52 protein-coding genes (1 of these 52 running past the window's edge) are annotated in these 56,735 nt (G+C 62.3%); 22 read left to right on the top strand and 30 right to left on the bottom strand.

The features are described from left to right. Both lipA and ATI14_RS03130 read left to right on the top strand, forming a co-directional pair. On the top strand, positions 1–517 hold the 3' portion of the coding sequence (gene lipA, locus ATI14_RS03135; RefSeq protein ID WP_165448252.1) for a lipoyl synthase. 485 nt of this gene lie to the left of the window's left edge; 517 of the gene's 1,002 nt are visible here — the last part of the coding sequence; its start codon lies off the left edge, out of view; it ends in the stop codon at positions 515–517. A gap of 155 nt (positions 518–672) precedes the next feature. Then, positions 673–1,590, top strand: coding sequence for a S66 peptidase family protein (locus ATI14_RS03130; RefSeq protein ID WP_016973910.1), 918 nt, complete (start codon positions 673–675; stop codon positions 1,588–1,590). A gap of 116 nt (positions 1,591–1,706) precedes the next feature. On the opposite strand, the gene ATI14_RS03125 is transcribed toward ATI14_RS03130, so the two are convergent. The 5 genes from ATI14_RS03125 to leuS form a co-directional block, all read right to left on the bottom strand. After that, positions 1,707–3,032, bottom strand: coding sequence for a lytic murein transglycosylase (locus ATI14_RS03125; protein WP_016973909.1), 1,326 nt, complete (start codon positions 3,030–3,032; stop codon positions 1,707–1,709). 61 nt (positions 3,033–3,093) lie between these two features. Next, a complete protein-coding gene (gene arfA, locus ATI14_RS03120) occupies positions 3,094–3,258 on the bottom strand; it encodes an alternative ribosome rescue factor ArfA (protein WP_003237016.1) in 165 nt (54 codons plus the stop codon). A 233-nt stretch (positions 3,259–3,491) separates the two neighbouring features. Continuing rightward, positions 3,492–4,529: a DNA polymerase III subunit delta gene (gene holA / locus ATI14_RS03115; protein WP_016973908.1), complete on the bottom strand. Its 1,038-nt coding sequence runs from the start codon at positions 4,527–4,529 to the stop codon at positions 3,492–3,494. 38 nt (positions 4,530–4,567) lie between these two features. Next, positions 4,568–5,173, bottom strand: coding sequence for an LPS-assembly lipoprotein LptE (locus ATI14_RS03110; protein WP_016973907.1), 606 nt, complete (start codon positions 5,171–5,173; stop codon positions 4,568–4,570). 89 nt (positions 5,174–5,262) lie between these two features. Then, the gene (gene leuS, locus ATI14_RS03105) at positions 5,263–7,869 is read right to left on the bottom strand and encodes a leucine--tRNA ligase (RefSeq protein WP_016973906.1); all 2,607 of its coding nucleotides are present in this window, start codon (positions 7,867–7,869) and stop codon (positions 5,263–5,265) included. A gap of 262 nt (positions 7,870–8,131) precedes the next feature. Between leuS and ATI14_RS31590 the strand changes: the two genes are divergently transcribed. Next, positions 8,132–8,449, top strand: coding sequence for a hypothetical protein (locus tag ATI14_RS31590; protein WP_016973905.1), 318 nt, complete (start codon positions 8,132–8,134; stop codon positions 8,447–8,449). A 97-nt stretch (positions 8,450–8,546) separates the two neighbouring features. After that, on the top strand, positions 8,547–9,308 hold the full coding sequence (locus tag ATI14_RS03095) for a YdcF family protein (protein ID WP_016973904.1): 762 nt from the start codon (positions 8,547–8,549) through the stop codon (positions 9,306–9,308). A 107-nt stretch (positions 9,309–9,415) separates the two neighbouring features. On the opposite strand, the gene lnt is transcribed toward ATI14_RS03095, so the two are convergent. From lnt to miaB, 5 genes are all read right to left on the bottom strand, one after another. Continuing rightward, positions 9,416–10,939, bottom strand: a complete 1,524-nt coding sequence (gene lnt / locus ATI14_RS03090) for an apolipoprotein N-acyltransferase (protein ID WP_016973903.1) — start codon at positions 10,937–10,939, stop codon at positions 9,416–9,418. An 8-nt stretch (positions 10,940–10,947) separates the two neighbouring features. Beyond that, positions 10,948–11,787, bottom strand: a complete 840-nt coding sequence (locus tag ATI14_RS03085) for an HlyC/CorC family transporter (RefSeq protein ID WP_016973902.1) — start codon at positions 11,785–11,787, stop codon at positions 10,948–10,950. A 42-nt stretch (positions 11,788–11,829) separates the two neighbouring features. After that, positions 11,830–12,288 carry an rRNA maturation RNase YbeY gene (ybeY, locus tag ATI14_RS03080; protein ID WP_031320360.1) on the bottom strand — a complete coding sequence of 153 codons (459 nt, stop codon included), beginning with the start codon at positions 12,286–12,288 and terminating at the stop codon, positions 11,830–11,832. Continuing rightward, positions 12,281–13,285: a PhoH family protein gene (locus ATI14_RS03075; RefSeq protein ID WP_016973901.1), complete on the bottom strand. Its 1,005-nt coding sequence runs from the start codon at positions 13,283–13,285 to the stop codon at positions 12,281–12,283. Before ATI14_RS03075 ends, ybeY begins: the two co-directional genes overlap by 8 nt. Positions 13,286–13,506: 221 nt before the next feature. Next, a complete protein-coding gene (miaB, locus tag ATI14_RS03070; protein WP_016973900.1) occupies positions 13,507–14,835 on the bottom strand; it encodes a tRNA (N6-isopentenyl adenosine(37)-C2)-methylthiotransferase MiaB in 1,329 nt (442 codons plus the stop codon). Between the two features lie 131 nt (positions 14,836–14,966). Here miaB and ATI14_RS03065 point away from each other — a divergent pair, with 131 nt between their 5' ends. Continuing rightward, complete coding sequence (locus ATI14_RS03065; protein ID WP_003194436.1) at positions 14,967–15,293, top strand: DUF1820 family protein; 327 nt, start codon at positions 14,967–14,969, stop codon at positions 15,291–15,293. A gap of 128 nt (positions 15,294–15,421) precedes the next feature. Here the strand turns inward: ATI14_RS03065 and ATI14_RS03060 are convergent, their stop codons facing one another. The 4 genes from ATI14_RS03060 to ATI14_RS03045 form a co-directional block, all read right to left on the bottom strand. Next, positions 15,422–15,976 carry a tetratricopeptide repeat protein gene (locus ATI14_RS03060; RefSeq protein WP_016973899.1) on the bottom strand — a complete coding sequence of 185 codons (555 nt, stop codon included), beginning with the start codon at positions 15,974–15,976 and terminating at the stop codon, positions 15,422–15,424. A gap of 225 nt (positions 15,977–16,201) precedes the next feature. Then, complete coding sequence (gene hemL / locus ATI14_RS03055; protein WP_080520287.1) at positions 16,202–17,485, bottom strand: glutamate-1-semialdehyde 2,1-aminomutase; 1,284 nt, start codon at positions 17,483–17,485, stop codon at positions 16,202–16,204. A 17-nt stretch (positions 17,486–17,502) separates the two neighbouring features. Further along, the gene (thiE, locus tag ATI14_RS03050) at positions 17,503–18,126 is read right to left on the bottom strand and encodes a thiamine phosphate synthase (RefSeq protein WP_016973897.1); all 624 of its coding nucleotides are present in this window, start codon (positions 18,124–18,126) and stop codon (positions 17,503–17,505) included. Between the two features lie 23 nt (positions 18,127–18,149). Next, complete coding sequence (locus tag ATI14_RS03045) at positions 18,150–18,947, bottom strand: hydroxymethylpyrimidine/phosphomethylpyrimidine kinase (RefSeq protein ID WP_016973896.1); 798 nt, start codon at positions 18,945–18,947, stop codon at positions 18,150–18,152. 287 nt (positions 18,948–19,234) lie between these two features. Here ATI14_RS03045 and ATI14_RS03040 point away from each other — a divergent pair, with 287 nt between their 5' ends. From ATI14_RS03040 to ATI14_RS03025, 4 genes are all read left to right on the top strand, one after another. After that, positions 19,235–21,625 (top strand): hybrid sensor histidine kinase/response regulator, encoded by a 2,391-nt coding sequence (locus tag ATI14_RS03040; RefSeq protein WP_016973895.1) that lies wholly within the window; start codon positions 19,235–19,237, stop codon positions 21,623–21,625. A gap of 68 nt (positions 21,626–21,693) precedes the next feature. After that, positions 21,694–23,343: an acyl-CoA dehydrogenase family protein gene (locus tag ATI14_RS03035; RefSeq protein WP_016973894.1), complete on the top strand. Its 1,650-nt coding sequence runs from the start codon at positions 21,694–21,696 to the stop codon at positions 23,341–23,343. A gap of 171 nt (positions 23,344–23,514) precedes the next feature. Then, positions 23,515–25,014, top strand: coding sequence for an AMP nucleosidase (gene amn / locus ATI14_RS03030; protein WP_177006809.1), 1,500 nt, complete (start codon positions 23,515–23,517; stop codon positions 25,012–25,014). Between the two features lie 70 nt (positions 25,015–25,084). Continuing rightward, positions 25,085–25,720: a pseudouridine synthase gene (locus ATI14_RS03025; protein ID WP_026082984.1), complete on the top strand. Its 636-nt coding sequence runs from the start codon at positions 25,085–25,087 to the stop codon at positions 25,718–25,720. Here ATI14_RS03025 and ATI14_RS03020 read toward each other — a convergent pair. Further along, a complete protein-coding gene (locus ATI14_RS03020; RefSeq protein ID WP_025999909.1) occupies positions 25,715–25,924 on the bottom strand; it encodes a DUF2788 domain-containing protein in 210 nt (69 codons plus the stop codon). The genes ATI14_RS03025 and ATI14_RS03020 overlap by 6 nt on opposite strands. A gap of 176 nt (positions 25,925–26,100) precedes the next feature. Then, on the bottom strand, positions 26,101–26,580 hold the full coding sequence (locus ATI14_RS03015; RefSeq protein WP_003194418.1) for an Lrp/AsnC family transcriptional regulator: 480 nt from the start codon (positions 26,578–26,580) through the stop codon (positions 26,101–26,103). Positions 26,581–27,010: 430 nt separating this feature from the next. On the opposite strand from ATI14_RS03015, the gene ATI14_RS03010 reads away from it, so the two are divergent. Beyond that, complete coding sequence (locus ATI14_RS03010) at positions 27,011–28,030, top strand: DUF6515 family protein (protein ID WP_016973891.1); 1,020 nt, start codon at positions 27,011–27,013, stop codon at positions 28,028–28,030. Here the strand turns inward: ATI14_RS03010 and ATI14_RS03005 are convergent. Further along, the gene (locus ATI14_RS03005) at positions 28,027–28,920 is read right to left on the bottom strand and encodes a cation diffusion facilitator family transporter (protein WP_016973890.1); all 894 of its coding nucleotides are present in this window, start codon (positions 28,918–28,920) and stop codon (positions 28,027–28,029) included. The genes ATI14_RS03010 and ATI14_RS03005 overlap by 4 nt on opposite strands. Positions 28,921–28,929: 9 nt before the next feature. Beyond that, complete coding sequence (locus ATI14_RS03000) at positions 28,930–29,349, bottom strand: hypothetical protein (protein WP_016973889.1); 420 nt, start codon at positions 29,347–29,349, stop codon at positions 28,930–28,932. Between the two features lie 250 nt (positions 29,350–29,599). Here ATI14_RS03000 and hrpB point away from each other — a divergent pair, with 250 nt between their 5' ends. After that, on the top strand, positions 29,600–32,107 hold the full coding sequence (hrpB, locus tag ATI14_RS02995) for an ATP-dependent helicase HrpB (protein WP_016973888.1): 2,508 nt from the start codon (positions 29,600–29,602) through the stop codon (positions 32,105–32,107). Between the two features lie 135 nt (positions 32,108–32,242). Here hrpB and ATI14_RS02990 read toward each other — a convergent pair whose 3' ends face one another. Continuing rightward, positions 32,243–33,331, bottom strand: coding sequence for an endonuclease/exonuclease/phosphatase family protein (locus tag ATI14_RS02990; RefSeq protein WP_016973887.1), 1,089 nt, complete (start codon positions 33,329–33,331; stop codon positions 32,243–32,245). Between the two features lie 40 nt (positions 33,332–33,371). After that, positions 33,372–34,031, bottom strand: coding sequence for a YciC family protein (locus ATI14_RS02985; RefSeq protein ID WP_026082942.1), 660 nt, complete (start codon positions 34,029–34,031; stop codon positions 33,372–33,374). 180 nt (positions 34,032–34,211) lie between these two features. Between ATI14_RS02985 and ATI14_RS02980 the strand changes: the two genes are divergently transcribed. The 3 genes from ATI14_RS02980 (at position 34,212) to ATI14_RS02970 (ending at position 36,210) form a co-directional block, all read left to right on the top strand. Next, a complete protein-coding gene (locus tag ATI14_RS02980) occupies positions 34,212–34,976 on the top strand; it encodes a DUF2076 domain-containing protein (RefSeq protein ID WP_016973885.1) in 765 nt (254 codons plus the stop codon). Positions 34,977–35,096: 120 nt separating this feature from the next. Continuing rightward, positions 35,097–35,573 carry a LabA-like NYN domain-containing protein gene (locus ATI14_RS02975; RefSeq protein ID WP_016973884.1) on the top strand — a complete coding sequence of 159 codons (477 nt, stop codon included), beginning with the start codon at positions 35,097–35,099 and terminating at the stop codon, positions 35,571–35,573. Positions 35,574–35,598: 25 nt separating this feature from the next. Beyond that, positions 35,599–36,210, top strand: coding sequence for a 3'-5' exonuclease (locus ATI14_RS02970; protein WP_016973883.1), 612 nt, complete (start codon positions 35,599–35,601; stop codon positions 36,208–36,210). A gap of 226 nt (positions 36,211–36,436) precedes the next feature. Here ATI14_RS02970 and ATI14_RS02965 read toward each other — a convergent pair whose 3' ends face one another. After that, positions 36,437–36,898 carry an Lrp/AsnC family transcriptional regulator gene (locus ATI14_RS02965; RefSeq protein ID WP_016973882.1) on the bottom strand — a complete coding sequence of 154 codons (462 nt, stop codon included), beginning with the start codon at positions 36,896–36,898 and terminating at the stop codon, positions 36,437–36,439. A 160-nt stretch (positions 36,899–37,058) separates the two neighbouring features. Here ATI14_RS02965 and yedA point away from each other — a divergent pair, with 160 nt between their 5' ends. Together yedA and rhlE1 are read left to right on the top strand one after the other, a co-directional pair. Then, positions 37,059–37,955, top strand: a complete 897-nt coding sequence (gene yedA / locus ATI14_RS02960; RefSeq protein WP_016973881.1) for a drug/metabolite exporter YedA — start codon at positions 37,059–37,061, stop codon at positions 37,953–37,955. Positions 37,956–38,004: 49 nt separating this feature from the next. Then, positions 38,005–39,339: an RNA helicase RhlE1 gene (gene rhlE1, locus ATI14_RS02955; protein WP_016973880.1), complete on the top strand. Its 1,335-nt coding sequence runs from the start codon at positions 38,005–38,007 to the stop codon at positions 39,337–39,339. 104 nt (positions 39,340–39,443) lie between these two features. Here the strand turns inward: rhlE1 and ATI14_RS02950 are convergent, their stop codons facing one another. The 3 genes from ATI14_RS02950 to ATI14_RS02940 form a co-directional block, all read right to left on the bottom strand. Further along, the gene (locus ATI14_RS02950; protein WP_016973879.1) at positions 39,444–40,667 is read right to left on the bottom strand and encodes a TIGR03862 family flavoprotein; all 1,224 of its coding nucleotides are present in this window, start codon (positions 40,665–40,667) and stop codon (positions 39,444–39,446) included. A 118-nt stretch (positions 40,668–40,785) separates the two neighbouring features. Continuing rightward, a complete protein-coding gene (locus ATI14_RS02945; protein ID WP_016973878.1) occupies positions 40,786–44,115 on the bottom strand; it encodes a type III effector HrpK domain-containing protein in 3,330 nt (1,109 codons plus the stop codon). Between the two features lie 228 nt (positions 44,116–44,343). Next, positions 44,344–45,264, bottom strand: coding sequence for a histone deacetylase family protein (locus ATI14_RS02940; RefSeq protein ID WP_016973877.1), 921 nt, complete (start codon positions 45,262–45,264; stop codon positions 44,344–44,346). Positions 45,265–45,339: 75 nt separating this feature from the next. Between ATI14_RS02940 and ATI14_RS02935 the strand changes: the two genes are divergently transcribed. Genes ATI14_RS02935 through ATI14_RS02925 form a run of 3 tightly spaced genes read left to right on the top strand, consistent with a single transcriptional unit; the run spans position 45,340 to position 47,400 of the window. Further along, positions 45,340–45,909 (top strand): GNAT family N-acetyltransferase, encoded by a 570-nt coding sequence (locus tag ATI14_RS02935; RefSeq protein WP_016973876.1) that lies wholly within the window; start codon positions 45,340–45,342, stop codon positions 45,907–45,909. A 37-nt stretch (positions 45,910–45,946) separates the two neighbouring features. After that, entirely contained in the window at positions 45,947–46,816 is an 870-nt protein-coding gene (gene tesB, locus ATI14_RS02930; protein ID WP_016973875.1) for an acyl-CoA thioesterase II, read from the top strand. Continuing rightward, on the top strand, positions 46,813–47,400 hold the full coding sequence (locus ATI14_RS02925) for an HAD family hydrolase (protein WP_016973874.1): 588 nt from the start codon (positions 46,813–46,815) through the stop codon (positions 47,398–47,400). Before tesB ends, ATI14_RS02925 begins: the two co-directional genes overlap by 4 nt. A 144-nt stretch (positions 47,401–47,544) precedes the next feature. Here ATI14_RS02925 and ATI14_RS02920 read toward each other — a convergent pair whose 3' ends face one another. The 3 genes from ATI14_RS02920 to ATI14_RS02910 form a co-directional block, all read right to left on the bottom strand. After that, on the bottom strand, positions 47,545–48,531 hold the full coding sequence (locus tag ATI14_RS02920) for a hypothetical protein (RefSeq protein WP_016973873.1): 987 nt from the start codon (positions 48,529–48,531) through the stop codon (positions 47,545–47,547). Next, positions 48,532–49,419 (bottom strand): KPN_02809 family neutral zinc metallopeptidase, encoded by an 888-nt coding sequence (gene ypfJ, locus ATI14_RS02915; protein WP_016973872.1) that lies wholly within the window; start codon positions 49,417–49,419, stop codon positions 48,532–48,534. Between the two features lie 156 nt (positions 49,420–49,575). After that, on the bottom strand, positions 49,576–49,992 hold the full coding sequence (locus ATI14_RS02910) for a membrane lipoprotein lipid attachment site-containing protein (RefSeq protein WP_017253799.1): 417 nt from the start codon (positions 49,990–49,992) through the stop codon (positions 49,576–49,578). Positions 49,993–50,177: 185 nt separating this feature from the next. Between ATI14_RS02910 and ATI14_RS02905 the strand changes: the two genes are divergently transcribed. Next, complete coding sequence (locus ATI14_RS02905; protein WP_016973870.1) at positions 50,178–51,056, top strand: DMT family transporter; 879 nt, start codon at positions 50,178–50,180, stop codon at positions 51,054–51,056. 1 nt (position 51,057) lies between these two features. On the opposite strand, the gene ATI14_RS02900 is transcribed toward ATI14_RS02905, so the two are convergent. Next, positions 51,058–52,392, bottom strand: a complete 1,335-nt coding sequence (locus ATI14_RS02900; RefSeq protein ID WP_016973869.1) for an MFS transporter — start codon at positions 52,390–52,392, stop codon at positions 51,058–51,060. A 211-nt stretch (positions 52,393–52,603) separates the two neighbouring features. Here ATI14_RS02900 and quiC point away from each other — a divergent pair, with 211 nt between their 5' ends. Both quiC and ATI14_RS02890 read left to right on the top strand, forming a co-directional pair. Beyond that, positions 52,604–54,505 (top strand): 3-dehydroshikimate dehydratase QuiC, encoded by a 1,902-nt coding sequence (quiC, locus tag ATI14_RS02895; protein WP_016973868.1) that lies wholly within the window; start codon positions 52,604–52,606, stop codon positions 54,503–54,505. 77 nt (positions 54,506–54,582) lie between these two features. Further along, positions 54,583–55,248, top strand: coding sequence for a TetR/AcrR family transcriptional regulator (locus ATI14_RS02890; protein ID WP_026082941.1), 666 nt, complete (start codon positions 54,583–54,585; stop codon positions 55,246–55,248). A gap of 134 nt (positions 55,249–55,382) precedes the next feature. Here the strand turns inward: ATI14_RS02890 and ATI14_RS02885 are convergent, their stop codons facing one another. Beyond that, a complete protein-coding gene (locus tag ATI14_RS02885; RefSeq protein ID WP_016973866.1) occupies positions 55,383–56,231 on the bottom strand; it encodes a shikimate dehydrogenase in 849 nt (282 codons plus the stop codon). 5 nt (positions 56,232–56,236) lie between these two features. Further along, the gene (gene aroQ, locus ATI14_RS02880; RefSeq protein ID WP_016973865.1) at positions 56,237–56,677 is read right to left on the bottom strand and encodes a type II 3-dehydroquinate dehydratase; all 441 of its coding nucleotides are present in this window, start codon (positions 56,675–56,677) and stop codon (positions 56,237–56,239) included. Positions 56,678–56,735: the final 58 nt, after the last annotated feature.

The following is a 56,735-nucleotide window of genomic DNA, read 5'->3' as shown; positions in this document are numbered from 1 at the left end:
CCGCGAGATCCGCAAGCTGTCGCCGAACGTGATGCTCGAAACCCTGGTCCCGGACTACCGTGGCCGCATGGACGTGGCGCTGGAAATCACCGCCGCCGAGCCGCCGGATGTGTTCAACCACAACCTGGAAACCGTGCCACGCCTGTACAAGGCCGCACGCCCTGGCTCGGACTACCAGTGGTCGCTGACCCTGCTGCAGAAATTCAAGCAGATGATGCCGCACATCCCGACCAAATCCGGCTTGATGCTGGGCCTGGGCGAGACCGACGAAGAAGTGATCGAAGTCATGAAGCGCATGCGCGAACACGACATCGACATGCTGACTCTGGGCCAGTACCTGCAACCATCGCGCAGCCACTTGCCGGTCCAGCGTTTCGTGCACCCGGACACCTTCGCCTGGTTCGCCGAGGAAGGGTACAAGATGGGCTTCAAGAACGTCGCGTCGGGGCCTCTGGTGCGTTCTTCGTACCACGCGGACGAGCAGGCCAAACTGGTCAAGGCTAGCCTGGTTTCGTAACAGCGCCGCTGCCACACACAGTGGGAGTCGGCTTTTTGTGGGAGCTGGCTTGCCTGCGATAGCCTAACCTCGGTGCTCCAGACACACCGAGGTGCCAGCATCGCAGGCAAGCCAGCTCCCACAGTTCGTTTTGCGCCATACAGGGAGATCAATGGATGACAACTGCCGTACCCGCATTGCGCGCCGAAGGCACCATCGGCCTCATCGCCCCCGCTGGCCCCGCCGCGCTGGACATTGAAAAAGCCGGCCAATGGATGCGCGCCCGTGGCTTCGAGTTGCGCATCTTCCCCGGCGTTTACGAGCGCGACGGCTACCTGGCCGGCAGCGATGACGTGCGTTTGCGTGACCTGCACGCGGCCTTCGCCGACCCTGAAATCGACGCCATTTTCTGCCTGCGTGGCGGCTACGGTACGCCACGCTTGCTCGATCGCCTGGACTTCGACCTGTTGCGCGCCAATCCCAAGCCGTTCGTGGGCTACAGCGACATCACCGCGCTGCACCTGGCAATCAGCCGTTACGCCGGGTTCGTGACGTTCCACGGCCCGATGCTCAACGCCGACTTGCTCGGTGAAAAGCAGCAACCTACGGAGTCATCACTGCTCAGCATGCTCCGGGGTGACCTCGGTGCGGGCAGTGAGCTGGCGCACCCGGTGGCTTACCCGTTGACGACTATCGAGCCTGGCATCGCTTGCGGGCGCTTGTTGGGCGGCAACCTGTCGATGATCGCGGCCGTTATGGGCACGGCCTACGAAATGGACGCTGAAGACATCATCCTGCTGATCGAGGACGTCAACGAGCCGATCTACCGCATTGACCGCTTGCTGACCCATCTGCGGCTGGCCGGCAAGCTGGCTCAGGTGGCCGGTGTGCTGGTGGGGGATGTGGCGGGGGTGGACAAGCTGGCGCTGGAGAGGCTGCTCAAGCAGACCTTCGAACCGCTGTGCATTCCGGTGTTGTCCGGCTGGCGCAGTGGGCATTGCGATCCGAACCTGACGCTGCCGATGGGGGCGCTGGTAAGGCTGGATGCGGGGGAGCAGTGGTTGGTGCTGGAGCAGGATGTGGTCTTTAAATAGTGGTTGCCGGTAATGAGGCCATTGCAGGCAAGCCAGCTCCCACATTCGAAATGTGTTCACAAATCAAAATGTGGGAGCTGGCTTGCCTGCGATAGCGGTAGCCACCATCCGCAGATCTATTGACCCTGCAGTGACTCCAGCAACTTCACCGTCGGATACCCGTCTGCCGGCCAGCCCAGCGCCTGCTGCGCCGCACGAATCGCCTTGCGCGTATTCGCACCGATAATCCCGTCCGGGTTGCCCGCGTCATAACCCTTGGCGCTGAGTGCCGTTTGCAGGTCGATACGCTGTGAGCGGCTCAGCGGCAGTTCATCCTTCGGCCAATCACCACGAATCACACCACCGCCGGCAAATCTTTCCGACAACAGGCCCACCGCCAGCGCGTAGGACGACGAGTTGTTGTACTTAAGGATCGCGCGGAAGTTATCCAGCACCAGGAACGCCGGGCCACGGTAGCCGGCGGGCAGCAGCAGGGCGGCGGACAGTTGGTCGACATTGGCCGGCATGCGCGCGCCAGGTGGCAGTTGGATACCCAGTTTCAGCCATTCGGCGACGGGCTTGCGGATGCCGCCGTCGGCCAGGGCGTAGTCGAAATTCGCCGGCAGTTGTTGCACCTCAAAGCCCCACGGCTGGCCTTTCTGCCAGCCGGAGCTTTGCAGGTAATGCGCGGTGGAGGCGAGCGCATCCGACGGGCTGTTCCAGATATCGCGGCGCCCGTCCCCGTCGAAATCGACGGCGTGGGTGTTGTAGGTAGTCGGAATGAACTGGGTCTGGCCCATGGCACCGGCCCAGGAGCCTTTCATCTGATCGGCCTGGATGTCACCGTGCTGGATAATCTGCAGCGCCGCCAGCAATTGCGCCTGGGCGAATGCCGGGCGACGGCCTTCGTACGCCAGGGTCGCCAGTGAGCGGATCACCGAATTATTGCCCTGGAACTGGCCAAAGTTGCTTTCCATGCCCCACACCGAGACCAGCGCCTGGCGGTCAACGCCATAGCGCTGTTCGATGCTTTGCAGGATGTCGGCGTATTTGATCAGCAGGGCCTGGCCGTTACGCACACGCACCGGCGACAGGGCGCCGTCGAGGTATTCCCACACAGGGCGGGAAAATTCCGGCTGGCTGCGGTCGGCGCGGATCACCGCCATATCAGGGGTGACGTTGGCGAAGGCGTTGTCGAAGACGGCAGCGGTAATCCCGGTCTTCAGGGCTTCCACACGAAAGCCGGCCTGCCATTCGGCGAAGGTTTGGGTCGGTTGGATATCAAGGTTGTCCACAGCCAGAGGTGCAACCACGGCGGGCGCGACGGCCGGTACGGTTTGCAGTTTCGGCAGGGGTTGGGCGTCCGCGGCGGTGGGTTTCTCCGCGCAGGCGACCAGCAGAATGAGGCTGGAGGCAGCGATCAATTGGCGAAAGTGCCAACGACGGGAAAGACTAGAGGGCATGCACAGGTCCAGGGATTACAAATCAGGTGCAGACCTTATCATGCCGGAGGGGCGCTTGCCTTCAGGCAGCCAGAAAGTAAGAAGCCTCCCAGCTATCAGACTGGAAGGCTTCGCGGCGGTAGCTGCCTTTGCCCTTGCCGGCGCGTTCCTGACGGCTGCGGAACAGTGGCTGGGCGATAATGGATTTGGCCTTGTTGGGGCCATGCTTGGATGGCTTTTTGCTCATGCTGGGTACTCTCTTGAGGTGGGATGAAGCGGTGCAAATCATCTGCCGAAGTGGCGCGGCTGTAAAGCCCGGCGATAAGTAGGCGTTTTCGCACGGTTATGTGGGTATGAGTAATGTGGGAGCTGGCTTGCCTGCGATGCTGGCACCTCGGTGTATCAGGTGCACCGAGCTGATGCTATCGCAGGCAAGCCAGCTCCCACACAAGCCAGCTCGCGCAGGGAAGGAAAGCGAGGTTATTCGGCGGGCAGTGACAGGCGCTGGCCAGCCATCAATAGCGACAAACGGCTCAAGCTCATCCACGGCGAACCCGCGGCCTGGCCCTTGATCTGCGCATCAATGCGTTGGGCCTCCAGCAACAATTGCGCCCAGCGTTGCGCCGAATGCCGTTGCAAGGCTTTGCTCATCAGCGGTTTGCGTTTGTCCCACACCGGCGGTTTGGCCTGGCTGAAGGCTTTGTCCAATGGAATACCCTGGCTGTACTGCAGGGCAATATTGGCCAACACCCGCAACTCCCGGGCCAGGGCCCACAGAATCACCGGAGGCTCCACGCCTTCGCCACGCAGGCCTTCGAGCATGCGCAAGGCGTGGGCGGGTTCGCCATTGAGGATCGCATCCACCAGCCCGAACACGTCGAAACGCGCACTGTCAGCCACCGCGCCCTGCACGGTTTCGACAGTGATTTGTCCGTCTTCGGCCATCAACTTGAGCTTTTCGATCTCCTGGGCGGCGGCAAGCAAGTTGCCTTCGACCCGGGCGGCGATCAATTCCACAGCGTCTTGCGTCGCCGATAGCCCTGACTGGGACAGCCGTTGGCGAATCCACTGCGGCAGCTGGTTGCTGTCCACTGGCCAGATCTGGATGAACTGGGTGTGTGGCCCCTCCACCAGCGCCTTGCCCCACTTGGTTTTCTGCGCGCTGCCATCGAGCTTGGGCAGGCTGACGAGCAATACCGTGTCTTCGGCAGGCCGCGAGCAGTATTCCATCAGCGCCGCCGCGCCCTTGTCGCCGGGCTTGCCCGAAGGCAGGCGCAGTTCCAGCAGGCGTTTTTCGGCAAACAGCGACATGCTCGCACCGGCTTGCAGCAACGTACCCCAGTCGAAACTGGCGTCGGCACTGAACACCTGGCGTTCGTCGAAACCTTGCTGGCGCGCGGCACTGCGAATCGCATCGGCTGCTTCCTGGCACAGCAGCGGGTCATCACCGCTGACGATGTAGACCGGCGCAAGGCCACCTTGCAGGTGTTTGGCGAGTTGGGCGGGGGCGAGTTTCATAGGCAGGTCAAACGGGGCGCTTGGGCGCCCCGCTCGGTTTACTCGACAGGCACTTCAACAGGCGATTGTTTCGGCGTGTTGTCTTCATACTCTTGCGCGGCTTTCAGGGCGTCGGCATCGGCCTTGGCCTTGTTGTCGGCAGTCTGTTGCAGGGCTGCCAGTTTTTCCGGCGTCAGCTGCTGCAGGCGGACCATCATGCGCTGGATCAGCTCGCGGCGCATTTCCTTGCGAACCTGGATGATTTCCGAGTCCGAGCCCACCAGGTTGTTGCCGTCGTGGCTCACGACTTTCTGCACTTCGATCTTGTCGCCCATCAATGGCAGCTGGTCGCGGCCACGCAGTTCGAAGACAAGCTTGGTGTTCAGCTCAATGTCTGACGCACGGCCGGCGCTGGCGTAGCTGAGGTTACGCTGGGTTTCCTGCTCGTCCGCCAGGAACAGTTTGTAGGTTGCACCGGTGTAAACGTGCACGCCGCTGTTTTCCAGGGACTGGCGCAGTTGAACCACGGTGTCGCCATAGGCGTTACGGGCGCTGACGTCGAGTTCCTTGATGCTCAGCTCGTTGGTGCCGGTGCCGCGCAGCTGGAAGCCGCAAGCGCTCAGCAGCACGGCAAGGCCCATCACCAGCAAATTGCGTTTGATCATTTTGTTGCTCCCCTTGAAACCATGTCGGCCTTATCGAGGCCCTAAAGGTTTAGTTCGGCGCAGGGCTCAAGCCCTGCGCCCGATCCGATTCAGCTGGCGACAATATTGACCAGTTTGCCAGGCACCACGATCACTTTGCGGATCGTCAGGCCTTCGGTGAAGCGCAGCACGTTCTCGTTGACGCGTGCGGCGGCTTCGACGTCTTCACGGCTGGCGCTGGCCGGCATGTCGATCTGGCCACGCAGTTTACCGTTAACCTGGATCACCAGTTGCAGCGTGTCCTGCACCAGGGCGCTGTCATCCTGCACCGGCCAGCCGGCATCAATGATGGCGCCTTCATGGCCCAGGCGGTTCCACAGGTCGTGGCTGATGTGCGGCGTGATCGGAGCCAGCAGCAGCACGACCGTTTCCAGGCCTTCCTGTACCAGCGCACGATCCTGTTCAGTCGCTTGCGGCGCTTTCTCCAGCACGTTCATCAGCGTCATCACCTGGGCGATGGCGGTGTTGAACTTGTGGTTCTGGCCCACGTCCTGGCTGGCCTGGCGGATGGCCAGGTGCGTGCTGCGACGAATGGCTTTCTGTTCATCGCTCAAGGCGGCCACGTCCAGTTTGCCCGGCAGGCCCTGGCTGATGTGAGCGTGCGCCAGACGCCAGACGCGCTTGAGGAAGCGGTGCGAGCCTTCAACGCCGGAGTCGGACCATTCGGCGCTCATGTCAGGCGGCGAGGCGAACATCATGAACAGGCGGCAGGTGTCGGCGCCGAACTGGTCGATCATCGACTGCGGGTCAACGCCGTTGTTCTTGGACTTGGCCATCTTCTCCGTGCCACCGATTTCCACCGGCAGACCGTCGGCGATCAGCCTGGCGCTGATGACCTTGGCTTTGCTGTCGCGCTCAAGCTCGACGTCCGCCGGGTTGAACCAGGTGTAGGCGCCGTTGGCTTCACGGCGATAGTAAGTCTCGGCGACCACCATGCCCTGGGTCAGCAGGTTCTTGAACGGCTCGTCGGAGCTCACCAGGCCTTCATCGCGCATCAGCTTGTGGAAGAAGCGCGCGTAGAGCAGGTGAAGAATGGCGTGTTCGATACCGCCGATGTACTGATCCACCGGCAGCCAGTGGTCGGCTGCGGATTTTTCGACCAGCCCGCCTTCATAGTGTGGCGAGGCGTAGCGGGCGTAGTACCAGGAGGACTCGACGAAGGTGTCCATGGTGTCGGTTTCACGTTTGGCAGGCTGGCCGCATTTCGGGCAGCTGCACTCGTAAAACTCGGGCATGCGCGCCAGCGGCGAGCCGGCGCCGTCCGGCACCACGTCTTCCGGCAGGACGACGGGCAATTGGTCTTCCGGCACCGGTACGTCACCGCAGGTCTGGCAGTGGATGATCGGGATCGGGCAGCCCCAGTAGCGCTGGCGGCTGATGCCCCAGTCGCGCAGGCGGAACTGGGTGCGCGAGGCGCCGAGGTTTTTCTTGATCAGTGCGACTTCGATGGCGTCGAAGGCGCCCTGGAAATCCAGGCCGTCGAATTCGCCGGAGTTGATCAGCTCGCCATGCTCGCCGTAGGCGTCCTGCCACGGCGCCGGGTTGGTGTCGCCGGAGCTGGTGCGCACCACCGACTTGATCGGCAGGCTGTACTTGGTGGCGAATTCGAAATCGCGCTCGTCGTGCGCCGGCACCGCCATTACTGCGCCATCGCCGTAGTGCATCAGCACGTAGTTGGCGACCCAGACCGGCAGTTTTTCGCCGGTCAATGGATGTTCAACAAACAGCCCGGTCGGCAGGCCTTTTTTCTCCTGGGTGGCGACGTCGGCTTCGGCCACGCTGCCGCCTTTGCATTCGGCGATGAATGCCTGCAGCTCAGGGTTGTTCTGCGCGGCCTGGCTGGCCAGCGGGTGTTCGGCGGCCACGGCGACGTAGGTCGCGCCCATCAGGGTGTCCGGGCGGGTGGTGAAGACTTTGAGTGCGCCCTCGGTGCCGATCGAATCGATGTTGTAAGGGAACTGCACTTCCATGCCCTTGGATTTGCCGATCCAGTTGCGCTGCATGGTCTTGACCTGTTCAGGCCAGCCCGGCAGGTCGTCGAGGCTCGACAAGAGCTCATCCGCGTAGGCGGTGATCTTGAAGTAGTACATCGGGATTTCGCGCTTTTCGATCAGCGCGCCGGAACGCCAGCCACGGCCGTCGATGACCTGCTCGTTGGCCAGTACGGTCTGGTCCAGCGGGTCCCAGTTCACGGTGCCGCTTTTCTTGTAGATCACACCTTTTTCGAACAGGCGAGTGAACAGCCATTGCTCCCAACGGTAGTAATCCGGCTTGCAGGTGGTCACCTCGCGCGACCAGTCCACCGCCAGGCCCAGGCTGCGCAGCTGGGTCTTCATGTAGGCGATGTTTTCGTAGGTCCACTTGGCGGGCGCCACGTTGTTTTTCATCGCGGCGTTTTCCGCCGGCATGCCGAAGGCGTCCCAACCCATGGGTTGCAGGACGTTCTTGCCGAGCATGCGCTGGTAGCGGGAGATCACGTCGCCGATGGTGTAGTTACGCACGTGCCCCATGTGTAGCTTGCCGCTGGGGTAAGGGAACATCGATAGGCAGTAGTAAGTCTCCTTGCCTGGCTGTTCACTGACTTCAAAGGACTTTTGCTCGTCCCAGAAGGTTTGGGCGGCATTTTCTATTTCACGGGGCTGATATTGTTCGTGCATGGCTACTTTTGAACTGAATAGGGGTGGCCTAATCCTCTTCGGTGCAACATTCAGGTTGATCGACACCAAAAAGCGGCGCGTCCGTGCCCAAACCCTGCGGGAAGTGGAGTTACAGGAAGCGCCGTAGCATACATGACCCCACTCTATCGAGGGAAACCCTGATTGCGCGGGCGAGGCCGTCTGTCGCGGCACCAGGCAGGTGCAGCCACGGGGGCTACGCTGTTTATTGGGGAGTGAGTCTTATCTTCAATGAGGTGAGGGGATGGTTGAATCGCAGCGAACTTTAACGAAACCGCAGTTGTATGAAGGACTGATCGACCGTTTGGGTCGGGCACTGGATGCCGCAAGAACCGCAGGCCGATTGCGAGATGAACGGCCTCTGGAGCTGGAGTTGCGAGGCTTGAGCCAGGCCGAGCTTGAATTGATCAAGCGCTACCTGGAATTGAATGACCACCGCGCCTCTCATGGGCAGGCTTCCCCGCCTGCCCGGGAGCCCTTGCGTTCGGCCAAGGTTGTTTGGCTGAAGGATGTATCTGCCGGTCGCGGCCCCGAAAGGTTTCGGGCCGTACGGTGCAAGTGAAGCACAGCGTTATCCGTTGGCCTTCTTGAAAGGTGGCGGTAAGGATTGTCGCTAAACCGCGTTGCATCTAGGCTTCGGGCATCTTTGGAGATGCCCGATGCCTTTTCGTTATTTGATTAAACAATTGCTCTTGCCGCCTGGCATTTTTCTGCTGTTGCTCGCGCTTGCCTGGTGGCTTCGCAGAAGTCGTCCGCGCCTGGCCGGGCTGTGTTTTGCCGTGGGATTGGGCGGAATGTGGCTGATCAGCCTGCCGGTAGCGGTGCAATGGGGCGCGCGTGCGCTGGAGACCGAGCCGCCCTTGGCCCGTGAAGAATGGGCGACTTTGGCGCAGCGGGCCGATGCGATTGTGGTGCTGGGCTCCGGGCGTGAACGCGGTGACCCGGCGTGGGGCACGGATCAGCCCACTGGCGTCGGGCTCGAGCGCCAGCGTTACGCCGCGCGACTGGCGAAGGCGTCCGGGTTGCCGGTATTGACCAGCGGCGGCCTGCATTACGGCACGCCGCCGAGCGAGGCGGAGTTGATGGCGGTGTCGATGCTCGATGACTTCGGCGTCACCGTGCGCTGGAAAGAGGAGCGTAGCCGCACCACTTGGGAAAATGCACAGATGAGCGCCGGGATTCTGTTGCCTCAAGGCATCAAACGCGTGGTGGTGGTGACCCAGGCCTGGCATATGTCGCGTGCGAAATGGAGTTTTGAAAAAGCCGGTTTCACCGTGGTCCCGGGGCCGGTGGGCTTTTTGGGGGTGGACAATGCCCGGCCCTTGGGCGGCTGGCTGCCCGAATTTGCGTCGGTGTGGCGCAGTGGGCAGTTGATCAACGAGGCGGTGGGGCAAGTGGGGTATCGAATGTTTTACCGGTAAGTCGTAGCACTGAAGGTCAAATGTGGGAGCTGGCTTGTCGGGCCGCCGCATCGCAGCGATGCGGCGACCCGACAAGCCAGTTCCCACATGGGTTTTGTGGTTGGCGGTCAGACGGTCTTGGCCATTCGTCCCGCCAGCAACGCCCAGCCGAACAACCCCAGGCACACAATAATCAGCGGCCACGAGCGCCATTGCAGGTACGGCGTGAGGTTGTGCATCGGCACCACTTCACCATAGAGAATTCCGCGCTCGAATTGCGGAATCTGCTCGGTAATCTGCCCGAACGGGTTGATCAGCCCGGTCACGCCATTGTTGGTCGCGCGGATCATCCAGCGGCCAGCCTCCAGCGCGCGCATCTGTGCCATTTGCAGGTGTTGTAGCGGGCCGATCGAGCGGCCAAACCAGGTGTCGTTGCTGATCGTCAGCAGCAAATCGCTCTGGGCCGACAGGCCGGCGGCGAACTCCGGGTAAACCACTTCGTAGCAAATGAATGGCGCTATCTGATAGCCCTTGGCCTGTAGCATCGCCTGATCGGCAGGGCCGCGGGCGAAGTCGGACATGGGCAGGTCGAAGAAGGCGATCAGGCCGCGCAGCATGTCTTGCAGCGGCACGTACTCGCCGAACGGCACCAGCTTCTGCTTGAGGTAAGTGCCTTCGCCTTCACCCACCACGGTGATGCCGTTGAAGTAGCGCTTCTGGTGGTGCACGTCCTGGCGAATCGGCACGCCGGTGATCAGCGCGGTGTGCCGGTCGGCGGCGAACTTGCCCATCATGCCCAAATAGCCCTCGACGGATTCCTTCAGCACCGGCACGGCGGTTTCGGGCCATACCAGCAGGTCGACACGCTTGGAGGTAAAGCTCATGTCGCGGTACAGCGCCAACTGGGCGTTGAGCTGTTCCGGGTCCCACTTCATGCTTTGTTCGACGTTGCCCTGCACCGCCGCCACGCTCAGCGGCGGGCCGGACGGGGAAGTCCAGGCGTGATGCTTGAGTGCCAGGCCAACGACCCACGGCGCCACCAGCAGCACCAGGCCCGCGCCGATGAAAACGTTGCGTTTGCTCGCCAACAGGCGCGGCAGGTTGCACAGCACCGCTGCCGTCAGCGCCAGGGCAAAGGAAATCAGCCACATTCCGCCCAATGGCGCGAGGCCGGTCAGCGGGCCGTCGAGCTGGCTGTAGCCGGAGTACAGCCACGGGAAGCCGGTGAGGAACCAGCCGCGAAACGCTTCCTGGCCGACCCACAGCGCCGCGAAGGTCAGCGCATCGGCCAGCGGCGCCTCATTGCGCCGCAGCCAGCGCGCCCACAGCCAGGCGGGCAGGGCGAAGAACAGGGCAATCGCAGCGGTAAACAGCAGCATCAGGAAACCCGCCAGCAGCACCGAAGCGCCGCCGAAGTGGTGGATGCTGTAGTAGATCCAGCTGGTGCCGGCACCGAACAGGCCAAAACCGAAACACCAGCCACGGCCCAGGGCCTGACGTGGCGTCAACTCCCGCAACCCGACATAGAACAATCCGACCGCCACCAGTGCAAACGGCCACAGGTCGAACGGCGCCAGCGCCAGGGTGGTGATGGCGCCGGCCACCACGGCCAGCAGGTTACCGGGCCAGCCGGGAGCAGTGAGACGGCGCATGTCAGTCCTTAGCGGGCAATAGGTGTCAGGCGAATCAGATGGATACGGCGGCTGTCGGCATTCAGGATGCGGAAGCGGTACGCGCCAATCTCGGTGGTTTCGTTACGTTTTGGCAGATGCCCGAACGCACTCATCACCAAACCGCCGACGGTGTCGAATTCATCGTCGGAGAATTCGCTGTCGAAGAACTCGTTGAAGTTCTCGATCGGCGTCAGCGCCTTCACCAGGAAGTCACCGCTCGGCAGTGGCTTGATGTAGCTGTCTTCTTCGACGTCGTGCTCGTCTTCGATGTCGCCGACGATCTGTTCCAGCACGTCTTCAATGGTCACTAGACCGGCCACGCCGCCGTATTCGTCGATCACAATGGCCATGTGATTGTGGTTGGCGCGGAATTCGCGCAACAGCACATTCAGGCGCTTGGATTCAGGCACGAACGTGGCCGGGCGCAGCAAATCCTTGATGTTGAAGTTGTCGCCGTTCTCCCTGAGGATCAGCGGCAACAGGTCCTTGGCCAGCAGGACACCCATGACGTCGTCATGGCTTTCACCGATCACCGGGTAGCGCGAGTGCGCCGAGTCGATCACGGCCGGGAGGAATTCCCGTGGGGTCTGGGTCGCCTTGATGCTGATCATCTGCGAACGCGGGACCATGATGTCCCGAACCTGCAGGTCAGCCACCTGAATGGCGCCTTCGACGATGGCCAGCGCTTCGCTGTCCAGCAACTTGTTCTGATGGGCCTCGCGCAGCAGCTCCAGCAGCTCCTGGCGGTTTTTCGGCTCGTGGGCAAAAGCCTGGGTCAGTTTACCCAGCCATGACTTCTGCCCGTTGCTCGATCGGTCTTCGCTCATAGCGATTACTCTGAATCCTTTGTCGTGTCGGTTAAGTGTTGATCAGTTTTCGTCATCTGCGTATGGGTCCGGATGACCCAATTCAGCAAGCAACGTTTGTTCCAGTGTTTCCATTTCTTCGGCTTCGTCATCGTCTATATGGTCGTAACCCAAGAGATGCAAGCAGCCGTGGATGACTAGATGGGCCCAATGGGCCTCAAGTTCCTTGCCTTGTTCCCTGGCTTCGCGTTCCACCACGGCAACGCAGATCACCAGGTCGCCCAGCAATGGGATATCCAGTAACTCATCCGGCACGTCGGCGGGGAAGGACAGCACGTTGGTCGCGTAGTCCTTTTGGCGCCAGGTGTGATTCAGTTCACGGCCCTCGGCCTCGTCCACCAGGCGAATGGTCAGCTCCGAGTCGGCGGTGCGCTGGCGCAAGGCCAGTGCGCACCATTGGCGCAATTGTTCTTCGCTCGGGGCGGGCGCGTCGGTGGCCAGCTGCAGGTCAAGCTCAAGCATCGTGGCGAACGTCCTTGGCCGGTGCGTCGTCGCGGTGTTCGAAGCGCTCGTAGGCCTCGACAATGCGCTGCACCAGCGGGTGGCGGACCACGTCTTTGGGCGAGAAGTGCGTGAAACTGATGCCCGGCACGTCCTTGAGCACTTCAATCACATGGCCCAGACCCGACTTGGTGCCCCGGGGCAAGTCAACCTGGGTAATGTCGCCGGTGATGATGGCCGTGGAGCCAAACCCGATGCGGGTCAGGAACATTTTCATCTGCTCGACCGTGGTGTTCTGGCTCTCGTCGAGGATGATGAAGCTGTTGCTCAAGGTGCGACCGCGCATGTAGGCCAGCGGGGCGATCTCGATCACCTGGCGCTCGATCAGCTTGGCCACGTATTCAAAGCCAAGCATTTCGTACAGCGCGTCGTAGAGCGGGCGCAGGTAGGGGTCGATCTTCTGGGCCAGATCGCCCGGCAGGAAGCCGAGTTTTTCACCCGCTTCGACCGCCGGACGCACCAGCAGGATGCGGCGCACTTGCTCGCGCTCAAGGGCATCCACTGCACAGGCCACGGCCAGGTAGGTCTTGCCGGTACCGGCGGGGCCGATGCCGAAATTGATATCGTTACCGAGGATTGCCTTGACGTACTTCTGCTGATTCAAGCCCTTTGGGCGAATCATGCCTTTTTTGGTACGCAGGGCCACGCTGGCTTCGGCGACAGGGTTGTTGGCCAGGTCTTCCACAGCCGATTCCTGCAAGTACAGGTGCACGATTTCCGGCGACAGCTCACTACCCTTGGTTTCGCGGTAGAGACGGCGCAGCAGGTTTTCTGCCGATTTTGTGGGCTGGGTTTCACCGATGAGCTCGAACTGATTGCCGCGGTTGCGGATCTCGATGCCCAGGCGTTGTTCGATCAGGCGCAGGTGCTCGTCGAACTGTCCGCACAGGTTGGCGAAACGGCGAGCCTCAAACGGCTCGAGGATAAAACGATGGGGTTCTGCGATGGGTGCGTTCAAGGTCGCTTTTAGCCGCCCTTTGGCTGTTGAGGTGAAAGAGAGGATAACGCCAGAGGCGTGTGTGCGAAAGCACTTATATAGGCTCTCAAGAACCACGAAGATCCACTGTGGGAGCTGGCTTGCCTGCGATAGCGGTGTATCAGTGCCAGTTGAGCTAACTGACCCACCGCTATCGCAGGCAAGCCAGCTCCCACAGTTTGGTCTTCATCCAGGCAATCTGATCAGTTAACCAGCGACCCGCGCAGCGAGTGCGGTTGCGCCGCATCGATGTGCACATCGGCAAACTGGCCGATCAGGGTGGGATTGTCGCAGCGGAAGTTGACGATTCGGTTGTTCTCGGTACGGCCTTGCAGCTCGCCCGGGTCCTTTTTCGAATAGTCGGTGACCAGAATGCGCTGGATCGAGCCGACCATTTGTCGGCTGATCTCGAAGCCTTGCTGGTTCAGGCGGTGTTGCAACGCGTTCAGACGCTCTTTTTTAAGTGCTTCCGGGGTTTCGTCCGCGAGATCAGCGGCAGGCGTGCCTGGGCGCTGGCTGTAGACGAAGGAATAGGAGAAGTCGAAACCGACGTCCTCGATCAGCTTCATGGTCTGCTCGAAATCTTTCTCGGTTTCGCCGGGGAAACCGACGATAAAGTCCGAGCTGATGCAGATACCCGGCACCGCTGCGCGCAATTTGCGCAGTTTGGATTTGTATTCCAGGGCGGTGTGGTTGCGCTTCATCGCCGCCAGAATGCGGTCCGAGCCTGATTGCACCGGCAAATGCAGGTGTTTGACCAGCTCCGGCACTTCGGCGTGGGCCTGGATCAGGCTGTCGGAGAACTCCAGCGGGTGCGAGGTGGTGTAGCGAATGCGCTCGATGCCATCCACGGCGGCGACCACGCGGATCAGCTCCGCCAGGTCGGCGAGGCGGCCGTCTTCGGTCTGGCCGCGATAGCCGTTGACGTTCTGGCCCAGCAGGGTAACTTCGCGCACGCCGTTTTCAGCCAGGTGGATGATTTCCGACAGCACATCGTCAAACGGCCGGCTGACTTCTTCACCGCGTGTGTAAGGCACCACGCAGAAGGTGCAGTACTTGCTGCAGCCTTCCATCACCGACACATAAGCGCTCGGCCCATCGATACGCGGCTCGGGCAAGTGGTCGAATTTTTCGATTTCCGGGAACGACACGTCCACCTGCGGCAGCTTGGTAACGCGTGCAGCGTCGATCATTTCCGGCAGGCGGTGCAGGGTCTGCGGGCCGAACACCACGTCAACGTAGGGCGCACGGTCGCGGATCGCGGCGCCTTCCTGGCTGGCCACGCAACCGCCGACGGCGATCACCATCTCCGGGTTGGCCAGTTTCAATTCCCGCCAGCGGCCCAGCTGGGAGTACACACGGTCCTGGGCCCGTTCGCGGATCGAGCAGGTATTGAGCAGGATAACGTCGGCATCTTCGGCGCGGGCGGTGACTTCCAGGGCCTGGTGTTCGCCCAGCAAGTCGACCATGCGCGAGCTGTCGTACTCGTTCATCTGGCAACCGTGGGTTTCGATATAGAGCTTCTTGGCCATGGGAATCGTCAACTGGTGGTAAAGAACCGCGCATTATAGGGGGCATGCCCATTGGTTCCTAGCGTTGTGCATCGGGTGCCATGCTATAGTTCGCGCCCTCTTTTATATCCCCGATGTGTTATTCGCCCACCATGACCAAACGTGAAGCTCCAATCTACAAGGTGATTTTCCTCAACCAGGGCCAGGTGTTCGAAATGTACGCCAAGCAGATCTATCAAAGTGATCTGTGGGGCTTTCTGGAAGTGGAAGAGTTCGTCTTTGGCGAGCGCACCCAGTTGGTCGTCGACCCGGGCGAAGAAAAGCTCAAGGCGCAGTTCGAAGGCGTGGTGCGCAGCTTTGTGCCGATGCATTCGATTGTGCGCATCGATGAAGTGGAGCGCCTGGGCACGCCGAAAATCAGCGAGGCGCGTGGCACCAGCAATGTGATGCCGTTTCCGATGCCGATGCCTGAGAAGTAAGGTTTTGGATTGAGCTGGCCTCATCGCAGGCAAGCCAGCTCCCACATTTGACTGCATTCCAAAGTTGGAACTCGGTCAAGTGTGGGAGCTGGCTTGCCTGCGATAGCAACAGAAGGGGTTAGCTGAGTTCAGGGCAGGGGTGAAAAAGGCGAACGCCCGTCGGCACTCTGCAATTCCTGCAGGTAATTGCGGAAAATCTGCCCCAGCACCTGGGTCGCCACTTCCAATTCATCCCGCTGCATGTGCTCGGCCACTTCATCGGCCGTGTCCAGCGCGTCTTCGGCGCCGTTTACCGCCGCCATCTTCAGCACGATGTACGCCTGCACGTTGTTGGCCGGCACGCCTTCGCCTTTGAAGAACATGTTGCCCAACTGGAATTGCGCTTGCGCATGGCCCTGCAGCGAGGCTTTCTCGAAGTAGCTCAAGGCTTTGTTGAGGTCGCGGGCGGGGTTTTTACTGTCGTGGAAGTACTCACCCAACTCGTATTGCGCCTGCGCATCCCCGCTTTCGGCCTGTTTCTGGCACGCGCTCAGGGCTTCGGCCTGGCTGTCTGGCTGGGTATTGAGGGTGCAACGACCCATCGCTGGGATTAACAACGAGTTGCCGCCTGCTTGTGCATGTGCCAGCAGCGGCTGAAGGAGCAACAGGCAGCCCAGAACCAGGGTGCGGCCGGTGCGTTTCATGGGAATCGACTTACCTCTGACGGGGCACGCGGACCCTCGGGGAGTCCAATAAGCGCGCATTATGAAATAAGCAGGCCTCTGCTTACAAAGTCTTTACTCGTTTTTCTGCTGCGTGGGCAAGTTATCTGCCGGATTGCAGGTGATTTCTCGAAAAATGCAGGAAATCTCTGTAAGCAAAGTAGCAAATTCCGACGCCGCCCAAGGCAGCGCCAGAATCCGTGCCCCTTATTTCAGGGCCGCGAAGGCGCGTTCGGCAGCATCCAGGGTCAGTTTCAACTCGGCTTCGCCATGGGCGATCGAAGTGAAGCCGGCTTCAAAGGCGCTCGGTGCCAGGTACACGCCGCCTTCCAGCATCAGGTGGAAGAAGCGTTTGAACAGGTCGGCGTCGCTGCCCATCACGTCATCAAAGGTAACGATGTCGTCGGCGCCGCTGAAGTACAGGCCGAACATGCCGCCCGCCTGGGTGGTGACAAACGGGATGCCGGCCGCATCGGCGCGTTGTTGCAGGCCGTCGAGCAGGCGCGTGGTGTAATCGGTCAGCTCTGCGTGAAAGCCCGGGCGGCTGATCAGGCGCAGAGTGGTCAGGCCCGCGGCCATGGCCAACGGGTTACCCGACAGGGTACCTGCCTGGTACACCGGGCCCAGCGGCGCGATGTGCTGCATGATTTCACGCTTGCCGCCGAAGCAGCCCACCGGCATGCCGCCGCCGATGATCTTGCCGAAGGTGCTCAGGTCCGGCGTCACGCCGTAGTGCGCCTGGGCGCCGCCGAGGGCCACGCGGAAACCGGTCATCACCTCGTCAAAAATCAGCACCACGCCGTGCTTGTCGCATTGCTCGCGCAGGCCTTCAAGGAAACCCGGCGCCGGTGGCACGCAGTTCATGTTGCCGGCCACCGGCTCGACGATGATGCACGCTACGTCCTGGCCCACTTCATTGAGCATCTGCTCGACGGCGGCGATATCGTTGAACGGCAGGGTCAGGGTGTGTTTGGCGAACGCCGCCGGAACGCCCGCCGAGCTCGGCACGCCCTGGGTCAGCAGGCCGGAACCGGCTCTCACCAGCAGGCTGTCGGAGTGACCGTGGTAGCAGCCTTCGAACTTGATGATGCTGTCGCGGCCAGTGAAACCACGGGCCAGGCGGATTGCGCTCATGGTGGCTTCAGTGCCGGAGCTGACCATGCGCACCATTTCCATCGACGGCACGATCGAGCAGACCAGATCCGCCATTTCGGTTTCCATGGCGGTCGGTGCGCCGTAGGACAAGCCGTGCTCCAGTTGCTTGCGCACCGCGTCCAGCACGTCCGGGTGGCTGTGGCCGAGGATCATCGGGCCCCAGGAGCCCACGTAGTCCACGTAACGCTTGTCATCTTCGTCGGTGACGTAGGCGCCTTCGGCATGCTTGAAGAACAGCGGCGTACCGCCCACGCTCTTGAACGCACGCACGGGGGAGTTCACACCGCCGGGGATGTGTTTCTGGGCATTGGCAAACAGCGTTTCGGAACGGGACATGATGGGGCTCTCTTAAATCAAATCTTGAGTAGGGCGTTGAAGGCACGTGCGCGGCGCGTGACTTCCTGAGTGCTATCGGCGCCGAACAGGCCGTGCACCACGGCGAGCAGGTCGGCGCCGTGGGCCACCAGCGGTTCGGCGTTTTCCAGGGTGACGCCGCCGATCACGCAGATGGGCAACTGCAACCGCGTGCGGGCTTCGGCCAGCATGTCGACGGTGGCGGCGGGCGCACCGGGCTTGGTGCTGGAGTTGAAAAAGCGGCCGAAGGCGACATAGCTGGCGCCTTCTTTGGCGGCCTGTTCGGCCAGTTCGATCTGGCTGTGGCAGGTGGCACCGATGATGGCTTTGGAGCCGAGCAGCGCGCGGGCGGGCGTGAGTGGGCCGTCAGTCTGGCCCAGGTGCACGCCGACGCCCAGGCGCGCGGCCAGTTCGGCGTCATCATTGATAATCAGCTGGGTTTTGTAGCGCGCGCACAGTTCACGCAGCTTTTCGGCTTCGCGCAGACGGCGGGCCTCGTCGCTGCTTTTGTCGCGGTACTGCAACAGGGTCACGCCACCGTCCAGCGCCGCTTCGACGTAGGCGAGGAATTTGCCGGCCAACAGCTGACTGTCGGTAATGGCATACAGGCCACGTAATTTCATCGGGCAGGCCCCTTGGCTTGGTCTTACGAACAGAAATCCAGCGGCAACCGGCGCGGTACAAACTGGCCCTGGCCGAGTTGTTCGGCGTCACGCAGGGTGCGCCAAGTGTAGTTGAGTGCCGACTGCACGGCGCTGACCAGCCCTTCACCCTGGGCGAGCCGACCGGCCAATGCGCTGGCCAGCGTGCAGCCCGAACCGTGGTAACTGCCGGGCAGGCGCTGGCAGGTAAAGGTCTGGCGCGTGCCGTCGCGGCTGTACAGGCGGTTGTGCACTTCATGCTCATCGCCATGGCCGCCGGTGATCAACAGGTGCTTGATAAATGGCAACAGCTTGTCGGCGCACTCGTCGGCGGTGCCCTCGGGCAACTCAGCCAGGATGCGCGCTTCGGGCAGGTTCGGGGTGGCGATCAGCGACAACGGCAACAGCCGCTCGCGCATCGCATAGCCGACCTCATCCTTGCCCAGGCTGCCACCGCCGCCGGCGCGCAGCACCGGGTCGCACACCACCGGCAGGTGCGGGTGCGCCTGCAGCAGTTCGACCACGGTATCGACCATCGCGGTGGAGCCGAGCATGCCCAGCTTGACCGCCGCCACCTCGGAGTCGCCGAGCACGGCATTGGCCTGGGCCAGCACCCACTCGCGGTCGAGCACGCGGAAATCGCTGACATTGACGGTGTTCTGCACGGTCAGGGCGGTGACGGCCGGGGCCGCATGACAGCCTTGGGCGAGCAGCGCTTCGATATCTGCCTGCAGGCCGGCGCCACCACTGGGGTCGTGGCCGGAGAGACAGAGGACAACGGGGCGAGAGCTGTAGATATTCATGGTGCGCGAGCTTACCACCAAACGCTTTTGGCGTGGCTGCCGGGCACCAGGGGAATTTTGCGCGCAGCGGTGAGCCCCCTGGCACGATTTAACGCCATGAAGCCTGGCCTGAAAAAGCGCTGAAAGTACCGTTCTAGAGCCTTTCAAAAATTTATTTCAATGGTGTCTAATGGCCTCTACCGGCTATGCTAGAGTGGATCCAAACAACTTAATGTATCGCCGGTGTACGTCATCTCAAAAGGAATGGGGGGCTTTTGACATAACCGGACAGGCCACGCTGGGGCTCTATGCGCTATTTGCTGATCTTTATATTGTGCGGGCTGCCGATGCTCGCCAGCGCCATCGAGTTTGATCAGAGCACTCGAAGCCTGCCCTTGGGACGTGTCATGCAGGTACTCGAGGACCCCACCGACGCGTTGACCATCGGCGACGTCAGCTCCCCGGCCTACGCGGCCTACTTCAAGACCCATGACAAGGCCACCCTCAACGCTGGTTATTCGCGCTCGGTGTTCTGGCTCAAGCTCGATCTGCATTACGTCGCCGCAGACCCACGCGCGCCACGCACCTGGTTTCTGGAGCTGGCCTACCCGCCGCTGAATCGGCTGGACCTTTACCAGCGTGACAGCGCCGGCAACTATCGCCTGACCACCCGCACCGGCAGCACCTTGCCGTTTTCCAGCCGCGAAGTGCGCCAGAGCAACTACCTGTTCAAACTCAACTTCGTGCCCGACCAGCAGGAAACGGTGTACCTGCGCCTGCAGAGCGAAGGCTCGATCCAGGCCCCGCTGACTCTCTGGTCCGGCACCGCCTACCTTGAAGAACAGCCGCTGCGCCTCTATGTGCTGGGCGCCATCTACGGCGTGTTGCTGGGGATGCTGATCTACAACCTGTTCATCTATCTGAGCGTACGCGACACCAGTTACCTCTATTACATCCTCTACATCGCCTCGTTCGGGCTGTATCAGCTGTCGGTCAATGGCGTGGCGGTCGAGCACTTCTGGCCGAACAACCCGTGGTGGGCCAACGCGGCGGTGCCGTTCCTGATCGGTTCGGCGGCGCTGTTTGGCAGCCTGTTTGCGCGCAGTTTCCTGCACACCGCACAACACAGCCGCTGGCTGGACCGGATTCTGCTGGGGCTGGCAGCCGGTGGCGCGGTCGTGATGGTGCTGGCGTTGCTCACCAGTTACGCCGTGGCGTTGCGTCTGGCCACCGGCCTGGCGCTGGTGTTCACCGTGACCATCTTCGTCGCCGCCATCAAAGCCTGGTATTGCGGGCAGCGCATGGCACGGTATTTCATCATCGCCTGGTCGGCGTTCCTGCTCGGCGGGGTGGTCAACACGATGATGGTGCTGGGTTACCTGCCCAATATGTTCCTCACCATGTACGCCAGCCAGATCGGCTCGGCGATTGAAGTGGCGCTGTTGTCCCTGGCACTGGCCGACCGCATCAACGGCATGCGCGAGCAACAGGCGCAGATTCTGTTCGACGCCAGCCAGAAGCTCGAAGTGCTCAACCAACAACTCGCCCGCAGCAACCGGCTCAAGGACGAGTTCCTCGCCACCCTGACCCACGAACTGCGCACGCCAATGAATGGCGTGATCGGCTCCCTTGAATTGATGCAAACCGTGCCGCTGGACGATGACCTGGCGCAATACCAGCAAACCGCCGCCGGCTCGGCGCGGGATATGATGCGCATGGTCAACGGCATCCTCACGCTCACCGAGTTGCAAGCCGGGCGCCTCAGCGCACAGCCCGAAGTATTCAGCCTGCGCGGCACCCTCGACGCCTTGCGCCAGCAATTCAGCAGCAGCGCCCAAAGCAAGGGGCTGGCGTTTTCCATCGACGTGGCAGGCGAACTGCCGGACCGCGTGATCGGTGACGCCGGCAAACTCAGCCAATGCCTGGATTGCCTGCTCGACAATGCCTTCAAATTCACCCACGACGGCGCCGTGCGCCTGCGCGTGGTGGGTGTGCCCCACAGCGACGGCTCGTTGCGCTTGAGTTTTATCGTGACCGACACCGGTATCGGCTTCGCCTTCCTCGACGAGGCCACGTTGTATCAGCGTTTCTTCCAGGTCGACGGCTCGATGACCCGCGAATACGGCGGCTTGGGCATTGGCCTGGCGATTTGCCGGCAACTGATCGAATTGCTCGGCGGGCGCCTCACCCATCATTCCGAACCACGCAAGGGCAGCCGCTTCCAGTTGGAAGTGAGCGTCACCCTGGCGCCGTCAGAGCCCAAGCTAGCCCCCAGCCGGCAGCGCTCGCCGCAGGAATGCTCGGTGTTGCTGGTGGACGACAACAGCGTCGGCCAACTGGCCGTGCGCGGCATGCTGCTCAAGTTGGGTTACCGGGTCAGAACCGTGGACTGCGGCCCGGCCGCGCTGGCGAGTTTGCAGAGTGAAACCTTCGATGCGGTTTTACTCGATCTACCTGAAGGCGGTTTCTCGTTGTGCTGTCAGATTCGTGCACTGCCCGGCTGCGGCGAGTTGCCGGTGATCGCCCTGAGCGCCTCCTTGCAGGTGCCCGAGCGTGAGCGTTGCCATGGCGTAGGTGTGACCGAACGTCTGGCAAAACCCGTCCGTTTCGACGCCTTGCAGGGGGCGCTGGAGCGCCAGCTTTTGACTCCGACAGAGGGCAAAAGCGCCGAGCATTCGGCGCGTATGCCACTTTTTTAAGCCGGATGACGGTGCTTAACTGAAATTCAGGCCTCAACCGCACGTGGCCTTTTTTCTGGAGGCCCGTCATGAACCTGCATCAGTTTGCCGAAACCCACGACGTTACCAACCAGCCACCGTCCCTGGACGGCACCAACCTGTACCGCATCGACTTGCCGCTGCAAGACTGGTCGCGCCGTTTCGGCGCCGGCTGGGCGCAGGCGCGCATCGATACCTATGGTGCGCTGGCCGGTGGGCCGTTAATGGCAGCCGGGTTCCTGGCGAATGAGAACAAGCCGGTGTTCAGCAGCCATGACCGGTATGGGCATCGCATCGATTTGGTTGAATTTCACCCGGCCTACCACGAGCTGATGCGCACTGCCGTAGAACACGGCCTGCCGTCGCTGCCGTGGGCCCATCCGCAGCCCGGCGCCCACGTGGCCCGCGCCGCCATGACCTACCTGCACAGCCAGGCCGAGGCCGGCACGGGTTGCCCGCTGACCATGACCTTTGCCTGCGTACCGGCACTGCGTTTGCAGCCGGACCTGGCGGATGCCTGGTTGCCGAAAATCCTCAATACCGAATACGACCCGCGTAACGTTGGCATCGCCCACAAAGCGGGTGCCACTATCGGCATGGCCATGACCGAGAAACAGGGCGGCACCGACGTGCGCGCCAACACCACCCGCGCCTACCCCGTGGGTGCGGGCGGGCCGGGGCAAGCCTATGAACTGGTGGGCCACAAGTGGTTCTGTTCGGCGCCGATGTGCGACGCGTTCCTGACTCTGGCCCAGACCGACAAGGGCCTGACCTGTTTCCTGCTGCCAAGGCATCGCCCGGATGACACGCGCAACGAGTTCTACATCCAGCGCCTGAAAAACAAGCTCGGCAACTGCTCCAACGCGTCCAGCGAAGTGGAGTTTCGCGGTGCCCTGGCCTGGATGATCGGCGAGGAAGGCCGTGGTGTACCGACGATTATCGAGATGGTCGCCATGACCCGTTTTGACTGCATGGTCGGCTCCAGCGCCCTGATGCGCCAGGCGTTGACCCAGGCCAGCCATCATTGCGCCCATCGTTTGGTGGGGGGCCGTGTACTCAGTGAACAGCCCTTGATGCAAAACGTGCTGGCCGACCTGGCCCTGGAAAGCGAAGCCGCGCTGGCGCTGAGCATGCGCATGGGGCGCGCGCTGGACCATCTCGATCACGAACAGGAAGCCAAGTTCGCACGGCTGGTCACGGCAGTGGGCAAGTATTGGATCTGCAAACGCGCGCCGGCGATGATCAACGAAGCCGCCGAATGCATGGGCGGTGCCGGATACGTCGAGGACAGCATCCTGCCGCGCCTGTACCGTGAGGCACCGGTGAATTCGACGTGGGAAGGTTCCGGCAACGTGCAATGTCTGGACGTGCTGCGCGCCCTGTCGAAAGAGCCGGGCGTGCTGGAGGCGTTGTTTGCCGAACTGGGCGACGGGCATGGTGACAGGCAACTGGCGCGGCATATCGAACAGCTGAAGTCTGCGTTTATGGACACCCAAGACATTCAGTACCGCGCACGGCAGTTGACCGAAGACATCGCCGTGGCGTTGCAGGCCAAACTGTTGCTGGAGGCGGGGAACGCGGCGGTGAGTGACGGGTTTATCGCCAGCCGCTTGGGCGACGCGTCCGGCCGGGTGTATGGCACCTTACCGCGCGGGGTTGATGTAGAAGCCATCGTCGCCCGCTCAACCCCAACCCTCTGAGTACAGGTGGTCAAAATGTGGGAGCTGGCTTGCCTGCGATAGCGGTCCATCAGCCACATCATTGCTGACTGATCCACCGCCATCGCGGGCAAGCCCGACTCCCACAGGATTGCATCCATCTTGAGTGGGCACTCCAATTCAAAGTTTGCGTCTGACAGGGATACAGGCAAGATGAAGGCCTGCACGTCAGAACACAGGATGCTTACCGTGACCGAAGCTTTTGTTGTCGTCAAAACCGCCGAAGAAGCCGTGGACCGGCTGGCGGCGCTGCATGAGCGTGCCACCGGCGCGCTCAACCAAGCCCTCAAGCGCTACCTGAAAGACCGCGTCGAACCCGACGCCGAGCAACGCGCGCTGTTTCGTTACCCGGAACTGCGCCTGACCTACCACTGCCACGGCGAAGTCCCACAGACCACCCGGGCGTATGCCAAGGTTCAACTGCCGGGCACCTACAGCGTGACCGTCACCCATCCCGCCGCCTTCCGTAAATACCTGCTGGAGCAGTTGGTGCCGCTGATGCACGACTTCACCGTGACGGTGGAAGTGGGCGTCAGCCAACAGAACATTCCATACCCGTACGTGGTGGAGCAGGGTGATGAACTGGCGGGTTCCGGCGTGACCGCCGCGACCCTGGCCCGCGTGTTCCCGAGCACCGACCTGTCGGCCGCCACTGATGGCATCGCCGATGGCCTCTACGATTGGGAAAACACCGACCCGCTGCCGCTGGCGCTGTTCGACGCAGCCCGCGTGGACTTTTCCCTGCGCCGCCTGGTGCACTACACCGGCAGCGACTGGCGCCATGTGCAGCCGTGGATTCTGCTGACCAACTACCACCGCTACGTCGACCAGTTCATCCTGCATGGCCTGGAACAACTGCGCAGCGACCCGCGCTTTATCCGCATGGTGCTGCCGGGCAACGTGGTGATCGACAAGAGCATGGACCACGGCGAAGCGTCTGCCATTGCGGCGGGTGTGGTCTGGCACCGTTATCAGATGCCGGCCTATCACCTGCAGGCGGCTGACGGCCATGGCGTGACCCTGGTGAACATCGGTGTCGGCCCGTCCAACGCCAAGAACATCACCGACCACCTGGCCGTACTGCGCCCGCATTGCTGGCTGATGATCGGCCACTGCGGCGGCCTGCGCCAATCCCAGACCATCGGCGACTACGTGCTGGCCCACGCCTACATGCGCCGCGACGGGATTCTGGACCGCGTGGTACCGCCGAACATTCCGATTCCGGCGCTGGCCGAGGTGCAACTCGCACTGCAACAAGCGGCGGCCAACGTCACCGGCGAAAAAGGCGAAGAGCTGAAAAAACGCCTGCGCACCGGCACCGTGCTGACCTACGACGACCGCAACTGGGAACTGCGCTGGGCCCAGGAGCGGCCGCTGATCAACCTGTCCCGCGCGGTGGCCGTGGATATGGAAAGCGGCACCATTGCTGCCCAGGGTTATCGCTTGCGCGTACCGTACGGCACGTTGTTGTGTGTGTCGGACAAACCATTGCACAGCGAAATCAAGCTGCCCGGCTCGGCCAACGCGTTCTATGAGCGTGCGGTCAGCCAGCACTTGAAAATCGGCATCGAGGCGGTGGATTTGTTGCGCACCGAACTTAACTCGCTGCACTCGCGCAAACTGCGCAGTTTCGACGAGCCGCCGTTCCGCTAAGCGGTCGGGATGGTCATTTAGCGGTCAGGCCACTAGCATTGTCGGTCCTGACCTTTAGATGTACGAAGCCATGTCCCGTCCCCCCCGTCCCGATTCGCGCCGCCCCGGCGTGAAACCTGCGCAGTCTTCCGCCCGTCGTGTCGCCAAGGCGCCGCCGGCCGAGCCGAAGCTCGTGCTGTTCAATAAACCCTTCGACGTGTTGACCCAGTTCAGCGACGAAGGCGGCCGCGCGACCCTCAAGGATTTTATCGACATCCCCGGCATCTACCCGGCCGGTCGTCTGGACCGTGACAGCGAAGGCCTGTTGCTGTTGACCAACGATGGCCAGTTGCAGGCGCGCATTGCCGACCCCAAGCACAAGCTGGCCAAGACCTATTGGGTGCAAGTGGAAGGCGAGCCGACTGAAGAACAGTTGCAGCGCTTGCGCGACGGCGTTGAGCTCAATGACGGCAGGACCTTGCCCGCCGAGGCGCGGCAACTGGACGAACCCGAACTGTGGCCGCGTAACCCACCCGTGCGATTTCGCAAAAGTGTGCCCACCCACTGGCTTGAACTGGTGATTCGTGAAGGGCGTAACCGCCAGGTGCGGCGCATGACGGCGGCAGTGGGCTTGCCAACCTTGCGCCTGGTGCGCGTGCGTATTGGCGAGTGGTCAATCGACGGCCTGGATCAAGGCCAGTGGAAGGAAGTGCCGGCGCGCTTATAAAGCCCCGGACTCGATCAGGCCGATCACCACGCTCTTGATGATGAACGCGGCCACGCCCAGCCCCAGCACGAAAAACAGGATGAACGAGCCAAAGCGCCCGGCCTTGGACTTTTTCGCCAGGTCCCAGACGATAAAGCCCATGAAAATGATCAGGATAGTGACCAGGCCGGTCATCATCCATTCTTCAAAGAGGGCGGGGTCGATATTGTTCATGGTTTTTTCCGGCAGGGCAGGCGGGCAAGTATAAGGCAGCTTCCATCACGTCACATTGACCTGAGTCGGTTGCGGTCAATGTGGGAGCTGGCTTGCCTGCGATCGCATCACCTCGGTATGGCTGAAAGACCGGGTTGCCTGCATCGCAGGCAAGCCAGCTCCCACATTTAAGTACGCAGGTGAGTCAGGGGCAGTTCAGTGCTGTTGAGCACCTGGTTCAGCACAAAGCTTGAACGCACGCTGGTCACGCCTTCAATGCGGGTCAGATGGCCCAGCAGCAGTTTCTGGTAGTGGTCCATGTCCGGCACCACCACTTTCAACTGATAGTCAGCGTCCATCCCCGTCACCAGGCTGCACTCCAGCACCTGGGGCAGGGTGCGGATGGCGGCTTCGAAATTCTCGAAACGCTCGGGGGTGTGGCGGTCCATACCGATCAGCACATAGGCCGTAAGGCTCAGGCCGAGCATCTTGCGATCGAGCAACGCCACCTGGCGCGCAATGTAGCCGTCGTCTTCCAACTGCTTGACCCGGCGCGAGCAGGGCGATGGCGACAGGCCGATGCGCTCGGCCAGCTCCTGATTGGAGATCCTCGCGTCACGCTGCAATTCCGCCAAAATACTCAGGTCGTATCGGTCAAGCTTGCTCATTGGGTTGGCCTTTGTCGTAACTATTGCGGTGAATTATCCATGAAGGGTTAAAAATTGCGCAAGCACTGTTTATTGACGCAATCTTCGCAATCATCTGTCGGGCGTGGGCGGGTATCGTTATCAACAGAATCACCGCCTGGACAAACAGTCCACTGCAGCCCGCCCAATCAGGCCCGCTGCGGCCGCCGCCCCAGCAGGGTTGAGCCGGCCTCCAGGCTGCACACTGTCCACAAGACGGCGTGAGGTGAGCCAACGCCAAAAGCGTTGAGCCAGGACGAAATTCTCAAGGGGTGGCCGACGGGTCACCCCTTTTTCTTTGCCGGAAAATTGTTCTCGTGACTGATAACCTGTCTCAGAACCGGGTGAGGCTTTTTCAGTCTCATACTGTGAGGCCGGACATTCCAGGCCCAAACCCGCAGTGAGGAATAGCATGAAGCGCATCTGGCGTATGGCAGGTGTAGGTTTGCTGATGATCAGCGTCGGCACGCAAGTGATGGCTGACGATCCACGTTCAGAAGGCGGTGGTCAGCGTGAAAGAGGGCCCGAAGGCGGGTGGCAAGGCAATAACCAGCCGCGCCCTGAAAACAATCAGCCGCGCCCGCAGAATCAACATTTTGAGCGGGCCGAGCAGCAAGGCCACGGCCAGTGGCAAGGTCGCCCGCAGGGTGACGGGCAACAGCGGCCTGCGCCGCAGCCACAACCTTCGAATAACCTGCCGATCCAGGGGCGGCCGGACACCGTTCGCCAGACCCAGGAACCACGCCAGGGTTATTACCGCGACATCCCGCGCCGTAATGGCGACAACCCGCACTGGCAAGCCGGCAACGGCCCGGGGCCGCGTCCGGGTCCAGGCTTCAACAATGGCCACCCCAACGATGTTCGCTGGGCGGGCCGTCCTGACGGGCATGGCAATGGCTGGGGCCCCGGCCCGCAATATCGCCCCGGTTACACCGTCGACCGTTTCCCCGACCGTAATTACCGCGTGCCCTACCGCGGGCAGGATTACTTCTTTTCCGGCGGCTACTGGTATCGCCCGCAAGGCCCCCGTTACGTGGTCGTAACGCCGCCGTATGGCATCCGCGTGCATTATTTGCCGGATTACGCGCGTGAAGTCTGGGTCGGCAGCGCGTTGTTCTTTCTCGCGGCGGGCTCGTACTACACCTACGAAGCCGCGTCCCAGCAGTATGTGGTGGTGCAACCGCCGACCGAGGTTCCGGCGCCAGCGCCTGCGCCGCAGGGCAACGGGTATGACGTGACGGCCTATCCCGCCAACGGCCAGTCACCGGCCCAGGTGCAGCAGGACGGTTATGACTGTTATCGCTGGGCGGTGCAGCAAAGCGGTTTTGACCCCCGCACCGTCACCTATGCCCCGGACCCGGCGGTGGTGCAAACCTATCGCCAGGCCCAGGGCAACTGCCTGAGCAGTCGCGGCTATCAGGTGCAGTACTAGGTTTTATTGCCCGTGACCACTTCCCGCGGGTCGGCGTGCACCAGCACTTCGGCGCGCGGGTAGGCCTGGTGAATGGCGTCGGCGGCTTGGTCGCTGATGCCGTGCGCCACTGACAGCGTCAACTCCCCCGGCAGCTCCAGGTGCAGCTGCACAAACCAGTGGCTGCCGGAAATCCGTGTGCGCAAATCATGCGCACCCAGCACCCCCGGTACGCCGCGCGCCAGCTCCAGCATGTGCTGGCTGACGTCCGGCGGCAGTTCCTCATCCATCAACACCGCGAAGCTTTCCCGGGCGATCTGGATCGCGCTCCACAAAATGTAGGCGGCGATACCCAGGCCAAACCAGGCGTCCACTTGGTTGTAGCCAAACCCCGCGAGCACCAGCGCCACCAGAATGCTGCCGTTGAGCATCAGGTCCGAGCGGTAATGCAGCGAGTCCGCGCGCACCGCGTTGGAGCCGGTTTCGCGGATGACCCGGTGTTGCAGCATCAGCAACGCCACGGTCAGCACCAGCGAAAACACGATCACGCCAATGCTCAGCCACGGCGCGCCGACCGGTTCCGGGTGCTGCAAGCGTTGGTACGCCTGAAACGCGATCAACACCGCACTGCCCGCAATGAACAGCGCCTGAGCCATGCCCGACAGCGACTCTGCCTTGCCATGCCCATAACGATGGTCGTCGTCGGCCGGGCGCAGCGCGTAATGCACCGCCAGCAGGTTCAGCAGTGAGGTCACGCCGTCGAGCAGCGAGTCGGTCAAACCGGCGAGCATGCTCACCGAGCCGCTGAGCCACCAGGCGATGGCCTTGGTGATAATCAGCAAGCAAGCCACACCCACCGAGGCGCGGGTGGCCAGGCGCAAGAGCCTGGCGTGTTCGGGACTGCTGGTCATGGGCGGTCCTTAGGCTGCAGGTTTCAGGCCCAGGGACGCCAGTTGTTGCACGCTGCCCTTGAACTGGATCAGGCGCGGGTCGTCCAGCGGCAAGGTGCGGCCGGTTTCTTTCTGGATGATGGTTTGCAGCTTGGCGTTGTCGACTTTGCCGTCGGCGCCGATGGCTTCGTGCAACTTTTCCGGGGCGACCTGGGCGGTTTTGCCCGGCTCGAAATAGATGGCGCCGGTGGCGAAGTCCACGCCGAATGCGATCAGGCCCGGGATCACATAGAACAACAGGCCCACGGCATCGAGTACGGCAATGGCCGGGTCGATCTTGCCGTCGATCTGGCCACGGCGGTCGGGGTAGAAAATCGAACCACAGGCCGTCAACTGGCTCAGCAGGCTGACGGCGAGGACACCGCCGATGACACGGGAAGCGATACGCATGAGGACTCTCCTGAACACAATGAATACGAAACTATAAGCCAGATCTACCGGGCACCGCCGCTCTACTGTGGGAGCTGGCTTGCCTGCGATAGCATCACCGCTATGCAACTTACTACCGAGGTGCCCGCATCGCAGGCTAGCCAGCTCCCACCTTTGACCGGGTTCACAGTCCAAGCCAGTGGTGTTTGTGAGACCACCACCGGCACCCGGCCGTTCGCCGTTATACTCGCCGCTCTGCTTTGGAGCCAGTATGAATTCGTTGCCGATCGATGATGTTTTACCCGCCCTGCGTGACGCCTTGGCGAATCGCCATGAAGCCGTGCTGGAAGCGCCGCCCGGCGCCGGTAAAACCACCCGTGTGCCCCTCGCGCTGTTGAATGAGCCGTGGCTGGCGGGGCAAACCATCCTGATGCTCGAACCGCGCCGCCTCGCTGCCCGTGCCGCCGCCGAACGTCTGGCCAGCGAGCTGGGGGAAAAGGTCGGCGAAACCGTCGGCTATCGCATCCGCCTCGACAGCAAAGTCGGCCCCAACACCCGCATCGAAGTGGTCACCGAAGGCATTCTCACCCGCCGCCTGCAGGATGACCCGGCGCTGGACGGCGTGGGCCTGCTGATCTTCGACGAGTTTCACGAACGCAGCCTCGACGCCGACCTGGCACTGGCCCTGAGCCTCAATGGCCGCGACCTGTTTCGCGACGAGCAACCGCTGAAGATCCTGCTGATGTCGGCTACCCTCGAAGGCGACCGCCTGTCTGGATTGCTGAACGACGCGCCGATCCTGCGCAGCGAAGGGCGCATGTTCCCGGTGCAGATGCGCTGGGGCAGGCCGTATCAAGCCGGTGAATTTATCGAGCCGCGTGTGGTGCAGACCATCCTCGAAGCCGTGCACGACGAGACCGGCAGCATTCTGGTGTTTCTGCCGGGGCAGGCCGAGATTCGCCGGGTTAACCAGCAATTGGCCGATGCCCTGGGTGATCGTCCGGATGTGCTGCTGTGCCCGCTGCACGGCGAGTTGGACCTCAACGCTCAGCGCGCCGCCATCGACCCGGCCCCCGCCGGCAAACGCAAAGTGGTACTGGCCACCAACATCGCCGAGACCAGCCTGACCATCAACGGCGTGCGTGTGGTGATCGACGCGGGGTTGGCACGCGTGCCGCGTTTCGACCCCGGCAGCGGCATGACCCGCCTCGACACCCAGCGCATCTCCCGCGCCAGCGCCACCCAGCGCGCCGGTCGGGCAGGGCGCCTGGAGCCGGGCGTGTGTTACCGGCTGTGGTCCGAGGACCAGCATGAAGGTTTGGCCGCCTACAGCAGCGCGGAAATTCTCGCGGCGGACCTTGCGGGCCTCGCGTTGCAACTGTCGCGCTGGGGCGTCACGCCCACGCAACTGGTGTGGCTGGATGTGCCGCCGACCGCCGCGTACGCCCAGGCCCAGGATTTGCTGGTGCGCCTTGGCGCGCTAAATGACGACAAGCTCACCGCCCACGGTCAGAAGATGGCCGAGCTGCCGGCCCATCCGCGCATCGCCCACCTGCTGTTGCGCGGGCAGGATTTGGGGCTGGCGACGACGGCCTGTGATGTCGCCGCCTTGCTGGGTGAGCGCGATATCTTGCGCGGTGGTGGGGCCGATTTGCACAGCCGGCTGGCCTTGCTCAGTGGCGAAGAGCGCGCTCGCGGCACCCAAGGCGGCGTGCAGCGCGCCAGGCAACTCGCCCGGCAGTATCGCGGCTATCTAAGAGGCAACGCGACGCACCCGGTGGCCGACCCGGATCACCCGCGCTGGCTCGGCGCCTTGCTGGCGCTGGCTTACCCGGACCGCGTCGCCCAGCAACGCCGCCCCGGTGGCGCCGAATACCGCCTGGCCAATGGCCGCGCCGCGCTGTTTGCCGAGGCCGACAGCCTGATGAAACAGCCTTGGCTGGTGATCGCCGACCTGGGCAGCCGCCAGGGCCAGCGTGAAGAACGTATCTACCTCGCGGCGGATTTTGACCCGGCGCTGTTCGACACGGTGCTCGCCGAGCAAGTGCGCAACGTTGACCAGCTGGATTGGGACGAGCGCGAAGGCGTGCTGCGCGCCGAACGCCAGCGCAAAGTCGGTGAACTGGTGCTCAGCCGTGAGCCACTGACCGGCCTCGACGAAGCCGCGCGCAGCCAGGCGCTGGTCAACCTGGTGCGCCGCAAAGGCCTGGAGTTGCTGCCCTGGACGCCGGAACTGCGTCAATGGCAGGCCCGTGTCATGCTGCTGCGCCAGCTGGATGCCGGTAAAACCAGCGAATGGCCGGACCTCAGCGACAGCGCGCTGCTGGCGAGTCTTGAACACTGGCTGATGCCGTACCTGGGCAAAGTCTCGCGGCTCAGCCATTTTTCCAATCTGGATATTTCCAGCTTCCTCCACAACCTGCTGCCCTGGCCGCTGCCCCAGCGCCTTGACGAGCTGGCGCCGCAGCATGTGAAAGTGCCTTCGGGGTCGTCGGTGCGCCTGGATTACAGTGAGCAGCCGCCGATTCTGGCGGTACGTTTGCAGGAGCTGTTCGGGCTGGCGGACACGCCGCGCATTGCCGGTGGGCGCCAGGTGGTGAAGCTGCACCTGCTGTCCCCGGCACGCCGGCCGGTGCAGGTGACGCAGGACCTGGCGAACTTCTGGCGCAGTACGTACGCCGAGGTGAAAAAGGATTTGAAGGGCAGGTACCCGAAGCATTATTGGCCGGATGACCCCTTGGTGGCCGAAGCAACCGCGCGGATCAAACCCCGCAAGTAACCACCACACAAATTGATCGTTCCCACGCTCTGCGTGGGAATGCCGCCCTAGACGCTCCGCGTCTGCTTTTAAGGTCGTGACGCGGAGCGTCACCGGATGCATTCCCACGCGGAGCGTGGGAACGATCATCGGCGGTTATTGCGCGGCGGGCAGCAGGAACCGCGCAATCACCGGCAGGTGATTGGAGATGCGCAACGTATCCTCCTGGCGAACCTTGGCCTCAACCCGCTTGATCCGTGGGCTGTAGAACAGGTAATCCAGAGTGCGATCCGGCCCGTCCGCGCGCGGGTCATTGGGGAAGTGCGTCAGCCACTTCGCCCGGTCAATCCCGCTGGCTTCACTGTTACTCGGAATCATCGGGTATTTATCCCACAGCAAATGCAGTTCGCTGTCAGGCGAATATTGCCCGCGCTTGCCTGCATCCAGGCGCAGGAATTGTCCCAGTGGGAGCAGGTTGAAATCCCCGCCAATCAGCCAGGGCGTGCCGCGGCCTTCGAATTTATCCAGTAACTTCACCGTGGCTTTAACTTGCTCGTACACGGCTGTGCGCCCCGGCGTGTCGCCGTCCAGACGTGTGTTGAGCACTGCCAGTTGGCCGCCGTCACTCAACGGCAGGTAAGTCAGCAGCAAAGCAGGCTTTGGCTGGAATTGGCGGCTGATGAAGTTGCTTGAAGACACCGGCAATTGCAGGCGTTCGGCGTGTTCGACCTGATAGCGGCTGAGGGTCACGAGCTTGCGGCCGACGCTGCCGAAAATATGCAGGTCTGGCACAAAGTCGGCTTTCCAGTCGAACGCTTGGGCGCTGCACGGGTAGAGGTCGACCAGGCGTTCCTGCAGCAACGCCACCTGATCCTGATAGTGGGACGACTTGGCGCCTTCGTCGAGCTCCTGCAACAGCAGGATGTCGGGCTGTTCATCGCGAATCACCCGCGCCACTTCGTCCAGGCTGAAGGCCATGTCTTCCACGGTGGGCAGGTCGTCCGGGCCGCTGCCGTCGGTGGTGTCATACCAGAACACATAGTTTTTGCCGGCCAGGTATTGCACATTCCAGGTCATGACCTTGAGCGCCTGCCCCGGCAGCAAGGTCGGCGCGCGCGGTGCAACGCAACTCACGGGCAGAACCTGCTTGTCATCTGGGCGCCAGGTCAGGCTGTAGATCAAGGCCGTGAGCACGCCTGCGAGAATCAACAGGCTCAACACGGTTATGCGCAATAAACGGGTCATCGGCTCGGCTTATAGCGTTTTGGAGGTGCCACGGAGCATATCACCGCGCGTCGGCATCGCCACCGATCAGCATGAATAAACGGAACAAGACGATGCTGGTGAACAGTTGCAGGAAGCTGTGGGCGCTGTCGATCAGCACACCCAGCAACGGCGCCGGATTGGGATACGCCGCGACACTGGCGCCTTTGAGCAGCCACAACGGCGTCATCACGCACAACAGGCACAGCAGGATTCGCCAGAAATGCCCACGGGTCAGGCGAAAACTTTCCTTCATCGCCTCCAGCGCCGACATACCGCGCAATACAAGCAGGTACTCGGCAAACGCCAGCACCACCATCAGCCACAGGCCCGGCAGGAAATACAGCGACAGGCCAAGCAGAATCAACAGTGTGCTCATGGTCGTCAGCAGGGCAAAACGTGGCCACAGGGTCAGGGCCATGGCCCACACATTCCTGGTGTCGGGCGACTCGCCGCGGGTGCGCGCATCCAGAAATACAATCAGCGCGCCGGTGTACAGCGGGTACACCAGCAAGCCGACCGCCACGCTGTAACCGGGGAAGGCATCGGGGCCGAGCGTGTGGTCAAGCACCTGTTGCAGCAGGGCTTCGAGGATCACCAGCGGCAGGCACAGCTGCACGATGGCGCCCAGGTTGCCACGGGTAAAACGAAAGGAGTCGCGCAGTACGTCTAACGGATTCATCGGGTTCATCACAGGCCTGAAAGCAAGGCCAACACTTTAACCGATCATGACGAGAGGTAAGCAAACGTAAACCTTGCGTAAAGACCATTGAAACGTCTGGTAACAGCCCCATAACTACGGAGTACCTTGCCTGATGTCAGGCAGGACCATGATTTCTACCGGCAATCTAACGAGGTCGCCATGAACAGCGAAGAGCAAACCCTGATCGATGGACTGTTTTCACGGTTGCAGCAAGCCGAAACGGACTCAGCCTCCCGCGACGCCCTGGCCGAAGCGCGGATCAAGGAGCACCTGGCTCGCCAACCTGCGGCGGGGTACTACATGACCCAGTCGATCCTGGTGCAGGAACACGCGATCAAGAGCCTCGACGCGCAGAACAAGCAGCAGGCGCAGCAGATCCAGCAGTTGCAGAATGAGCTGCAACAAGCCAAAGCACAGGCCGCTCAACCGGCGCAGAGCAGCGGCGGCTTTCTGTCGAGCATCTTCGGGGGTGGCAGCAGTCGCGATTCGCAGCCGGCCCAAAGTGCTGCGCCATCTTCCGGCGGCTGGCGTGAACCGGCCCGGCCTCAGTTTGGCCAGCCTGCACCGCAGCAAAACTACGCGGCCCCGCAGCAGAATTATCAACAGCCGCAGCAGGCGCCCGCCGCGCCCATCGGCAGCGGTTTCCTCGGTGGCGCACTGAAAACCGCCGCCGGCGTGGCCGGTGGTGTGATGCTGGCCGAAGGCATCAGCAGCCTGTTTCACCACAACCAGCAGCCGCAGGTGGTGGAGGAGATCATTGAGCAGCCAGCGCCCGCCAGTGACCAGGGCGGTTGGGGCAACGATGAACAGCGTTTTGCCGGCGGCAATGACAGCTGGGGCAACGATAATGCCTCGGACAGCTTCGCCGACAACGATTATTCCGACGACTCCTCCTCGTTCGGCGACGACGACTCCTACGTCTGACACCTCCGCAAGCCCGGTGCGCTTCGTCGCCCCGGGCTGATTTTTCGCTGAAACTTTCCCATGGCTGGCATACTGGCAACCTTTCCGGGCGCTGGCGCCTGGTTGTCATGAGGACGTGCGGTGAAGAAAATTGCGGTGTTCGCCGATGTACAAAACCTCTACTACACCGTGCGCCAGGCGTATGGCTGCCACTTCAATTACGCGGCGCTGTGGGCCGACATCAGCGCGCGCGGGCAGATTGTCGAGGCGTACGCCTATGCCATCGACCGTGGCGACAGCAAGCAGCAGCAATTCCAGCAGATCCTGCGCAACCTGGGCTTTACGGTAAAGCTCAAACCCTACATCCAGCGCGCCGACGGCTCGGCCAAGGGCGACTGGGACGTGGGCATTACCCTGGACATCATGGACGCCGCCGACCACGTCGACGAAGTGGTGCTGGCTTCCGGTGACGGCGATTTCGACATGCTGCTCGAGCGCATCATCCAAAAGCATGGCGTTGAAGCCGTGGCCTACGGCGTGCCGGGGCTGACGGCCAACTCGCTGATCCGCGCCGCCAGCCGCTACGTGCCGATCGAAGGCGCGCTGCTGCTCAAATAAACAGTTGGACGGAGTTGGAACAGGTTTGGAACGTATAGCAGTCATCGACTTTGAAACCACCGGCATCACCCCGAGCAGCCACTGCCGGGCCACGGAAATTGCGGTGGTCATCCTCGAGCGCGGCCAGATCGTGGACCGCTACCAGAGCCTGATGAATGCAGGCGTGCGCGTGCCGGGCTTTATCGAGCAACTCACCGGCATCAGCAACGCCATGCTGCGCAGCGCGCCGCCGGCCGAGCGGGTGATGAATGAAGTGAACGAATTCGTCGGCGTTACGCCGCTGCTGGCGCACAATGCTGCGTTCGACCAAAAGTTCTGGGACTTCGAACTGAGCCTGATCCGCCGCACCCGCCTGCAAAAATTCGCCTGCTCCCTGCTGCTGGCGCGCCGCCTGATGCCGTCGGCGCCCAACCACAAGCTCGGCACCCTGAATGCCTTCGCCCAGTTGCCCCACACCGGCAAGGCTCACCGGGCGATGGCGGATGCGGAAATGGCGGCGAACCTCACGGCGCACCTGGCCAATGAACTGCGCGCCACCCACGGTCTGCGCGAGCTGTCCCACGACCTGCTGTGCACGCTGCAGAAAGTGCCGGCGGCGAAGATCAATGAGCACCTGAAAAAACATCGCGGGTTTTGAGCCAAGCGAAGATCTCATGTGGGCAGAGCACTAATTGTGGTGAGCGGGGCAAGCCCGCTCACCACAACAGCCCATTCGCCATAGAATCTCGTTCTTCAGGCTATTGATCGTTCCCACGCTCCGCGTGGGAATGCATCCAGTGACGCTCTGCGTCACAACTTCAAGAGCGGACGCAGAGCGTCCAGGGCGGCATTCCCACGCAGAGCGTGGGAACGAGCGGGGTAGCTCAGCCACCATTTTTTCCATTGGTCTCCAACTGCCCCAACGGCACCCGCCGTTCTATCGCGCTCGACAAAATAATCGAGGTCTTGCTGAACCCGAATTTCGCCACGCGGTTGATCAAATTCTCCAACTCCGGCATCGACCCCACCGCCGCTTGCATGATCACGCACGGGTCGCCCGTCACGCGGTGGCATTCCGTCAGTTCGGGGATCTCGCCCAAGGCGTCGTACACCTTCTGGCTGCCATGATTGGTCAGGCGCAGCTCAATTACGCACTGAATCGGCAGGCCCACTTTGGCCAGGTCCACCTTGGCCTGGTACCCGGTGATGACGCCGCTGGCTTCCAGCTTGGCCACGCGTTCGGCCACGGCGGGGGCGGAGAGGTTTACCGTGCGGGCCAGTTGCGCGTAGGAGGCGCGGCCGTCTTCGAGGAGGGCGCTGAGGAGCATGCGGTCGTATTTGTCCATGATAAGGCTCCAGTAGTGCAGGGCTTTCGAAAGCACGGTTTATAGCGTTCATAACCATGCTTTGAAAAGTGTATGGGCGGTTTAAACAGGTTTTGTAACTTATGTTTAGCGGGCGGCCTTTCTAGAATAAGCCTCCCGTCCCCTGCCGCAGAGCTGCCCAATGCCTGGCTTACGTCGCTTCCCTTTGCCGTTGATCGCCGCCTTTTTTGCGTTGTATGTGATTTGGGGTTCCACCTACCTGGTGATCCGCATTGGCGTGGAGTACTGGCCGCCGTTGATGCTGGGCGGGATTCGCTTTTTGCTGGCCGGCTTGGCGATGTATGGCTATTTGCGCTGGCGCGGTGCGCCGGCGCCGACCTGGGTGCAGTGGAAGGCGGCGGCCAAGATCGGCGTGTTGCTGCTGACCTTCGGCAACGGCGCGGTGACGGTGGCCGAGCACACCGGGGTCGCCTCCGGTGTAGCCGCGCTGGCGGTGGCGACGGTGCCATTGTTTACCTTGCTGTGCGGGTATTTCTGGGGCGCGCGTAATACGCGTCTGGAGTGGGCCGGGGTGGTGCTGGGGATTATCGGCATTGCCATGCTCAACATGGGCTCCAACCTGCAGTCGAGCCCGACCGGGGCGATGCTGCTGCTGTTCGCTGCCGCGTCCTGGGCTTTCGGTTCGGTGTGGAGCAAGCACTTGCCGCTGCCTGCCGGCGCCATGGCCAGTGCGGCGGAAATGATCGTCGCCGGTGTGTTGCTGCTGGTGGGCAGCGCCTTGACCGGCGAACGCCTGCATGCCATTCCGCCGATTGAAGGCTGGCTGGCCCTGGCTTACCTGGCGGTGTTCGGCTCGATCATCGCCTTCAATGCCTATATGTACCTGCTCAAGCACGTGCGCCCGGCCGCGGCGACCAGCTATGCCTATGTGAACCCGGCGGTGGCGGTGTTGTTGGGCATCGTCTTCGTGGGCGAAACCATCGGCAAGGAAGAGGCGTTGGCAATGTTGGTGATCATCAGTGCCGTGGTGTTGATCGGCTTGCCCCAGTGGCGCAAGCCGAAGCCGGAAATAAGGTAAACTTGCGCGCAATTGCGACCTTGCGCTGAATTTTTCCTACGGTAAACACATGACTTTCGCCACCCTTGGCCTGATCGAACCCTTGCTGCGCGCCCTTGAGACGCTTGGCTACCAGACCCCGACGCCGGTGCAGGCGCAAGCCATTCCGGCGGTGCTGGCCGGTCGCGACCTGATGGCCGCAGCCCAGACCGGCACCGGCAAGACTGCCGGTTTCGCCCTGCCGCTGTTGCAACTGCTGACCATGGAAGGGCCGAAAGTCGCCGCCAACTCGGCGCGCGCGCTGATTCTGTGCCCGACCCGCGAGCTGGCCGAGCAGGTTCACGCCAGCGTCGCCGAATACGCCCAGCACCTGCCGCTGACCACTTACGCGGTGTACGGCGGCGTGAGCATCAACCCGCAGATGATGAAGCTGCGCAAGGGCGTCGACATTCTGGTCGCAACGCCGGGTCGCCTGATCGACCTGTTCCGCCAGAACGCGCTGAAACTCAACCAGCTGCAAACCCTGGTGCTGGACGAAGCCGACCGCATGCTCGACCTGGGCTTCTCCGAAGAGCTGGCGAACATCTACCGCATGCTGCCGAAAAAGCGCCAGACACTGCTGTTCTCCGCAACCTTCTCCGATGATATCCGCCTGCTGGCCGGGCAGATGCTCAACGACCCGCTGAGCATTGAAGTGAGCCCGCGCAACGTGGCCGCCAACACGGTCAAACAGTGGATCGTGCCGGTGGACAAGAAGCGCAAGCCGGAGCTGTTTGTGCACCTGATGCGCAAGGGCCGCTGGAAGCAGGTGCTGGTGTTCGCCAAAACCCGTAACGGCGTGGATGCACTGGTGGACAAGTTGCAGGGCCTGGGCGTGAACGCCGACGGCATCCACGGCGACAAACCGCAAGCCACACGCCAGCGTGCGCTCGACCGTTTCAAGGCCAGCGAAGTGCAGATTCTGGTGGCTACCGACGTGGCGGCCCGTGGTCTGGATATCGAGGACTTGCCGCTGGTGGTCAACTTTGACCTGCCGATCGTGGCCGAAGATTACATCCACCGTATTGGCCGTACCGGCCGCGCGGGCAACACCGGTGAGGCGATTTCCCTGGTGTGCGCCGATGAAGTGAACATGCTCTCGGCCATCGAGATGCTGACCCGCCAGACCTTGACCCGCAAGATGGAGCCGGAGTTCGAACCGGAGCACCGCGTGCCGGAAACCGATGCCAGCGGGCAGGTGGTGAAGAAACCGAAGAAACCGAAAAAGCCCAAGGCCTCGGGTGGTGGCGGCAAGCGTAACCTGGGCAAGTGGGTGGACAGCGGGGACGTGGCGCCGGCGGAGCCTTCGATCAAGCCGGTGCGCAAGGTGCCGGTGTTCAATACCGGGCCGCGCAAGAAGAAGTGATTTTGCGGTATGGTTGAGGGCCTCATCGCAGGCAAGCCAGCTCCCACATTTTGACCGTGTTCACAAATCAAAATGTGGGAGCTGGCTTGCCTGCGATGGCGGTCTCAGCGGTTAAGCCACTCCAGCAGACCCCGCCCGGCCACCCGCCCACTGGCAAAACACCCCGTCAGCAAATACCCCCCGGTCGGCGCTTCCCAGTCCAGCATTTCGCCGGCACAAAACACCCCCGGCAGTTGCTTGAGCATCAAGCGCTCATCCAACGCTTCAAACGGCACGCCGCCTGCAGTGCTGATCGCTTCGTCCATTGGCCGGGTTTTCACCAGGGTCAGGGGCAGCGCCTTGATGTCCACCGCCAGTTGCGCCGGGTCATTGAAGTGCTCGGCGGCTGCCAACTCTCGCAGTAGCGCGGCTTTCACCCCGTCCAACCCTAACTGACTGTGCAAATGCTTGCTCATCGATCGCGACCCACGCGGCTTGGCCAGGGCGGCCTGCACCTTGTGCAGCGGCTTGCTCGGCAGCAGGTCGATGTGCACCGTCGCCGCGCCATCACGGTTGATCGCCTTGCGAATCGGCGCCGACAGCGCGTAGATCAAGCTGCCTTCGATGCCGCTGGCAGTGACCACGCACTCGCCTAGCCGCGGCGTGTCGTCGTCCAAACCGATGGCGACGTTTTTCAACGGTGCGCCGGCAAATTTGCTGACCATCAACGCGCTCCACTGCGACACCTCGAAACCACAGTTGCTCGGTTGCAGCGGCGCGTAGGGCACGCCCTTATCTTCCAGCAGCTTGAGCCAGGCGCCGTCGGAACCCAGGCGTGACCAACTGCCGCCGCCCAAGGCCAGCAACACGGCATCGCTGTGCACGGTTTTTTCGCCGTCCGGGCTGTGGATAAGTAAGCCGCCATCAGCACTCCAGCCGGTCCAGCGATGCCGGGTGTGGATAACCACGCCTTGATCGCGCAGGCGTTTAAGCCATGCACGCAGCAGGGGAGCTGCTTTCATGTCCGTCGGAAACACACGGCCTGAGGTGCCGACAAAGGTCTCGATGCCCAGCCCGTGAATCCACTCGCACAACGCCTCTGCGCCAAACGCACGCAACAGCGGCGCCATGTGCGGCGCCCGCTCGGCGTAGCGCGACAGAAATGCCGGGTAGTCTTCGGAATGGGTGATGTTCATGCCGCCCACTCCCGCCAGCAGGAACTTGCGCCCCACTGATGGCATGCCGTCATACAGCTCCACCCGCACACCCGCCTGGCTCAAGACTTCGGCGGCCATCAGCCCGGCAGGGCCGCCGCCGATAATGGCGACGTGGGAGGAGGTGGTGGACATCAGCAGGCCTGGTCAAAAACAAAGGGTGCCCATTGTAAGAGATGCCGCACATTTGTGGGGGTTGAAAGGGCTGTTGTGGCGAGGGAGCAAGCTCCCTCGCCACAAGTGCAGGTGGGGATCAGGCAAAGCCAGTGTTGGTGTTAGGCGGGTACTCCGCATCGCGGTCGGACTGGGTGATCGGGCCGCCGGTCAGGCCGTATTGGTCCAGCACCGGCACCAGGGCGCCGAAGAACTGGTCCTGTTGTTTCTCACGCTTGACCACTTCGATGATCGGGAACACGAACGAGGTGATGATGCCCACGCCCGCCGCCGCCCAGCCCAGCACACCGGCGAAGGTACCGGCGATGGCAGCCGCGTCCGCCACGCCAAACAGCCCGGCGCCGCCTTCGATGATCGAGGCGACCGCCGCGCCGGTGCCGAGGGCGCCGCTGGTGAGGGAGAAACCGGCGTTGAGCTTGTCACCGGCGAAGGCGCTGTTGACCCCGCTGATCAGGCCGAACACGCCGCCGATGAAGCTGCCGGCGCCGCCGACGATTTTGCCCAGGTTGCCGAGTTTGTTGAGGCCGTCGGTGTTCTGCACCATTTTCCCGGTCGGGAAGTCGCCGATGCCCTGGGGTTTGCTCGGGTCAATCGGCGTGGGTTTCCAGGCCATGCCGTACCCGGCTTCCTTGGCGTACTTGGTGCCGCCTTCGGTGATCAACCCGGCGAACTGCATGCCCGCCGCCACGCGCCCGGCATTGTCCGCCGGGCTGTTGCCGCCGGTGGCCGAACGCGCCGCCAATACACCGCCCGCCAGCAGGGCGCTGCCGATGTGCAGCAGGCCTTGCTTGTAGGCGTCGCTGGCATTGAGGTTCAGGCCGTCCACGGCTTTGGGCAGCACGTCGCTGATCTTCTGGGTCTGGCGGTTGACGTCCCACATCGAGCGGATCAGCGAAATCACGTCCTGCGGCTTGATCTGCGCGCCGGTGGAGTCTTTGAACATGTCCGGGTTGTCGGCCATCGCCTGGTTGAGGATGGCGGTGGTCTTGGCCTCGTCGAAATTACCGTTCGCGTCGCCGAACGCGCTTTTGAGCACGTCGTCATTGGCGCCGTTGACCAGGCTGTCGGACACCGCCTGGTTGACGTATTGCTGCACGGTGGACGAGTCCTGCGCCGAGACCTTGTCGCCGAGGAATTCCTTGAGCAGCGAGGCGTTGGCCGCGTACTGGCCGATCACGGTCATCGGGTCGGCATTCGGCGCGGCGAGGCCGTTTTGCAGGTCCTGGCCGCTGACGATATGGTCCTGGAAGTACTGTTGAATGTCGGCCGACTTGCCGGATTTGTCGGCAATCGCCTCCAGGTCCACGCTGCCGTTGCCGCCCAGGGCCATGTCGGTCAGGGTGGCGTCGGTGCCGGCCAGGCTCAGGCCGTCGATCAGCGACACCGGGTTGCCATTGCTGTCTTTGGTGGCCAGCGCGGTGTTGATCACGTTGCCGCTGTTGATCTGGCTGTCCTGGTAGTGCTGCATTTCGGTTTTGATCGCCGGGTCGCTGTTGACGATGTCTTTCATGCCGCCAGCCTGGTTCTGGGCCATGAAGGTCTTCACGTCCGGGTCCGAAGCCAGCTGGTTGACGGCCGCGTCCAACTGGTCGGAGACCTTGGATTTGGTCGGGTTGAGGTGGTACTCGCTGTCGGCGGTGATCCCGGCGTACAGGTCGCCGTCGCCCACTTTATCGCTGGACGCCAGGCGCGCGCGGGCGTCGCTGAGTTCGAGCATCACGGCGGTTTTGGTTTTGCCGTCATAGTTTTGCGGATTCTGCAGCACGTCCTGGGTCAGCTTCGAGGTGTCGACGTCAGCCACCGAGCTGCGGATCGACGCGTTGCTGAGCATCATCAATACGCCGTGGTCGTCGGTGGGGGCCTGGTTCTCCAGCCACGCGCCGAGGTTTTTCTGCTGGGTGATGCCGTCGGCGGTGGCGGTGGCGGGCAGGTCACCGGCCATGTCGAGGGTGCGCATCATGCCGGGGGTGGACCAATAACCGGCGGCGCCGGTCAGTTCCGGACTCAGGCCGCTGTCGTTTTTGATGGCATTGAGGTTATCGGTGGTCAGGCTGCCATTGTTGGCGCGCTGGTTCGGGCCTTCCATGGCGGGGCCGGCGCTGCTGACCAGCGAGATATTGGCCATGACCAGTGCGGCGGACTTGGCGTTTTCCTTGGCCAGCTCGGTGGCGCCCGGGTTTTTGCTGAGGAACGTGCTGTAGGACTTTGAGGCGGCCGACAGATCCTTGTTCGACTGGCTGATGAAACTGTCCACGTTGCTGTGGGTAATCACGCCGTCGCTGCCGCCGAGGCCGCCGCTGTCGAGGGCGTTCATCAGGCTCGGGCTGCCGGCCAGGTATTTGAGGCAGGCCTGGGCTTCGGGCGGCAGGTCGGCGGGCGGGTTGGCGAAGTCGATGGGGCGGTCGTGCATGCCCCATTTATCCCAGTTGTCGCTGAGCATCTTCGCCGCCGCACGCGGGCGGTCGAGGTCGCGTTCTTCCTGGGTCGGCGTGCCGCTGGTGTTGCCGACGATCTTGTCCCAATCCTTGGGGTTGGCGTATTGGGAGTTGTCGATCCAGTTGGTGTCCACGGCGCCGCCGACGTTGAAGATGCCGTTGGACTCCTTGACCACCGAGGCATACAGGTCGGGGCTGATGGCCTGGGACACGATGACCTTGTCGCCGGACGCGGTTTCGTAACGGATCAGGCCGTGGCCGAGTTCTTCGGGCGTGCCCACCAGGCTCACGCTGCCGGTTTCGCTGGCGTCGGCGAGGGTGTAGCCGGCGTTTTTGCTGTCGTTGATCAGGCCCCAGGTCTGGCCATCGCCAGCCACTTGGTTGTACAGGTCGGGGTTCACTTCGCGGCTGACCACCACCTTGTCGCCCGACACGGTTTCGTAGCGGATAAAGCCCGGGCCGATTTCATCCACAGGGCCGATGGCGCTGTAGTCACCCAGGCCCGGCGCGGTGTCGCCCGCCTGGGCAATGCGGTAGCCGTCGGCCTTGCTGGTGTTCAGCGCGTTGACGGCATCGACTTTGCCGGCCATGCCGTCGAAAAGGTAGGGCGTCATCTGTTTGATAATGATGATGTCCTGGCCGTCGCGGGTTTTCAGGTCCAGCACGTTGTCGGAAATCTTGGTAATGCTGGCAATGTCAGCCAGAGGCACGCCGGTGTTGCTGATGTCGGCGAGGTTCGGGTCGTCGAGGCGTTTGATCGCCTCCTGGTCGCCGGTGGCCATGACGTCGGCGATCTTCTGGTCTTTGGTGTTGTCGGTGACGCCGCTGGCCAGCACTTTGAAGTTGCCGGGTTTGGCGGTGTCTTTAAAACCTGCCACGGCGCGGGCCATGGCGGCTTCAAAGGTGGCCGCGACTTTTTTCAGGGCGTCGTCATTGCCGGGGTTTGTAACGGTGCCGATTTTGTAGGTTGCCATCGCCGGTTACTCTCGGAGCGGGAAGGCTTTCAGGGTGACGGCGGCTTGCGGCAGTTTTGTTTCAAATCTGGAACAGATGCGAAGTTCCACAACGTTTCACGGCTGTGGACAAGTATCTGATCAGAAAATGTACAGTTACGTGCAGGCCATGTGCCTGCGCGCTCTCAGACGCTTACGCTCAAGTTATCCACAGGTGGTTCCACAGGCATTGTGGGTAACGCCCACACTTCAATGACAGCCTGATGACGTCCACACCCGTTGCGCGCTGTGGTGCAGGATGCCGTGGCGGCGGGCCAGGGCCGGGCGGTCCTTGCTGTAGCCGCCGCCGATTACGCCCATCACCGGAATGTCACGGCCCAGGCAGTGGCGCATCACGCTTTCGTCGCGGGCGGCGACGCCGGAGTCGGTCAGCTTGAGGTAACCGAGGGCGTCGTCCTTGTGCACATCCACGCCGGCGTCGTAGAGCACCAGGTCGGGTTGATAGAGGGGCAGCAAGTAGTTGAGCGCGTCATCCACAACCTTGAGGTAGTCGGCATCGCCCATGCCCATCGGCAGCGGGATGTCCCAGTCGCTCTGGGCTTTGCGCGCGGGGAAGTTCTTTTCGCAGTGCAGCGACACGGTGATCGCGTCGGGGGTGTCGTGGAGGATACGCGCGGTGCCGTCACCCTGATGCACGTCGCAATCGAAGATCAACACGCGGTTGACCCGCCCGCTGGCCAGCAGATAGTGGCTGATCACTGCGAGGTCATTGAAGATGCAAAAACCGGCCGGGTAATCGTAGTGGGCGTGATGGGTGCCGCCCGCCAGGTGGCAGGCCAGGCCGTGCTCCAGCGCCTGCTCGGCGGCGAGGATCGAACCACCGACCGCGCGCACCGTGCGCCGGGCCAGGGCTTCGTTCCATGGCAGGCCAAGGCGCCGTTGGTCTTCGCGGGACAACTCGCCGCCCATGTAGCGTTCGATATACCCGGTGTCATGGGCCAGGGCCAGAATCTGGGGTGGGCAAAGGTCGGGGCGCAGCAATTGGCTGTCGTCCGTCAGGCCGCTGGCCACCAGGTGGTCGCGCAACAGGCGAAACTTGTCCATGGGGAAGCGATGGTCCGCCGGGAACTCGGGGCTGTAGTCATCGTGGTAGATCAGGGGCAGTGGCATGGGATTTTCTGACGGGAACCTGCGACGCATCTTACCTGCGTTGTACACTCACGCACATGGCAAGGGAGGGGACCCATGGAGCCGATACTGGAATTGGAAAGCGCAAGGCTGGTGTTGCGCCAATGGCGCGACAGCGACCTGACGGAATTTGCGCGCATGTGCGCCGACCCGCAGGTGATGCGTTATTTCCCGGCCAGGCTGAGCCACCTGGAAAGCGCGGCGCTGATCGGCCGGATTCGCGGGCACTTTGCCGAATACGGCTTTGGCTTGTGGGCCTTGCAACGCAAGGACACCGGCGAGTTCATCGGCCTGACCGGGCTGCAAAACGTCAGTTTTGAAGCTGATTTCACCCCGGCGGTGGAAATCGGCTGGCGCCTGGCCCGCGAACATTGGGGCCTGGGTTACGCCAGCGAAGCGGCATGGACCGCGTTGCGCTGCGGCTTCGATCGCCTGCAACTGGACGAAATCCTCGCCTTTACCACTGAAGCCAATCTGCCATCACAAAAAGTCATGCAGGCCATCGGTATGCATTACGATCCCCAGGCAGATTTTGAACACCCCAAGGTCGCGGCCGATGACCCGCTGCGCCATCATGTGTTGTACCGCATCACCCGCGCCCAATGGTTGGACACGCTGCACGGATAAGCAGCCCGGAATGCCCCATAGATTTAGGAGTTGCTCGATGAGCCAAGTATTGGAAGATCTGGTGGACTTGCTGACCCTGGAGCCGATCGAGGAAAACCTCTTTCGCGGCCGCAGCCAGGACCTGGGTTTTCGCCAGTTGTTCGGCGGCCAGGTGCTCGGCCAGTCGCTGTCGGCAGCCAGCCAGACCGTAGAAGAAGCGCGGCACGTGCACTCCCTGCACGGTTACTTCTTACGCCCCGGTGACGCGGCGTTGCCGGTGGTGTACTCGGTAGACCGCGTGCGTGACGGCGGCAGTTTCAGCACTCGCCGTGTGACCGCTATTCAGAAGGGCCAGCCGATTTTCACTTGCAGCGCTTCGTTCCAGTACGACGAAGAGGGCTTCGAGCACCAGACCACCATGCCCGTGGTGGTCGGCCCGGAGAACCTGCCGTCGGAGCTGGAGCTGACCCAGCAACGCGCGCACCTGATCCCCGAGCACATGCGTGACAAGTTGCTGTGCCCCAAGCCGATTGAAGTGCGCCCGGTTACCGAGAAAGACCCGTACAACCCGCAGCCGTCCGACCCGGTCAAATACGTGTGGTTTCGCGCCGACGGCGCCCTGGCCGACTCGCCTGCGTTGCACAAATACCTGCTGGCCTACGCCTCGGACTTTGGCTTGCTGACCACCTCGTTGCTGCCCCATGGCAAAACCGTATGGCAGAAAGACATGCAGGTCGCCAGCCTCGACCACGCGCTGTGGTTTCACGCCGACCTGCGCGCCGATGACTGGCTGCTCTACGCCATGGACAGCCCGTGGGCCGGCAATTCCCGTGGGTTCTCCCGGGGCAGCGTGTACAACCGTGCCGGGCAACTGGTGGCGTCGGTGACCCAGGAAGGCTTGATTCGCCATCGCAAGGACTGGGCATGAGCCTCGCGGACATCAAGCATTGGGTGTTCGACATGGACGGCACCCTCACTGTGGCCGTGCATGATTTTGCGGCGATTCGCGTGGCGCTGGAGATTCCGCCCGAGGACGACATTCTCACTCACCTTGCCGCGTTGCCTGCCGGCGTGGCAGCGGCCAAACATGCGTGGTTGCTGGAACATGAGCGTGAGCTGGCGCTGGGTTCAGTCGCGGCAGAAGGTGCAGTGGAGCTGGTGCGCGAACTGGCCGGGCGGGGTTTTCGCCTAGGTATCCTGACGCGAAATGCGCGGGAATTGGCCCATGTGACGCTGGAAGCGATCGGGCTGGCGGACTGCTTTGCCGTCAACGACGTGTTGGGGCGTGAGGATGCGCCGCCCAAGCCGGAGCCCGGTGGCCTGCTGAAATTGGCCGCGGCCTGGGATGTGTCGCCGAGCGAGATGGTGATGGTGGGGGATTACCGCTTCGACCTGGATTGCGGCCGGGCGGCGGGGACGCGCACGGTGCTGGTCAATTTGCCGGAAAACCCGTGGCCGGAGTTGGTGGATTGGCATGCGCAGGATTGCGCCGCATTGCGTCAGATGATCTAGCCCAGACGCCCAAAATCAAATGTGGGCACTGGCTTGTGTGGGAGCTGGCTTGCCTGAGATGCAGACACCTCGGTCTACCAGCCACACCGAGGTGATGCCATCGCAGGCAAGCCAGCTCCCACATGTTTGATCCGGTTGTGTCAGTTATTTCCCGAACAATACCTTCTCGCCCTCAGGCGACGTAAACATTCCGTCCCCGTTATGCCCAACCCCCGGTACTTCCACCAGCTTGTGGCCCAACTGCGGGTGGCGCGCCTTGAGGTAGTCAAAATAGTTGTGCCCGCGAATCAGGCGATACGCCCCCTGGGTTTCGGCTTCGCAGCTTTTATCCAGCGCCGGGTGATTCGGGTCGGTGTCTTGCTGGCCCAGCAGGTAGGTCACGTTGCGTGACACGTAAGCCTGTTCAAGCTGCTGCGCGCTCTGGCCCTTGGCGTAGTCGGGCAGGTTTTGCATGCCGTACTTCCAGTCGTTGAAGCCTGGGCAGCTGGAAACGTCAAACTTCACCGGGCGCTGCGGGGTGAAGTAGGCGTAGGACGACGGGTTGGCCACTACGTAACGCAGGCTGATGCCTTCGGTTTGCAGCATCGGGTGATCGTGGCCGGTGAGGGCGAAACGCTGCACCACCTGGCCGCCGCCGGAATGCCCGGCCACCACGATTTCTCTGAGGGCCGGGAACAGCTTGCGGTTGCCCAGGTGCTTGATGATCTGGTCGAGGGCGCCGTAGGAGCTGACCTGGCCAGGGCCGGTCGAGGCGTCGCCGGCCATCCAGTCATTGCTGTTCCAGCGCAGCACCTGGCCGTCCAGGTGGTTGCGCTTGATGTCGAACTGGTTGAGAAACTGCGGCGCAATCACCAGCGTATTGCCGGCCTGGCCCGCGTGCTCGGCGGCCGTTTCGCCGCTCTGCAGGTAGGTCTGCGCATTGCGCAGGCGACCATGCACGATGATCAGCGCGCGGGTGACTTGGGGCAGTGGTTTGCTCCAGTCCTGGCTCAGGCCGACGCTGAGGTCACCGGCGTCCAGGTGGAAACGATCGGGGCTGACTTCCTTGACGCCATGTTCTTTTTCGGCGGCCCAAGTGGCGGTGGAGCAGGTCATCATCAAGCCGAGCAGCAATCCCAATCGTTTATTCATCTAAAGACTCTTGGCGGTAAAGGTGTCGCATTGAGTGATCTGGCCCCCTGCAAAGCCGGTCTTGAACCAGCGAACCCGCTGTGCCGAGGTGCCGTGGGTAAACGAGTCCGGCACAACGCGCCCCTGACCCTGTTGCTGCAAACGGTCATCGCCGATGGCGTTGGCCGCGTTCAGTGCTTCTTCAATATCGCCGGGCTCCAGCCAGTTCAGGCGCTGTTGCGCCCGGTTGGCCCACACCCCGGCGAAGCAGTCGGCTTGCAGCTCCTGGCGCACCAGCAGGCCGCCGTCGCCCTGCATCTGCCGACCTTGCTGGCGCGCGGCCTGAATCTTGGCCGAGATGCCCAGCAGTGTTTGCACGTGATGCCCGACTTCGTGGGCGATCACATAGGCCTGGGCGAAATCGCCCGCGGCCTGGAAGCGTTGTGACATTTCCCGGAAAAAATCCAGGTCCAGGTACACCTGTTGGTCAGCCGGGCAGTAAAACGGGCCGCTGGCCGAGGTGGCGCCCCCGCAGGCGGAATTCACACGCCCGCGGAACAGAATCAGTTTCGGGTTCTGGTAGACCAGCCCGTTTTCCTTGAAGACCTGACCCCAGGTGTCTTCGGTGTCGCCCAGAATCGCACGGACAAAATCGGCCTGCTGGTCATTGGCCGGCGGCGCCTGGCGCGACTGTGTGCTCACTTGAGGCGCCTGCTCCATCTGGCCGGTCAGTTGGCCGAGGATCTGCAGCGGGTCCTGGCCGGTCAGCCAGCCAATGCCCACGATCAGCACAATCGCCGTCAGGCTCAGGCCCTTGCCGCCTCCAAAACGCATGCCGCCGCCACCACCGCCACTGTCATCGCGGGCATCCACCACGTTGTCGCTGCGTCGGCCTTTTTTCCATAGCATGGTGCAATCCTCTCGATGAACCTTGGGGAACAGTGTTGTTGGTGCTGGGGCATGGCGCCAGCCCGGCTGTCCGACAGGTACGAGAGCGGCTTAGTATCGCTGCTGTCAGGCCGTGCCGGCAGGGGCGCCAGATGAAAGTTGTGTCAGGTTGGCGGGTCAGTCGCGGCAGTAACCTTCGCCGGTGTCGACGATCAGGCAGTCCTTTTTGTCCGCCAGCCATTTCAAACCGGTGGCTTCGCCGTCACCGGCGCTCAACTGCTGCGGGCCGTCGGGGCGAGTGAACGCGATGCCGTCTTCGTTGGCTTCGCCCTTGAAGGTGCCGGAGTCGTCGGCGTCGAGGCCGTATTGCATGGTCAGGATGTAGTGGCCACGGCCAATGCTGTCGTCTTTGGCGATGGTCAGGTTCAAACCTTCCACGCCGATCCACTTGCCCACCCATTTATCGGTGGGCGGTGTGGCCGGTACCAGGGTGGCTTGCACCGACGCCGGTGCGGGTTTGGGGGCTTCCTTGGGCTCCTTGTTACAGGCGGTCAGCAAGGCAAGGGCAGACAGAACAAAGACAGTTTTTTTCATAGCGGGGCAGCTTCCGTTAAAAAGTGTTCAACGCGCGGTGAGAAGTGCAACGTTGGACTGGTATCCCGTGATTTAGTGCGCTGTTCGCACGGTGTTTGGTTATGCTCTTGGGGCAGACGCAAGCGCGGCTGCTAGATTACCGGGTTGAGTGCACAAGCGTTCCACCCGCCACGCAAGAGAATTCAATGACTGTCAGCACCCCCCTTTCCGGCGTCAACCATCCTTTCAAAGGCATCCTGCTGATTGTGCTGGCGACGTTTCTGTTTTCCAGCCACGACGCGTTGTCCAAATACCTGGCCGGTTTTTACCCGATCGTGATGGTGGTGTGGGCGCGTTACCTGGTGCACACCTTATTGATGGCCGGGATTTTCCTGCCGCAGTCAGGCTTGCGTGTGCTGCGCAGCAAGCGCCCGGGCATGCAGGTGGTGCGCGCATTGTGTCTGTTGGGCACCAGCCTGTTTTTCACGGCGGCGCTGCATTACATCCCGCTGGCGGAAGCCACGGCGGTGAACTTCCTGGCGCCGATCCTGGTGACGGCGCTGTCGGTGCCGTTGCTGGGTGAACGGGTCACGCGCGGCCAGTGGCTGGCGGTGATTTGCGGGTTTATCGGCGTGCTGGTCATCATTCACCCCGGCGGCGAGCTGTTCACACCTGCGGTATTGCTGCCACTGTGTTCGGCGCTGTTCTTCTGCTTTTATCAGTTGCTCACGCGCATCCTCAGCCAGTACGACACGCCCACCACCAGCAACTTCTTCGCCGGGCTGTGCAATACCCTGGTGATGAGCGCCCTGGTGCCGTTCTTCTGGCAGTTGCCCACGCTGTGGCACGCTGTATTGATGCTGGCACTGGGCACCTGCGGGATGACCGCGCACTTGATGCTGACCCAGGCGTTCCGCTTCGCGGCGCCGGCCTTGCTGGCGCCGTTTGGCTATTGCCAGATCGTGTTCGCGGGGTTGTTGGGCTGGCTGGTGTTCAACCATACCCCCGACGTGACCACGGTGGTCGGCATCGGGGTGATCTGCATGAGCGGGCTGGCCGCTGCCTGGCAGCAGCGGCGACGTTGAATCAAACGTCTACGGTGGGAATCTTGCGCGGCGCCATGAAGTACATCCAGGTCAGCGCAATGAAGTACATCGCCGGGATCAGGGTGAACAACACGGTGTAGTTGTTGTTCGTCACGGTGAGGATATGGCCGACGATCTGGGTCATGAACATGCCGCCGATGGCTGCGCACATGCCGCCGAATCCAAACACCGTGCTCATCATGTGCTTGGGCGTGTAGTCCATCACCAGGCTCCAGATGTTGGCGGTCCAGGCCTGGTGCGCGCCGATGGCCAGGGAGATGGCAAACACTGCGACCCACAACTGGCTTGAGCCGGCCGCCATGATCACACCGACGATGCAGCAGGCGAACAGCAGCATCGACAGCAGTCGCGCCTTGATCGAATTCATGCCGCGGCCGATCAGGAATGACGAGAGAATCCCGCCGCCCACGCTCCCGAAGTCAGCGGTCAGGTAAATGATGATCAGCGGAATGCCCATCTGGGTCACGTTGATGCCCAGGTTGTATTGCTGGTTCAAAAACGGCGGCAGCCAATACAGGTAAAACCAGAACACCGGCGCGGTCATCGAATAGGCGAGGGCGAAGGCCCAGGTGCCGCGCATGCGCAGGATGCGGCTGAAAGGGACGCGGGGTTGTTCCGGTTCGACTTCCTGTTGCACGTAGTCCAGTTCGGATTGTTTAACGGTCGGGTGGTCTTCCGGGTTGTAGTACTTCAGGCCCCAGCACACCAGCCAAATCCCGCCGAGTGCCGACATGCACAGAAACGCCGCCTGCCAGCCCCACACATGCAGGATCAACGGCAGCAGCATCGGCGTCATCATCGCGCCGACGTTGGTGCCGGCGTTGAAAATGCCGGTGGCCACCGCGCGTTCACCGGCCGGGAACCACAACCGCGTGGTCTTCACGCAGGCCGGGTAGTTGGCGGCTTCGGTAATTCCGAGAATAAAACGGCACACCATAAACCCGAACGCCGAGGTAGCCAGGCCATGGGCGCCGGTGGCCAGGCTCCACAACAACACGGCGCAGAAGAACACGCGCTTGACGCCGATGCGGTCGATCAAGCGGCCCTGCAGCACGAAACCAATGGCGTAACCCACCTGAAACCAGAAGTTGATGTTGGCGTAGTCCATCGCCGTCCAGCTCATTTCCTTGGCGAGGATCGGTTGCATCACGCCCAGAGCCGCGCGGTCGATGTAATTCAGGGTAGTGGCGAAGAACACCAGGGCCAGCATGCCCCAGCGGGTTTTGCCCACGGCCAGGGCGCCGCGGATTTTGTCGCCGATGCCGGCGTGCGGGTTGCCCGGGCGCGCGGCCAGGACGGAGTTTTGCGAAGGCATGAGGTCGTACCCGTTTTTTGAAATTTTTATGGTGTGTTCTGGGTCTTGTTGCTGAATCGATGGTGCGCAGTGGCTAAAAAATCGTCAATTCGCCAAAGGGGCATAGTGTTCGATAATCGCACCAAAAACTAACCGGTTCGTACATTTTAATTGCTGCGTGTAGGCTGGGGGCGAATAATTTGCCGCAAACAACAATTGCCGGGAGTCGCCCATGCAACGTTCCATCGCCACCGTTTCCTTGAGCGGCACCCTGCCGGAAAAGCTCGAAGCCATCGCCGCCGCCGGGTTTGACGGGGTCGAGATCTTCGAGAACGACCTGTTGTATTACGACGGCAGCCCGCGCGAAGTTAAGCAAATGTGCGCCGACCTGGGCATTGCCATCACGCTGTTCCAGCCGTTTCGCGACTTTGAAGGTTGCCGCCGCGACCGCCTCGCGCGCAACCTGGAACGCGCCGAACGCAAGTTCGATTTGATGCAGGAGCTGGGCACCGACCTGGTGCTGGTGTGCAGCAATGCTTCGGCGGATTCCCTGGGCGATGAACGCGTTCTGCTGGATGACCTGAGCCTGCTGGCCGAGCATGCCGGGCGCCGTGGCTTGCGCATCGGCTACGAAGCGCTGGCCTGGGGCAAGCATGTGAACACCTGGCAACAAGTGTGGGACCTGGTGCGTCAGGTGGATCACCCGGCCCTGGGTGTGCTGCTCGACAGCTTTCACACCTTGTCGCTCAAAGGTGATCCGAGTGGCATCGCCAAGATCCCCGGCGACAAGATTTTTTTCGTGCAAATGGCCGACGCGCCAATCCTGGCCATGGACGTGCTGGAGTGGAGTCGACATTTCCGCTGCTTCCCGGGGCAGGGCGAGTTTGACCTGGCCGGGTTCCTCGCGCCGATCATCAAGAGTGGCTACACCGGGCCGCTGTCCCTGGAGATTTTCAACGACGGTTTCCGCGCGGCGCCGACCCGGGCCAATGCGGCGGATGGCTTGCGCTCGCTGCTGTACCTGGAAGAGAAAACCCGCGAACGCCTGCGTCAGCAAGCGCCGGCGCAGCCCGTCGAGATTCTGTTTGATACCCCGCCCGCCAGTGAATACGACGGCATCGAATTCCTCGAATTCGCCGTGGATGAAAGCCTCGGCGCCAAGCTCACGCACTGGCTGGAGCGTCTGGGGTTCGTCAAGGCCGGGCAGCATCGCTCCAAGAGCGTGAGCCTGTTGCGTCAGGGCGATATCAACCTGATCCTCAACTGTGAACCCTATTCCTTCGCGCATAACTTTTTTGAAGCTCACGGGCCGTCGCTGTGTGCCACGGCGGTTCGCGTCAACAACAGCGCCAAGGCCCTGGAGCGCGCGGTGGCCTACAAGGGCCAGCCATATCGCGGGCTGGTGGGGCCGAACGAGCTGGAGTTGGCGGCAGTACGCGCGCCGGACGGCAGCCTGATTTATCTGGTGGACGAGTCCGAAGGCGTGCTGTACGACACCGACTTCAACCTGCAACCCACCGCCTCAACCGGCGGCGGCCTGCTGCGCATTGACCATATGGCCATGGCCTTGCCGGCCGACAGCCTCGACAGCTGGGTGCTGTTCTACAAGAGCCTGCTGGATTTCGAAGCCGATGATGAAGTGGTGCTGCCCGACCCCTACGGCCTGGTAAAAAGCCGCGCGCTGCGCAGCCGCTGCAGCTCTATCCGCCTGCCGCTGAATATTTCCGAGAACCGCAATACGGCGATTTCCCACGCGCTGTCGAGCTATCGCGGCTCGGGCGTGCACCACATTGCCTTCGATTGCGCAGACATTTTCGCCGAGGTTAGCCGGGCCAAGGAGGCGGGTGTGCCGTTGCTGGATATCCCGCTCAACTACTACGACGACCTGGCAGCACGCTTTGATTTCGACGACGAGTTCCTCAGCGAGCTGGCGTACTACAACGTGCTGTACGACCGCGACGCTCAGGGCGGTGAGTTGTTTCACGTGTACACCGAGCCGTTCGAAGGGCGGTTTTTCTTCGAGATCATCCAGCGCAAGAACGGTTACGCCGGCTATGGCGCGGCCAACGTGGCGGTGCGCCTGGCGGCGATGGCCAAATCGCGCAGCGGCGCGGTGCGTCAGGCACGTTTATAACGGCAGGCCGGGTGCTTCCTTCGGCGGGCATCGCGGCCCATAATCAGCGCCTGCATAACAATGGCCGTGAGCGCACCATGACCTCGAGTCCCGAACTCCCCGCGGTGTCAGACGCACCGCGCAAGAGTCGTAAGAACAATCCGGAAAAGACCCGCGAAAACATTCTCCAGGAAGCCATCGTCGAGTTTGTTCAGCAGGGCCTTTCCGGCGCTCGCGTGGACGCCATCGCCGAGCGCATTCACACCTCCAAACGCATGATTTATTACTACTTCGGCAGCAAGGAGCAGTTGTACGTCGAGGTGCTGGAAAAGCTCTACGGCGACATCCGCAACACTGAGACCCGCATGAACCTCACCGCGCTGGAGCCACGCGAAGCCATTCGCCGGCTGGTGGAGTTCACCTTTGATCACCATGACCAGAATGTGGATTTCGTGCGCATCGTGAGCATCGAAAATATCCACAACGCCGAGTACGTGAAGCGTTCGGACGCCATCAAGGCGATGAACAGCAACATCCTCGAAGCGCTGGGCGCCACGTTACGGCGCGGGGCCGAAATGGGCGTGTTTCGCGAAGGGCTGGAGCCGTTGGATGTGCACTTGCTGATCAACTCGTTCAGCTTTTACCGGGTGTCCAACCGCCATACGTTCAGTGAGATTTTTCAGATTGAGCTGTCGGATGAGGCGGTGAAACAGCGTCATCGCGACATGATTTGCGAGTCGGTGATGCGGTACCTGCAGGTCTGATCACTCAGGCTGGAATGCAGCCCATGTGGGAGCTGGCTTGCCTGCGATAGCGGTCTGCCAGTGACAGGTGTATGGCTGATGCACCGCTATCGCAGGCAAGCCAGCTCCCACAATTTTTGATCGGGGTTCGACGGTCAGGTATTCATGCTCTGAAAGTGCGCCAACATCCTGTCCGCATCCGGCACCTCGCCACTGAACAGTTCAAACGCCTTCACCGCCTGAAACACCGCCATGTTGCCGCCATCCAGTGTGCGGCAACCCAACGCCCGGGCGTCACGCAGCAACTCGGTTTCCAGCGGGAAATACACAATCTCCGCCACCCACAATTCGGCGCGTAACATGCCCGGTGGCATCGGCGTGCCCGGCAGTTTGGCCATGCCCACGGGCGTAGTATTGACCAGGCCATCGGCCTCGGCCATGGCGTTCTCCAGGTGAACGCCGACCTGGGCGCGCCCGGCTCCGAAGCGTCGGGCGAGGTTAGCCACCAGCTCGCGGGCGCGGGCCGCGTCCACGTCGAAAATGCTCAAGTGCTGCACCCCCTCGGCCAGCAGCGCATGGGCCACCGCAGCCCCCGCGCCGCCGGCGCCCATCTGCACCACGCGCTGGCGGGCGACATCGTGCAGGTTGCGGCGAAAACCCTCGGCGAACCCCAGGCAATCGGTGTTGTGGCCGATGCGTTTGCCCGCCTGGAACACCACCGTATTCACCGCGCCGATGCCCCGGGCCTCGTCGGACAGTTCATCCAGCAACGGCAGAATCGCCTGCTTGCACGGGTAAGTAATGTTCAACCCGGTGAAGTGCATCAACTCGGCAGCGTCCAGCAGGTCGGGCAGGGCGTTGACGTTCAGCTTGAGCGGTTCCAGGTCGATCAGGCGATACAGATAGCGCAGGCCCTGGGCGTCGCCTTCGCGCTCATGCAGGGCTGGCGTGCGCGAGGCCTGAATACCGGCGCCGATCAGGCCGGCAAGGATGGGCGGCTTCATTCGGCTCACCCCTTCAACGTGTGGCTGAAATGTTCAAGGGCCAGGTGATAACCGTGGCTGCCGAACCCCGCGAGCACGGCCTTGGCGATGGGGGACACGAATGAATGATGCCGGAACGCTTCGCGTGCGTGCACGTTGGAGAGGTGCACTTCGATCACCGGCACTTCACTGGCCACCAGCGCATCGCGAGTGGCCACGGAGGTGTGGGTCCAGGCCGCCGGGTTGATCACGATACCGGCGCACCGGGCGCGGGCGCCGTGGATCCAGTCGAGCAGTTCGCCTTCATGGTTGGTCTGGCGAAACTCGATCTTCAGCCCGAGTTCTTCCGCGCTGCGGCCACACAGCGCGGCGACGTCAGCTAGGGTTTCATGGCCATAGGTGGCGGGCTCGCGGGTGCCGAGCAGATTGAGGTTGGGGCCATTGAGCACCAGCACGATGGGCGGCATTGGGGGTATCTCCACACTTATTATTGGTTGTGTGGATAAAATGTACTGGATGGTTAGT

This window comes from Pseudomonas tolaasii NCPPB 2192 (assembly GCF_002813445.1).
Lineage (GTDB): Bacteria > Pseudomonadota > Gammaproteobacteria > Pseudomonadales > Pseudomonadaceae > Aquipseudomonas > Aquipseudomonas tolaasii.
The sequence above is the reverse complement of the archived record's forward strand: the minus strand, read 5'-3'. Positions and strand labels throughout refer to the sequence as shown.

Bases quoted from the DNA above. Each gene is read 5' to 3' on its own strand.
- ATI14_RS02990 (WP_016973887.1), bottom strand. From the start codon at position 33,331: ATGACCCGTTTATTGCGCATAACCGTGTTGAGCCTGTTGATTCTCGCA.
- ATI14_RS02890 (WP_026082941.1), top strand. From the start codon at position 54,583: ATGACCTCGAGTCCCGAACTCCCCGCGGTGTCAGACGCACCGCGCAAG.
- thiE (WP_016973897.1), bottom strand. From the start codon at position 18,126: ATGAAATTACGTGGCCTGTATGCCATTACCGACAGTCAGCTGTTGGCC.
- lnt (WP_016973903.1), bottom strand. From the start codon at position 10,939: ATGCGCCGTCTCACTGCTCCCGGCTGGCCCGGTAACCTGCTGGCCGTG.
- tesB (WP_016973875.1), top strand. From the start codon at position 45,947: ATGAGCCAAGTATTGGAAGATCTGGTGGACTTGCTGACCCTGGAGCCG.
- ATI14_RS02935 (WP_016973876.1), top strand. From the start codon at position 45,340: ATGGAGCCGATACTGGAATTGGAAAGCGCAAGGCTGGTGTTGCGCCAA.
- ATI14_RS03000 (WP_016973889.1), bottom strand. From the start codon at position 29,349: ATGCGTATCGCTTCCCGTGTCATCGGCGGTGTCCTCGCCGTCAGCCTG.
- ATI14_RS03095 (WP_016973904.1), top strand. From the start codon at position 8,547: ATGCCTTTTCGTTATTTGATTAAACAATTGCTCTTGCCGCCTGGCATT.
- ATI14_RS02905 (WP_016973870.1), top strand. From the start codon at position 50,178: ATGACTGTCAGCACCCCCCTTTCCGGCGTCAACCATCCTTTCAAAGGC.
- ATI14_RS03125 (WP_016973909.1), bottom strand. From the start codon at position 3,032: ATGCCCTCTAGTCTTTCCCGTCGTTGGCACTTTCGCCAATTGATCGCT.
- yedA (WP_016973881.1), top strand. From the start codon at position 37,059: ATGCCTGGCTTACGTCGCTTCCCTTTGCCGTTGATCGCCGCCTTTTTT.
- quiC (WP_016973868.1), top strand. From the start codon at position 52,604: ATGCAACGTTCCATCGCCACCGTTTCCTTGAGCGGCACCCTGCCGGAA.
- hemL (WP_080520287.1), bottom strand. From the start codon at position 17,485: ATGTCCCGTTCCGAAACGCTGTTTGCCAATGCCCAGAAACACATCCCC.
- ATI14_RS03005 (WP_016973890.1), bottom strand. From the start codon at position 28,920: ATGACCAGCAGTCCCGAACACGCCAGGCTCTTGCGCCTGGCCACCCGC.
- ATI14_RS02920 (WP_016973873.1), bottom strand. From the start codon at position 48,531: ATGAATAAACGATTGGGATTGCTGCTCGGCTTGATGATGACCTGCTCC.
- ATI14_RS03040 (WP_016973895.1), top strand. From the start codon at position 19,235: ATGCGCTATTTGCTGATCTTTATATTGTGCGGGCTGCCGATGCTCGCC.
- ATI14_RS03065 (WP_003194436.1), top strand. From the start codon at position 14,967: ATGACCAAACGTGAAGCTCCAATCTACAAGGTGATTTTCCTCAACCAG.
- ATI14_RS03110 (WP_016973907.1), bottom strand. From the start codon at position 5,173: ATGATCAAACGCAATTTGCTGGTGATGGGCCTTGCCGTGCTGCTGAGC.
- ATI14_RS03085 (WP_016973902.1), bottom strand. From the start codon at position 11,787: ATGAGCGAAGACCGATCGAGCAACGGGCAGAAGTCATGGCTGGGTAAA.
- miaB (WP_016973900.1), bottom strand. From the start codon at position 14,835: ATGGCCAAGAAGCTCTATATCGAAACCCACGGTTGCCAGATGAACGAG.
- ATI14_RS03010 (WP_016973891.1), top strand. From the start codon at position 27,011: ATGAAGCGCATCTGGCGTATGGCAGGTGTAGGTTTGCTGATGATCAGC.
- ATI14_RS03130 (WP_016973910.1), top strand. From the start codon at position 673: ATGACAACTGCCGTACCCGCATTGCGCGCCGAAGGCACCATCGGCCTC.
- ATI14_RS02965 (WP_016973882.1), bottom strand. From the start codon at position 36,898: ATGGACAAATACGACCGCATGCTCCTCAGCGCCCTCCTCGAAGACGGC.
- ATI14_RS02945 (WP_016973878.1), bottom strand. From the start codon at position 44,115: ATGGCAACCTACAAAATCGGCACCGTTACAAACCCCGGCAATGACGAC.
- ATI14_RS03025 (WP_026082984.1), top strand. From the start codon at position 25,085: ATGTCCCGTCCCCCCCGTCCCGATTCGCGCCGCCCCGGCGTGAAACCT.
- ATI14_RS03060 (WP_016973899.1), bottom strand. From the start codon at position 15,976: ATGAAACGCACCGGCCGCACCCTGGTTCTGGGCTGCCTGTTGCTCCTT.
- ATI14_RS31590 (WP_016973905.1), top strand. From the start codon at position 8,132: ATGGTTGAATCGCAGCGAACTTTAACGAAACCGCAGTTGTATGAAGGA.
- ypfJ (WP_016973872.1), bottom strand. From the start codon at position 49,419: ATGCTATGGAAAAAAGGCCGACGCAGCGACAACGTGGTGGATGCCCGC.
- ATI14_RS02980 (WP_016973885.1), top strand. From the start codon at position 34,212: ATGAACAGCGAAGAGCAAACCCTGATCGATGGACTGTTTTCACGGTTG.
- ybeY (WP_031320360.1), bottom strand. From the start codon at position 12,288: ATGCTTGAGCTTGACCTGCAGCTGGCCACCGACGCGCCCGCCCCGAGC.
- ATI14_RS03035 (WP_016973894.1), top strand. From the start codon at position 21,694: ATGAACCTGCATCAGTTTGCCGAAACCCACGACGTTACCAACCAGCCA.
- amn (WP_177006809.1), top strand. From the start codon at position 23,515: ATGAAGGCCTGCACGTCAGAACACAGGATGCTTACCGTGACCGAAGCT.
- ATI14_RS02910 (WP_017253799.1), bottom strand. From the start codon at position 49,992: ATGAAAAAAACTGTCTTTGTTCTGTCTGCCCTTGCCTTGCTGACCGCC.
- leuS (WP_016973906.1), bottom strand. From the start codon at position 7,869: ATGCACGAACAATATCAGCCCCGTGAAATAGAAAATGCCGCCCAAACC.
- aroQ (WP_016973865.1), bottom strand. From the start codon at position 56,677: ATGCCGCCCATCGTGCTGGTGCTCAATGGCCCCAACCTCAATCTGCTC.
- holA (WP_016973908.1), bottom strand. From the start codon at position 4,529: ATGAAACTCGCCCCCGCCCAACTCGCCAAACACCTGCAAGGTGGCCTT.
- ATI14_RS02985 (WP_026082942.1), bottom strand. From the start codon at position 34,031: ATGAATCCGTTAGACGTACTGCGCGACTCCTTTCGTTTTACCCGTGGC.
- ATI14_RS02900 (WP_016973869.1), bottom strand. From the start codon at position 52,392: ATGCCTTCGCAAAACTCCGTCCTGGCCGCGCGCCCGGGCAACCCGCAC.
- ATI14_RS02925 (WP_016973874.1), top strand. From the start codon at position 46,813: ATGAGCCTCGCGGACATCAAGCATTGGGTGTTCGACATGGACGGCACC.
- ATI14_RS02950 (WP_016973879.1), bottom strand. From the start codon at position 40,667: ATGTCCACCACCTCCTCCCACGTCGCCATTATCGGCGGCGGCCCTGCC.
- ATI14_RS03045 (WP_016973896.1), bottom strand. From the start codon at position 18,947: ATGAATATCTACAGCTCTCGCCCCGTTGTCCTCTGTCTCTCCGGCCAC.
- ATI14_RS03015 (WP_003194418.1), bottom strand. From the start codon at position 26,580: ATGAGCAAGCTTGACCGATACGACCTGAGTATTTTGGCGGAATTGCAG.
- rhlE1 (WP_016973880.1), top strand. From the start codon at position 38,005: ATGACTTTCGCCACCCTTGGCCTGATCGAACCCTTGCTGCGCGCCCTT.
- hrpB (WP_016973888.1), top strand. From the start codon at position 29,600: ATGAATTCGTTGCCGATCGATGATGTTTTACCCGCCCTGCGTGACGCC.
- ATI14_RS02885 (WP_016973866.1), bottom strand. From the start codon at position 56,231: ATGAAGCCGCCCATCCTTGCCGGCCTGATCGGCGCCGGTATTCAGGCC.
- arfA (WP_003237016.1), bottom strand. From the start codon at position 3,258: ATGAGCAAAAAGCCATCCAAGCATGGCCCCAACAAGGCCAAATCCATT.
- ATI14_RS02940 (WP_016973877.1), bottom strand. From the start codon at position 45,264: ATGCCACTGCCCCTGATCTACCACGATGACTACAGCCCCGAGTTCCCG.